The organism is Halomonas sp. (genome assembly GCF_033549285.1).
Lineage (GTDB): Bacteria > Pseudomonadota > Gammaproteobacteria > Pseudomonadales > Halomonadaceae > Halomonas.
Genome location: NZ_JAWSUJ010000022.1, coordinates 1 through 49,395, shown reverse-complemented (window position 1 = coordinate 49,395; position 49,395 = coordinate 1). Strand labels below are relative to the sequence as shown.

The window sequence follows — 49,395 nt, the reverse complement described above, 5'->3', positions numbered from 1 at the left end:
CTGCAGCAGCTTGTGCTTGAGCTTCCAGGCGGTGTTGTAGCTGACTCCGAGCTCCCGGGACAGCTGCAGCGCTGAGATACCGCTCTTGCGCTGGGTCAGCAAATAGATGGCCAGAAACCAGGTGGTCAACGGCAGGTGCGTGGCATGGAAGATGGTACCGGCAGTCAGCGAGGTCTGATGATGGCAGCGATGGCACTGGTAGAGCCCCCGCGACAGCCGGCAGCCCGTGGTGTTGCCACAGTCGGGGCACACGAACCCCTTGGGCCAGCGATGCTGGAAGAGGGCTGCCTGGCATTGCGCTTCCGTGCCGTACTGCTCGAGAAACGCCGGCAACGACAGGCCGGGCTGGAACTGGATAGGATTGCGTGCCATGACGTCACCTCCTCTACTGGACATAACATCAGTATAGGAAAGACTGACGCGGTGGTGGCTGATCAACATGAGTAATCAGGTTTCGTTATGATTGAGCGTCTTATAATGCTTGGTGCCCGGCCTGCAGTGGATAGCGGGCTTTTGGGCACGCTACCGCCAGCCCGGGCCCATGGCGTTCACCGCGGCCCCAGGGCACTCAGGCAGTCCAGCAGCCGAATCAGGTGGTGCCTTTCCAGCAGGCTCTCTACCTCGGGCCGCAGCATCAGCGGTCGTAGCCGGCGGCTACGCGCACTCTCCATCAAGCCTACTTCGGATAGCATGCGAAAGGCCACCTGACCCATCTTTCGTCTAGAGGAGGCGGTCCAGCCATTAATAGCCGGATCGCGGTAGGCGCGGTCGGCGAGAAAGTCATCCCACTGGTACGGCTCAAGGCGCTCGGCCTGGGTCACCAAGGCATCGACCACCACTGTCTCCAGGAACTCCACCAGCAGCAGGTTGCGGGCCAGCGCCGCGCAGAAGGCTACCTGAGTGGCCAGCTGGTCATCGCCATCATGCAGCACCTGCCAGAACGGCGCAGGAAGCCGCACAAGGCGTTTGCGGATTGCCTGGGCCATGCGTCTGGCTGTCGCTGGCCGTGCCTTCTGGAGACGGTTCTCGTCGAGGATGGCCGCCTTCCATGCCGCGTCATCGACGCCGGTCAGCAGCAGCTCCGCCACGATGCGGCTCTCGCGCACCATGAGCGAGCCGCCGATGAGGTCGGAATTGTAGTGAAATGAAGGTGGGGCTGCCGTCATTGGGAGGCAGCTCGTGTGGCTATCGAAAAATTAGTTATAGCTATCATCGGTGAGGCTTAGGGATAGGTTGATTTAGAAGGTCCTCGTTTAAGCCGTGAGCATCAGCATTGTAAGCCCAACGGGCGAATTGGTCGATCAGGGTTCGCTGTGCGCACTCAAGCTCTGCCACGCGCTGCGTTAAGCGTGCGATCCTATCATTCGCCCTATCGATATCAGAAAACTGGCGTACCACTTGGGAAGGAGCTTTTAGTTCTTCTTTCCGCAAGCGCATTGCAGCTTTTATATTATCACGCGTCAAGAGTGTTTTACGAGTAGTTTTAATGCGCAACTCATTCTCACAGGCAAGAACAACCAACTCCCAGGTAAGCTTACTTCCTCTCCAAGTTTTTATAATATCTTCAATACGAAAAACATCCGCATCAGAAAGTCTTGCCATGCTCAATCCCCCAGCCCCAAAATCCTCTCCAACTCAGCCAGCCTATCATCATCTTTATTTTTTGGTAAAATTCCAGATTTCGATTCACCTAGCTCTCCTCTAATCGACAAAGCATTGCACCCTGCCGTCCAACTGTTATCAACACCTTTTACAAGTGCGCCATCTTCTATGGTAGGATCTTCCAATACCTTAATCAACTGCTCACAGCGTTCTAATTTCTCTATAGTTGTTTCAAGCCAGGTATTAGCACCGTAAGTTTCTTCACGAGCTTCTTTTTTAAAAGACACAAGACTTCTACGCAAATAGCCTCTCTCATCTTTAAGATTCAATAGCTTCACATCATCTCCCTTCACACATATATGCTCACCGCAAGTTAGGCAGTTATTAAACTTTGCGCAAGGCTCTTGTGCATAATCGTGGACACAGACACCAAACTCAGTACGATGGACAATCCGATTTTCAAAACCACCGACATCCTTCATTCGGACAGGAACATTTGTTTTTATTGACGCGAGGATATTGCTATCCACAACTTGAGGCAAAAAGACTTCAAGCTTATCAGCCATCTCTTCTGGTGAGACATGATTGTAAACCCAATTTTGACTCTCGTGTAATCGCCAAGACCAACGCGCTATTAACTCTTGAGAAAGACCACCTCGTTGAGCGACTGTATTTAGTAGGTGACGAAAAGCATGGGTATTAACCTTTACCCCAGAGTAACCATACCTTTCAAATATTGATTGAGTCTTCTTTTGGGTTCCTGTCAGCTGAGTGCTTAGCCGGTGCTTGCACATCCCTGTAATCCCAAAGGGCTTTTCTGACTTACCTTTATTTACTGAAAATGTGCCACTCCTGAAACAAAATAGAGCATCTTTCCATTTGACAACCTTCTTACTATCTGTATGTGGAAAATGCTTGGGAAGATATTTCTCCCTAACTAACAAATTAAGCTTTCTCAAAGTCACTTCAAAAGCATCATTAAACTCATACCCAGAAAGCCTTCCTTTAATATAAACTCTCGACACATCATCTTCATTAAAACCAGAAAGAATATCTTCAGCCACTTCACGTGCCAGACCTGAACTTGCTTTGCTAGTACATATTTTTTTTATAAAAACCTTAAATACATTTCTTGGAGAATGATTCTTGGTTGAAAGCATCAAGCATTTACAAACCTCCTCCATAGTCAAGGGCGCGTCGAGGTGTTTTTTTGGGACGCCTAGATGATGTGGGAAATCATCAGGATTCTCTTCCAGCCACCTAGCATACTCACGTGCTTCATTCGTAATATCAACTATTCGACCCACTGCTTCCTTACAGATTTCGGCCATACTGTCTGGGATGATTTTTCGGTTTGCCCCAAATCCCTTTTGAGAGTACCATAACATGTATAGTTGGCTACGCCCTTGCTCATCACGGTCGGTCACAAAGCAATCTTTCTTAATGTAAGACAGCTCGCCCACTCGTGAAGGCTGAGAAAGCAATATCGCCACAGCAGAAGTTACCATAATATCCAAACTGGATTCTGGGTTACTGCTAAAAATATCTCCAAGTGCCGCTATCGATTCGAAGCTAGGAAGTTTTTTTTCCGCATTTTCTGCGCTCTTCCTAAGGGTCATTTTAGGTTCCTTTACCTGTGGATCCCAGATAAAAGGTTTAGCCACCATTCCACTTTCAATAAGCTTATCACATATCCGCTTAAGTTGAAGAGAAGTACTATAGGCAGTGCTCTCAGAATTATATTCCTGTGAAATTAAAGTAGCCCTATCGAATATTGCCGCTGTAACGGAAATGATATCAGCCTCTTTATTAATATCTAAAAGTGCCTTCTCTAGGCAGCGAAGGGCATTGAGGCGATAATTGTCTTCACTAAGATTAACGACTCTCTCTTCAAACAACATAGCTTTGACATAGTCAATCATCCCAGAATCAAGACTCTCATTTCTTTTTCCGAGCTTAGAACATCGAGTATTATTTATCCCCCAGCGACTCCAGCTTATCGCCCCCCACTGAACAGGATCAGATGGTTTATCATAAAGATGTATCTGAGATTTTGCCCAATTAACAAACTCATTCAGAGACGCCCGAGCTGCCAACCCTGACCTTGGCACGAAAGGTAAAACATTATTCATCATGTTCACCTTCAGCGTTCTGCTTTAAAGCATTTATACTATGAATAACCTGCATTACTGCGAGAATAGGTCGATCAAAACTAATTGCCACTTCACTTTCCTCACCAGCAACATCAATTGCTCTTTGTTGCCTTAGCATAAGGCGGTTAAGTACTTCTTCATGAGGTGCATCGAGCCAAGGCTGAAACTTTGAGCAGGTATAACATGCGACGGGGGCGTCAAGGTGGCAACCTCCTGATGCACCACATGTAGCAATGGCAGATGACTCAGTGCGAATAGTCTTGTTAGTTAGTGATCCATTAACTGCATCCGCCGCACCAGCAACCAGCCTCCCCTGGAACGCGTTAACAATTAATGATAGTTCATTTTTCATTTTATCATCAATTCTCTTGCCCATTGCAGCGGATACTTTTATATACCTTGAGACACTTCTAACCCCTTTATGGTCAAGCACAAAGGCTATTGTATGCCTTCCAGCATCCATACGACTTAGCTCTGTACCTATTGTATATCGAAAGCGATGCGCTCCTAAATGTATTTTCTCGCCAGTACGCTCAGAGACAGGAAACGCCTGATCGTCTTCGAGCCCACGAAGCAGTGCCTTCATGGAACCATCATGCTTGTGAAACTTTATTTGAGGCTCTATTTCAAGAAGACTTAAGTCAGGATCATCTTTTATTATAGTTTTTACGAACTTCGTCCCTTTAGCCCTAAACAATGCCACATTCGGAATAGCCTTTTTCCAATCAACATGCAACCGCTCACGCTGCAAGGCTTTTAGCGTAATCTCTTTATAGCTTACAAGTATAATGTAAAGATCCTTTGATATGTCAAATGTTTTAAAGCTGTTACGATAACCAAAACCTTTATTTTTTGCACGTGGCATTTTCAGAAAATAGCCACGCTCATCTTCTATAATATCTCCAAAAACTAGCTGTTGGACCTGGCGAATACGCACTCCGGTAGTAATCAGAATCCGAATATACACAAACTGCTCGATAGTTATTCGACCGTATGCAAATGCATCGTTTGCCCAGTCAAAAATCGACCGTCTCTCTAATGGGGTTAAAGGTCCTTTCTCTGGATTCATGCTCTCTACAGGGCACTGACCAACATTATTTCTTGGCTTTATTGCATATAGGTAATCAACAACAGCCTCACTTGGTTTAACCTCCAACAAATAATCTTCCCGCCAACGTTTTAAAAAAGACCTCAACACCGCAAACTCAGACTTACTAAGAATATTACGAACTGCGATAATATTTGACTCATCCAGGACATCAAGACTCGAATTACCGCACTTGGAAAGAACATATGCAAGATGCTTTAACGTTCTGGCTGAATATTCCATTGCATAATAAGATAATGCCGCTATAAGCCATGGCCGAACTTTATCAATTACAGCACATTTGGCACTTGCAACATTAGCTGCCTGTGCAGTAGGGTCAGGTCGCCAATAATCATCAGACGGAGTAAAACGCCCTCCACTCTTTGCAGTCATTTCAGACATCAACCACGCATCAATATTGTTTTTACTTGGGGATGAAAGAATCACAGTAGTCACTCAAAAATCAAAAGGGAAGTTCACTCAAAAGCTTTTCATTTAAAATCTTCATTGCTTCACTAGCTTCTTCTTGGTAAAATTTTTGCCCATAACGCCCAGGCATTCTCGAAGTATCTACCCACCCATACCGAAAATTGCAAACACGATTAAAAATACTTTCTCTTTCCTCAGGTGGAAGATCTTTTGTTTCTTCTTTAAGGATTTTCATAGTTCGATAAACATCGTGATGTCTAAGTGTGTGTGGTGTTACAGACATAAGAATAGGGAAGTTTTTTTTTGCCACATTAAACACAGCATCGACTGACTTTATGGAAAGGGGAGCACCTTCATTCCTACCATGCGACAAGAACAAATAAGGATGACTTTTAGCCCTTTTAGATTTTCGGTAGCACTCAATATATTCATTTATTAATGACATAAGATATTCAGGTGCTGGAAGCTTCCTCTCATTAGTTTTAATATTAGGCTCTTCGGCACGGGGATCGTCTGGGTCATTCGGCCTATGGACAATAGAAATACGATTGTCGCGGTAATTAACATCTGCAAGCTTTATTCCCAACATCTCGCTTCGGCGAACACCTAAGCTATAAAGGATAATTACAATCAAGTAATTTCTAAATCTAACGGCTAATGATTTTGGCCATGGGTTTTGCTCTGACCTCGGATGTAAATAATTAAGCAAAACTCTCTCTTGCTCTGATGTTAACCCCTTGGGCTCCATCGGCCTTCTTTTCCAAGAAGGTTTAGACTGTACAATACTGAGATTAATTCGCTTCACTAGCCATTCAATTTGATCAAAGCGGTCATCTGGATGGCCCAATGCTTCGTAAAGGAAGCAAAGATAGTTTCTAGCTGTTGCCAACCTTGACTCAGATTGAAATGCACTTACTTGTTGATAGGCTGAACGGTGTAATCTGACACCACCATGCTTTTTATCAAGAACGTCTTTTTTCCAATGCACTTGGCTAGAAAATTCAGCCAACTCAGCTTCACTAAGATATACAGATTCCGGTCTTTTTTTAAGTCGCTCTTCTATATTGATGCCTTTGTAGCTTAGCCATTCTAAGAAAATGATTAAGTCGCTGAAAAATCGTTGCTGAGTATTAGGTGACCTAACTCGCATTTTTTTTAGAATGTAGAGACAAGGCCAATAAACTGGCACAGAGTCTTGAAGTAAGAGCTTGACTCTGGTCTCATCATTTAGCTTGAATTCCTTGATTGAGAATGTCATGAGAGGTCCAAGAAGGTGACAAATTTTAGACTAGCACTTTTGTAGATATGTGCAATTTTTTTCGGTACAATTTTCTAGCATCCATAAAAATATTTTTCCTTTTACAAACAGAATGTTAGAGGTGAATACTTTGGCAAAAGGTAACAAAACAGGCGCAACAGGATCTTACGTCTACACCATGAACCGGGTGGGCAAGGTCGTGCCCCCCAAGAAGCAAATCCTCAAGGACATCTCGCTCTCCTTCTTCCCCGGCGCCAAGATCGGCGTGCTGGGCCTCAACGGCGCGGGCAAGTCGACCCTGCTGCGCATCATGGCCGGCGTCGACACCGAGTACGAGGGCGAGGCGCGTCCGATGCCGGGCATCAACGTCGGCTACCTGCCCCAGGAGCCGGCGCTCGACGACGACAAGAACGTCCGCGAGACCGTGGAAGAGGCCCTGGGCGAGATCAAGGAGGCGCAGGAGAAGCTCGACGCCGTCTACGCCGCCTATGCCGAGCCGGACGCCGACTTCGATGCCCTGGCCGCCGAGCAGGCGCGCCTGGAGAACATCATCGAGGCCTCCGACGCCCATAACCTGGATCGCAAGCTGGAAGTGGCCGCCGAGGCCCTGCGCCTGCCGCCCTGGGAGGCCCGCGTCGGTCACCTCTCCGGCGGCGAGCGGCGCCGCGTGGCGCTGTGCCGCCTGCTGCTCTCGAGCCCCGACATGCTGCTGCTCGACGAGCCCACCAACCACCTGGACGCCGAGTCCGTGGCCTGGCTGGAGCGCTTCCTTCACGACTACAGCGGCACCGTGGTGGCCATCACCCACGACCGCTACTTCCTCGACAACGTGGCCGGCTGGATCCTCGAGCTCGACCGCGGCCAGGGCATCCCCTTCGAGGGCAACTACTCGGGCTGGCTGGAGGCCAAGGAGAAGCGTCTCGAGCAGGAGGCCAAGCAGGAGGCCTCGAAGAACAAGGCCATCAAGCACGAGCTGGAGTGGGTGCGCAGCAACGCCAAGGGCCGCCAGGCCAAGAGCAAGGCGCGCCTCAATCGCTTCGAGGAGATGCAGTCCGGCGACTTCCAGAAGCGCAACGAGACCAACGAGATCTACATTCCGCCCGGCCCGCGCCTGGGCGACAAGGTCATCGAGTTCCATGACGTCGCCAAGGCCTTCGACGACAAGCTGCTCTACGAGGACCTGACCTTCACCGTGCCCAAGGGGGCCATCGTCGGCATCGTCGGTAGCAACGGCGCGGGCAAGTCGACGCTGTTCAAGCTGATCACCGGCCAGGAGCAGCCCGACCGCGGCGAGGTGGTGGTCGGCGAGACCGTCGACATCGCCTATGTCGAGCAGCTGCGCGACGCCCTCGACGACAAGCAGACGGTCTGGGAGGCGGTCTCCGACGGCCAGGACATCCTCAACATCAACGGCTACGAGGTCTCCTCGCGGGCCTATGTGGGGCGCTTCAACTTCAAGGGCAACGACCAGCAGAAGCGCCTGAGCGAGCTCTCCGGCGGCGAGCGCGGTCGCCTGCAGCTGGCCCAGACCCTCAAGCAGGGCGCCAACGTGCTGCTGCTCGACGAGCCCTCCAACGACCTGGACATCGAGACCCTGCGCGCGCTGGAGGAGGCCCTGCTGGCCTTCCCCGGTTGTGCCCTGGTGATCTCCCACGACCGCTGGTTCCTCGACCGCATCGCCACCCACATCCTGGCCTTCGAGGGCGACTCCCACGTGGAGTTCTTCGAGGGCAACTACACCGAGTACGAGGCGGACCACAGGAAGCGCGTGGGCGACGACACCCCGCACCGCATGAAGTACAAGCGCATCGATGCCTGACCGGCCTCGCCGGAGCGGGACGCCGTAAGCGACAAGCGGGAAGTAATGCACAGACCCCACTGACCTCGCGGTCGTGGGGTTTCTTATGGCTTACAGGTGCTGGCTGATTGCTCCAGGGTATAGGGCAGGGTTGCCCCGAACGCCGAGACGCGCCATAAGGGGGACTCCTGCCGCGAGGAGTCATCCATGAGCGTCCTGCTGTCCTGGCCCATCCACCTGCTCAAGGCCTTCCGGCAGAGCATCGCCTACCTGCCCTCCCTGCTGGCGTTGGCCTACGCCCTGCTGAGCCTCGTCGCCCTGCTGCTGCCGATCTCCGACGACCGGCTGCCGGCCCTGCTCACGATGCTGGGCCTGGAGGCGCCGGAGGAGACCCGCGCGCTGCTCGCCGCGCTGCTCGGCGGCATGATCTCGCTGATGGTCTTCAGCTTCTCCATGGTCATGTCGGTGCTCTCGCAGGCCGGCGGGCAGTTCTCCCACAAGCTGGTGTTCGGCCTGATCTCGGAGCGCCCCCACCAGTGGGTGCTGGGCCACTACCTGGGCACCATCCTCTTCATCCTGATGCTGCTGATGGTCCCGGACGTCGCCGAGGGCCAGGCGACCTGGCGCTCGCTGGCGATCTACCTGGCATGTGCCATGGTGATCCACTGCCTGGCGCTGTTCGTCTACTTCATCCACAACGCCTCGCAGTCGATCCAGATCGATGCCGTGGCCGCCGACCTGCACCAGTCCACCCGCGCCTCCCTGGCGGCCCTGCAGTCCCGCCAGCAGGGCAAGGAGTGGCGCATCCTGGCGGTTGCGCCGTCATCCGGCCATCGCCACCACCCCGTGCATGCCCGCCGCGCCGGCTACCTGCAGAATGCCGACCTCACCGCCCTGGCCGAGCTGGCACGCCGGGTCGACGGTGTCGTGCACCTTCACTTCCGCTTCGGGGACTACGTGGTGGAGGGGCTGCCGATCCTCTCGCTGGAGGCCGCGGCGGCTCCCGAGGCGAGCTGGTGCGACGAGGTCCGGGCCACCCTGACCTACGTGGAGGGAGAGTCGATCACCGAGCATCATGTGTTCGGCATGACGCAGCTGATGGAGGTCGCCCTGAAGGCGCTCTCGCCGGGCATCAACGACCCGGGGACCGCCCGCCTCTGCCTGCACCGCCTGACCGACCTGCTGCGCCGGCGCCTCGAGTGGCGGCCCTGCGATGCGCTCTTCGACCAGGACGGGACCTGCCGGGTGACCTGGCAGGTGGAGGATTTCGAGAGCCTGCTCTACCGGCTCTTCCAGCCCATCCTGCGCTGCGGCAGCGACGACCTGAGCATCGGCCTCGGGGTACTCAAGGCCCTGAAGACCCTCTCGCTGTTCGCCGAGCAGAAGGATCTCGAGACCCTCCAGGCCCATGCTGACCGGGTGGTGGAGACGCTCGCTCACACGGCGGACCATCCGCTGGACCGGCGCTTCGTCTCGGCGCGCCTGGACGACGGCATCCATCGGCTCGACCTGCCGACGAGCCTGCCCGGCCGGCAGGATGGCTGATCGCCTCCAGCCAGCGTCAGTAGAGCTTCGGCTCGCCCGGCGGGCGCGTCTTGAAGCGCCGGTGCAGCCAGAGGTACTGCTCCGGGTGACGACGGATCGCCGACTCGATCACCGCGTTGATGCGGGTGGCATCGGCCACCTCGTCGCCGCTGGGGAAGTTCTCCAGCGGTGGCAGGTACTCCAGGGTATAGGTGCGGTCGTCGGGGTTGCGGTGGAAGATCAGCGGGATCACCGGGGCGCCGGTCATCCGCGCGATGCGCGAGGTCATCTTGACCGTGGCCGCCGGAATACCGAAGAAGGGGGCGAAAACGCTGGCATCGCGGCCGAAGTCCTGGTCCGGGGAGTACCAGACGCCGTGGCCGGCCTTGATGCGACGCACCACGCCGCGCAGGTCGTGACGGTCGAGGACCACATCGAAGTAGGGGGCCCGGGCGCGACTCATGAAGAGGTCGAAGAGCGGGTTGTCATGGGGGCGCTGCACGGCGTCGGCGCGAAAGTAGAGCGCATGCAGTGCCCCCCCCAGGTCCAGGGTCGAGAAGTGAATGCCGAGGATCAGCGCTCCCCTCCCCCCGGCCTGCAACCGGGCCCGGTGCTGCTGCCCCAGGAAGATGACGCGGTGACGCAGGTGCTCCGGATCGCGGCACCAGCCGGTGGCGGTCTCCATGATGCCGATGCCGTTGGCAATAAAGGTCTCCCTGACCAGCCGTCGCTGCTGGTCAGCGTCGAGCTCGGGGAAGCAAAGCCGCAGGTTGGTCTCGGTGATATGGCGCCGGCGCTTCGCAAAGCGCCAGGCGGCCAGGCCGATCACGCGGCCCACCCACAGCTTCAGCCGCCAGGGCAGCCAGGCCACCACATGCATGGCGCCGATGGCCAGCCAGGTGGGCCAGTAGCGCGGATGGGCGAAGGAGCTCTGGGGGGTGTCGTCCCTGGACATGCGGCTTCCCGTGCTGCGGTGGTCAGTGCGCGCCATGATAGCGCCTGGGCACCCTCGGCAGCACCCCGGTGAGCAGGGTGTAGCTGATGGTGTCGCAATGGCGGGCCACCTCGTCCACCGACAGCAGCGCACCGTTCGCGGCACGTCCCCAGAGCACCACCTCGCTGCCGATGTCGGCCTCGGGAAGGTCGGTGAGGTCCACCGTCAGCATGTCCATGGAGACCTTGCCGGCGATGGTCGTGCGCTGACCGTCGACCAGCACCGGGGTACCGTCGACCGCGTGCCGGTCATAACCGTCGCCGTAGCCGCAGGCGACCACGCCGATCCGCGAGGGGCGTGGCGCCTTCCAGCGCCCGGCATAGCCCACCGGCTCGCCCGCAGCGAGCTCACGCACGGCGATGATCGCGGAGCGCAGGGTCATCACCGGCGCCAGCCGACGGCTCGCCTCGTTGGAGGCCTCCAGCGGGTCGCTGCCGTAGAGCATCACCCCCGGGCGGTTCCAGGCGCCGTGCGCCTCGGGCCAGGCCAGGGTGGCGGGCGAGTTGGCGAGACAGGTGGGCGCCTCGAGCCGGGCCGCCAGGTCGTCGAGCAGCTCGAGCTGGCGCCGGAAGTAGCCGGACTCCAGAGCATCGGCGGTGGCGAAGTGGCTCATCAGGTGCAGGTCGCAGGCGCGGTCGGGCGCCGCCGCGAGACGCGCCCAGACCGCCTCGGCCCGTTCCGGTGGGAAGCCCAGCCGGTGCATGCCCGAGTCCACCTTGACCCACACCGGGATGGGGCGCGCGGGCCGATAGGCGAGCAGCGCCTCCAGCTGCCAGTCGGTGTGTACCGCGATCCACAGCCCCAGCGCCTCGACCCGCTCGAGCTCGGCGGCCTCGAAGATGCCCTCGAGCAGCACGATGGGCGCCGTGATGCCCCCCTCGCGCAGGGTCTGCGCCTCCTCGAGGCAGGCTACGGCAAAGGCCGGCGCCAGCCCCTCGAGCGCCCGGGCACAGGCCACGGCACCATGGCCGTAGGCATCCGCCTTGATCACGGCGACGGCGCGGCTGTGGGGGGCCTGGTCACGGGCCAGGCGATAGTTGTGACGCAGGGCGTCGAGGTCGATATCGGCGATCAGCGGCCGGGCCATGGTCGGGGTCCTGGAGCGTCGATGGAGAACGCCACGATTATCCCCCAAAGGCCAGCCGATTTCACGGCATCACCAACTGGCAAGAGTGCCTGAGACAGGATAAACGCCAGATAAAGGGGCGTATTGACGGGGCGATCATCTGCCCGTCATGAGACAACGACGCGACTGTGCCGGAGGGGCCTCCGGCACGCGACATCATTCGAAGATGGCATCCAGCGAGAGGCCCTGCTTGTCGAGCATGCGGCGCAGCTTCTTCAGCGCCTCCACCTGGATCTGGCGGACCCGTTCGCGCGTCAGCCCGATCTCCTCGCCGACCTGCTCGAGGGTCGCGGCCTCGTGGCCGCGCAGGCCGAAGCGGCGCACCACCACCTCCATCTGCTTCTCGGTGAGCTCGGCCAGCCACTCGTCGACATGCTGGCGCACGTCGCCGTCCACCAGGGTGGATTCCGGGCCCTGGTCGTTGTCGTCGGCCAGGGTCTCGATCAGCGGCTTGTCGCTCTCGCTGCCCATCGGGTAGTCGACGGAAGAGACCCGCTCGTTGAGGCCCATCATCTTCTTGACCGTCTCCACCGGCTTGTCGAGGTAGTCGGCGACCTCCTCGGCGGTGGCCTCGTGGTCCAGCTTCTGGGTCAGCTCGCGGGCCGCCCGCAGGTAGATGTTGAGTTCCTTGACCACGTGGATCGGCAGCCGGATGGTGCGGGTCTGGTTCATCAGCGCCCGCTCGATGGTCTGGCGGATCCACCAGGTGGCGTAGGTGGAGAAGCGGAAGCCGCGCTCGGGGTCGAACTTCTCCACCGCGCGGATCAGCCCCAGGTTGCCCTCCTCGATCAGGTCGAGCAGGGTGAGGCCACGGTTGAGATAGCGCCGGGCGATCTTCACCACCAGGCGCAGGTTCGACTCGATCATCCGCGAGCGGCCGAGCGGATCCCCCTTGCGCGCCAGTCGGCCGAAGTATACCTCTTCCTCCGGCGTCAGCAGCGGCGAGAAGCCAATCTCGTTGAGATAGATCTGGGTGGCGTCGAGGCTGTGACGGTGATGGCGATCCTCGCGACTCAGCGCCTTCTCGAAGGCCTCCTCGTCGCCGACCACCGCCTCCTCGTCCTCGATCTCCTCACGCTCCAGCTCATCCTCCGCCTCGACGGCGTCCTCGTCCGCCTCGCCGGCGGAGGCCAGATTCACATCCTGAAGGTCCCGTTCAAGCATGCTCATCGATTGCTACCCCATGGTTGCGACCGGGCGTCGTGGGTCCAGGGCCGGACGATCGACGCGCGAAGTTATTATTGTGCGGCACCCCGTCATGGATCCGATGCGCGCCGACCGTCGCGGTCAGCGGGCCGGCAGGAACTCGAGGGGGTCCTGAGGCTGGCCGTCCTTGCGCACCTCGAAATGCAGCCTGACGTCCTCGGCATCGCTGTCGCCCATGGTGGCGATGACCTCACCGGCCTCGACCACATCGTTCTCCTTGACGTTCAGGGTGTCGTTGTGGGCATAGGCACTCAGGAACTGGTCGTTGTGCTTGAGCAGGATCAGGTTGCCGTAGCCCCTGACGCCGCTGCCCGCATAGACCACGATTCCCGGGCCGGCTGCCTTGACAGGTTGCCCCTTTTGACCGGCGATATCAATGCCGGCGGTGATGCTTCCCCCCTGGCCGAACTGGCCGACCACGTCGCCCGCCACCGGCCACTGCCAGGGCACTTCATCCACCGGGGTATAGCTGCGTCCGGCACGCTGTTCGGAGGCCGGTTCGCCGGCGACCGAGGTCCCGGCATCGGCGCCGGCGTCGTCCCTCACCGTGGACGCCCGGGCGACCTGGGCGGCCTCGTCTTCGGTCGCTGCGTCGGGCGCGTCGCTCGGTTCGGAAGCGCTCCTCGCCTCTGCCGCACCGGCGGCCTGCTGCTGCGCGTTTTCCGCCTCCTCAGCGCGCGAGGCCAGTTCCCGCCGTTCGGCCAGGTCACGCTCGCTCAGGCTGCCATCCGCTCCCGGGCTGTCGTAGCTGTAGACCGGCCCCGGTCCCTGGTCGGCGCCCGAGACGGCATCGGCGCTCTCCATGGCCACCTGGCTGGGCCCCTGGGGCGAGTCGCCGGCCGCCTGGCGCTCGGCCGAGAGGCGACGGTTGCGCTCGATGGCGCTCTCGTCAGGCATCAGCCAGTCGAGTTCCTCGTCGCTAGCGGACGCCTGGCCGCCGAGGCCCGTGGCCACGACCCCACGGCCGCCGGACGCGTTCCCGCCATCGTCCTGGCGGGAGGCCGGGGCGGCGCGCCCCTCGCCGCCCAGCACCAGCCGCTGGCCGGGCTCGATGCGATAGGGGGGAGAGATGCGGTTGAGGCGCGCCAGGTCGCGGTAGTCCATGTCATGGCGCCAGGCGATGCCATAGAGCGTGTCGCCGGCCTCCACGGTGTATTCGCCGGACGTCGCGTCAGCCCGGCTGGCCGACAGGTCGCGGACCTGGACCGGGCGACTCTCGCCCTGCTGGGCGGCGCAGCCGGCCAGCGCCAGGGCCAGGCCGGAAATCAGAAATACCTTATGCATCGGAGCCTTCCTCCTTGTCAGCACCTTGTCGGGAACCGGGTGTCGCCGGCCGGTTGGCCCGGGCGATCAGCAGCACCAGGGCCGCGCCGGCCAGCATCAGGGCCACCACCGCCGGCAGCCGGGCAGGGTCGCCGGTCAGCTCGGCGAAGTCGGCCGGGGTCAGGTAACGGTAGTCGAGGGGGATCATCTGGCCCTCGGAACCCAGCTGGTAGCGTACCAGCTCGCGCCACGGCCAGAGTACCGGCAGCGAGCCGATGATGAAGCCGACCAGCAGCTGCAGGGTCGCGGTATGGTGGTGGCGCAGCAGCCAGGAGAGCAGCCGCGAGAAGCCGAACAGCCCGACCAGGCAGCCCGCCCCGAACAGCCCGATCAACCCCAGGTCGAAGCTGCGGATGCCCTGCATCACCGTGCCGTAGAGGCCCATGGTCAGCAGCAGGAAGCTGCCCGACACGCCGGGCAGCAGCAGCGCACTGATGGCGATGGCCCCGCCCACCACCAGCACCAGGTCGGGACTGCCGAGCCGGGTGACCAGCGGCATCAGCGACGGCAGGCCGTGGGCGAGCAGCAGGCCACCGGCGAGCGGCAGCAGGTGCCACCACTTCCAGTCCGCCGGATGGCGGCTGACGACCACCGCCGACGCCGCCACCAGGCCGAAGAAGAAGCCGTTGAGCAGCTGGGGGAAGTCGTCCATCAGCCAGACGACGAGGTGGGCCACGCTGACCAGGCTGATGGCGATGCCGGCCAGCAGCGGGAGCACGAAGGCCAGGTTGAGGTGGACTGCCAGCAGCGGCAGGCCGCCGCGTCGCCAGGCGAAGAAGGCGCTGGGGCCGAACTGCTTGATGCTGTGGATCAGCTCCTCGTAGATGCCGGTGACGAAGGCGATGGTGCCGCCGGAGACGCCGGGCACCGCATCGGCGGCCCCCATGCCGGCGCCCCTGAGGAAGATACCGAGATGACGCTTCAACAGCGGACTCCTTTCATCGAATGACGCCTTCCAGCAGCGGCACGAAACGCACCGCCTCAAGCCGCTGTGTCTCGAAGCCCTCTTCGCTGCGACGCACACGGGTCAGCCATTGCCGGCCATCCGGCTCGGCCAGCGGCGTGATCAGCACTCCCCCTTCACCGAGCTGGGCGAGCAGCGGCGCAGGCAGCTCGCTGGCACAGGCGGTGAGCAGGATCACGTCGAAGGGCGCCTCCTCCGGCCAGCCATGCCCCCCGTCGGCGAGGCGCAGCCGGGTGTTGCGGACCTCGAGCAGGCGCAGGCGGCCGCCGGCACGACGATGCAGGGCATTGATCCGTTCCACCGACCAGAGCTCCTTCACCAGGCGCGACAGCACCAGGGTCTGGTAGCCGGAGCCGGTCCCCACCTCCAGCACCCGGGATGGCGCCTCCTGGATCACCAGCTCGGTCATGCGCGCCACCATCCACGGCTGGGAGAGGGTCTGGCCATGGCCGATGGGCAGCGAGGTGTCCTCGTAGGCACGATGCGCCAGGGCCTCGTCCAGGAAGAGGTGGCGCGGCTCCCGGGCCATCACCTCCAGCACCCGCGGGTCGCGGATCCCCTGGTCGGCCAGCCGGCCGACCATGCGGTCCCGGGTTCGCTGCGATGTCATGCCGACACCGCGCAGCAGATCAGGTGAGTGCATCCAGCCAGTCCTGCACGTCGTCGCGCGCTGCATGCCGGGTCAGGTCGGTCTGCAGCGGCGTGATGGAAACATGGCCCGCCTCGATGGCGGCGAAGTCGGTGTCCGGGCCGTCGTCGGCGTTTTCGCCCACGGCGGCAATCCAGTAGCGCAGCCGGCCCCGGGGGTCCCGGACCTCCAGGGGGCGGGCCGCCGGGCCGCGATAGCCCAGCCGGGTGACCCGAAAGCCCTGGATCTCGCTCCACGGCAGGTCCGGCACGTTGACGTTGAGCAGGCTGCGCGGCGGCAGCGAGAGCTGCTCGGCCGCCCCGACCAGGCTCGCCGCCACCCGCCCGGCGGTCTCGAAGTGGCGCGAGCCCACCAGCGACATGGCGATGGCCGCCATGCCCAGGTTGCGCCCCTCCATGGCGGCGGCCACGGTGCCGGAGTAGAGCACGTCGTCGCCGAGGTTGCCACCGTGGTTGATGCCCGAGATCACGAGGTCGGGCCGTTCGTCCCAGACGCCGTTGACCCCCAGGTAGACGCAGTCCGCGGGGGTGCCATCGACGCTGTAGAAGCCGTTGTCGAGCGAGGAGAGCGCCAGCGGCCGGCTCAGGGTGAGGGAGTTGCTGGCCCCGCTCTTGTCGCGGTCCGGCGCGACGACACGCAGCCGCGCATGGGGCAGCAGGGCATCGTGGAGGGCGCGCAGCCCCGGGGCGTGCACCCCGTCGTCATTGGAGAGCAGCAGTCGACGCATCACAGGCTCCTGTCGGGGGAAGGGGCCCCCAGAGAGGGATGGGAGATCAGTTCACGCAGCACGGCGGTGGCGAAGGCGCCCCGCGGGAGGCTGAAGGCCAGCCAGAGCTCGCCGTCGCCCCGCGTCAGCCGCGGCTCGTCCAGGCGCAGCCGCAGTGCCCGGCGGGCCAGGCGGACGCCGGCGCGCTCGAGCCCACCGCACAGGCCCGGGTAGCGCGCGGCCAGGGTGGCCTCGTGGACCCGGGCCTCGCCGGTGGCGAGCGACTCGCCGACGCCCCACAGCACCCCGGCGGGGTGCAAATCGAGGCGCCGGGCCCGCTCGATGAGCCCGGCGAGCTCGGCGGCATCGTCGGCCGCGACGCCGAACTGGCTGGCGCTGCCGTCGAGCATCACCACCTCGCCGGGCAGCGGCGTGGCCCAGCTGTGGTCGCGCACCCGGGCGGCCAGCAGCTCGTTGAACAGGAAGCTGCGGGCCGCGGAGAGCAGCATGCCCTCGCGGTCATCGCGCTTGCGCCAGCCGCGGGCCAGCACGGCCCGGGCACGCTGCAGGTTGCGCCCGTCCGCGCCGAAGCGCTGGGGGCCGACATAGTTGGCCACACCCGCGTCGCAGAGTCGCTGCCAGCGCGCCTCGAGCGCCGGGTCGGCCACGGCGGCCCCGGTGATCCGCAGGCGGAAGCGATTGGCCCGGTGCACGCCGCGCTTGAGCTTGCGCGGATGGCGGGCCTGGTCAAGCACCCGGATGCCCCGCTCGGCGAGTCGCGCCGCGAGCCCCTCGGGGGCCTCGCGGCCGGGCAGCTGCACGGAGAGCCATTGGCGGGTCACGGCGACCCGATCCTTCATGCCCGAATGGCCGACCACTCGCGGCGAGACCTCGCAAAGCCGGGCCAGCTCGCGGGCCACCATGGCGGTGGTCAGGTCGCGCTTCTCGATGAACAGCCAGAGGTGCTCGCCCTCCCCTTCCGGGGCGAAGTCGAGGACCTCCTCGACCAGGAAGTCCTCGGGAACGGCGCGATACTCGCCGGATGGCGGCGCACCGAACTCGTCCTCCAGCACCCGCGGCCAGGCCGGCGGCCAGTCGATGGCATCCTGGACGCCGGAAGAGGCGGCCTCACTCACCGGCCGCCTCCCCGTCGCGGCGCACCAGCAGCGCTACCGCCTCGGCGGCGATCCCCTCGCCGCGGCCGGTGAAGCCGAGCCGTTCGGTGGTGGTCGCCTTGACGTTGACCGCGCCCCGGGCGACGCCCAGGTCCTCGGCGATATGCCCGGCCATGGCGTCGATATGCGGCGCCATCTTCGGCGCCTGGGCGATCAGGGTGGCGTCCAGGTTGCCGACCCGGTAGCCGGCCCCGTCCACCAGCCCGGCGACGTGGCGCAGCAGGGCACGGCTGTCGGCGCCGGCCCAGGTCGGGTCGGTGTCGGGAAAGTGGCGGCCGATGTCGCCCAACGCGCAGGCGCCCAGCAGGGCGTCGCAGACCGCATGCAGCAGCACGTCGCCGTCGGAGTGGGCGATGAAGCCGCGGTCGAAGGGGATGGCGACGCCGCCGACCATCAGGTGGTCGCCCTCGCCGAAGCGGTGGACATCGAAGCCGTGGCCGATTCGCATCATGCGCGTTTCATGCTCCCTTCATGCTCCCTTCGTCCCGCACGGGGACGCCTCGGGGTGGGTCGCCGAGGAATTCTGGGCGGCCAGTGCCTGGGCCGACAGCACCAGCTCGGCCAGGGCCAGGTCCTCGGGGTGGGTAATCTTGAGGTTGTCGCGACGCCCGCTGACCAGCCGCGGCGCAAGGCCTGCCGCCTCCACCGCCGAGGCCTCGTCGGTGATGGTGACGCCTTGGGCCAGCGCATCCTTCAGGGCGCGGCGCAGCAGGCCATGGCGGAAGCCCTGGGGCGTATAGGCATGCCAGAGCCCCTCGCGGGACTCGGTGGCCCGCACCCGCCCGACGCCGTCGTCGCGCTTCATGGTATCGGCCACCGGGGCCGCCAGCAGCCCGCCCACGGGGTCGTCGGCGATGGCCGCCACCAGCCGCCTCAGGTCGTCGACGGTGACGCAGGGCCGGGCGACGTCATGGACCAGCACCAGATCGTCCTCTTCGGCCTCCGGGGCGATGGCCTCCAGGGCGTTGACCACCGAGTCGACCCGCTCGGCCCCGCCCGGCGTCCGCCGCCAGTCGGCGAAGGGCACCCAGGCCGGGTCGAAGTGGCCATCGTCGGCGTCCAGGCAGAGGCAGAGCCGGGCCTCGGGGAAGGCCGCGTGGAGGCGCGCCAGGGTGCGGGCCAGCACCGGCAGGCCGGCCAGCGGCAGGTACTGCTTGGGGCGGTCGGCGCCCATGCGTCGCCCCTGCCCTGCGGCGGGTACCACCAGCCACAGGCGGCCGCTCACTGGCCTCCCTCCGCGCCGGGTGCCGGCGTGCCCAGCAGGCCGGCATTGACCTCGATGCCGGTGGTCTCCACCGCGACGCCGGGCACCCAGAAGAACTGCTCGTCGCTGCGCACCATGCCGATGTCGCTGCGGGCCCGCTCCTCGATGGCGTCGAGGCCAGTCTTGAGGTCCACCACCTCGGCGGCCAGGCGTGCATTGCGGTCGCGCAGCGGCTGGTTCTCCTCCTCCAGCACGGCCACGCGCTGGCGCACCTCGGCGAGCTCGCGCATGCCGCCCTCGCCGAGCCACAGCCGGTACTGCAGCAGCGCGAGCAGGATGATGAGCACGATGGCCAGCCACTTGAGCATGCAGGGAGTCCGTCTCGAGGTTGTCGATGGCGGGCATTATGCCAGTTTCGCCGCCCGCCGGCAGGGTCTCGACGGCAATGGCCCAGGCACCAGGCGGCGACCCGGGGCCGGCGGCGGCGCCGTCAGTCCTCCCGGAAGGGCAGCGCGGCCTCGGCCGCCCGGCAGTAGGCCTCGACGTGGCCCCGCTCCTCGGCGCAGAAGCGCGACACGGCGTCGCGCAGGCGCGGGTCGGCGATATGGTGCAGCGAGGTGAGCCGCCGCGGGGCGAAGCCCCGGGAGAGCTTGTGCTCGCCCTGGGTCCCGGGGTCGAAGAGGGTCAGCCCGCGCGCCAGGCAGTGCTCGATGCCCTGGTAGTAGCAGGCCTCGAAGTGCAGGCAGTCGGCCAGCACCTCGCTGCCCCAGTAGCGCCCATAGAGGGTACGCGCGCCCTGCAGGCAGAGCGCGGCGGCCACCGGGACACCCTCGCGGCGGGCCTGGATCAGCAGCAGCGCCTCGGGCAGGGTGCGGCGCAGGCGCTCGAAGAAGTCGAGGCCGAGGTAGCCGTGGCGGCCGCGCTCCAGGTAGGTGATCTCGTAGCAGCGGAAGAAGTGGGCGACCGCCCCCGCGTCGATGGCCTCGCCCTCCAGGCGGTGCAGGGTCAGGCCCTGGTCGGCCACCAGGCGCCGTTCGCGGCGGATCGCCTTGCGCCGTTTCGCGGTCAGGGCGGCCAGGAAGCCCTCGAAGTCGCCGTAGCCGCGATCCTGCCACTGGAACTGCACGCCCTGGCGTGCCAGCAGGGACGGACAGGCCGCCTGCCAGGCCTCGACCTCGGCCGGCTCGGCAAACAGCAGGTGCCAGCTCGACAGCGCACTGGCCTCCCAGGCCTCGGCCAGCACCCGGCGGGCGGCCAGGGGGTCGAGGTGCGGTGCCAGGGCCAGGCGCGGCCCGGGTGCCGGGGTGAAGGGGATCGCCGAGAGCCCCTTGGGGTAGTAGTCGCCCCCGGCGCGCCCCCAGGCCTCGGCCCAGCCCCAGTCGAAGACGTATTCGCCGAAGGAGTGGTGCTTGTGGTAGTGCGGCAAGATGCCGACCAGCGCCTCGCCCTGCCAGAGGGTCAGGTGGCGCGGCACCCAGCCGGTGGCGGGGCACACCGCCCCGCTCGCTTCCAGGGCATGCAGGAACTCGTGGCGCAGGAAGGGGTGGTCATCGCCGACCAGCGCATTCCAGGCCGCGGCCGGCACCGCCTCGATGGCGGACACTTCGCTCAGGACCAGTTCCGACATGGGGACTCCCGGGGAATAGAGGGGGCAGCGGCTGACAAGCCACCGGCATTGCGCCTACATTGTGCGCAGACCCTTCCACCGATGCCACCACTGACCAGGGAGACGCGCATGGCCGACGCCCGCGCCCTGCAGGCGCGCCTGGACCAGCAGCGCCACGCCTTCGCCGCCGAGCCCTACCCCTCGGCGGCGACCCGTCGCGACCGCCTCGCCCGGCTGGCGAGCATGACCCGCCACCACCGCGACGAGATCAGCCAGGCGATCCGCCAGGACTTCGGCCACCGCGCCGAGGCCGAGACGCGCCTGGCGGAGGTCGTCCCGCTGCTGATGGCCATCCGCCACACCCGGCGCCACCTGAAGCGCTGGATGGCGCCGCGCCGTGTCGCGGTGCCCTGGCGGCTGCTGCCGGGCCGGGCGCGCATCCACCGCCAGCCGCTGGGGATCGTGGGCATCATCGCCCCGGCCAACTACCCCTGGAGCCTGGCACTGATGCCGGCGGTGGATGCCCTGGCCGCCGGCAACCGGGTGATGATCAAGCCCAGCGAGCAGACTCCCACCACCAGTGCCCTGCTGGCCCGGCTGGTCGAGCGCTATTTCACGCCCGAGGAGCTGCACGTGGCCACCGGCGATGCCGACACCGCTCGGGCCTTCGCCGCCCTGCCCTTCGATCACCTGCTGTTCACCGGCAGCCCTCGGATCGGCCGCGAGGTGGCCCATGCCGCGGCGGCCAACCTGACGCCGGTCACCCTGGAGCTAGGCGGCAAGGCCCCGGCCATCGTCGCCGAGGATGCCGACCTGGCGCATGCCGCCCGGCGCATCGCCTTCGGCAAGTGGCTCAACGCCGGCCGGACCTGCATCGCCCCGGACCATGTGCTGGTCGATGCGGCACGCCTGCCGGCCTTCATCGAGGCGATCCGCGAGGTGGTCAAGGAATTCTATCCCCGGGGCACCGCCAGCGACGACTACTCGGCAGTGCCCGGCGACGCGGCGCGTCGTCGTCTGGAGGACCTGCTCGACGAGGCCCGCGACCACGGCTGCCGGGTGATCGAGCTCGGCGAACGGCTGGAACTTAGCCATGGCACCAAGCTGCCGCCCACCCTGGTGGTCGACCCCACCGCGAACCTGGCGATCATGCGGGAGGAGGTCTTCGGCCCCTGGCTGCCGGTGATCGGCGTGCGCGACTTCGACGCCGCCCTGGCCCGGGTTGCCGAGGGGCCACGACCCCTGGCGCTCTACGCCTTCACTGACGACCCCGCCCGCCGACGGCGCCTGCTGGAGCAGACCCGCTCGGGGGGCGTGGTCTTCAACGACACCCTGTGGCACTACGTGGTGCCCGCCCTGCCCTTCGGCGGCATCGGCGAGAGCGGCATGGGGGCCTACCAGGGCGAGACCGGCTTTCTGCGCTTCACCCACCAGCGCAGCGTCTTCCTGCAGGCCCGCCACAACGCCGTGGGGCTGCTCGACCCGCCCTGGCGTCGCTGGTGGCTGCGCCTGCTGGGCCTGTGAGCCGGTCGCTCGGCTCCAAAAATTGCGGTAATAAAACTACAAATATTGCCGGCCACCGGGTAGCATGGCCGAATAACCGGACGCTTTATTGGTAAGTTTACAAGACACCCGACACTCGATTCCGAGGTGACCCATGGCCAGCACGACCCCCGCCCTCAACCCTACCGTCGCCGACGTCACCCGCCGCATCCGCCAGCGCTCCGCCGAGCGCCGCGCCCTCTACGAGAGCCGCATGGCCGACCAGCACCGCCGCGGCGTGCACCGAGGCGAGCTCTCCTGCGGCAACCTGGCCCACGGCTTCGCGGCCTGCGGCGAGACGGACAAGAACTCGCTGAAGCTGATGAATTCGGCCAACCTCGGCATCATCTCCGCCTACAACGACATGCTCTCGGCCCACCAGCCGCTGGAGACCTTCCCCGAGACCATCAAGGCCGCCGCCCGCGCCATGGGCTCCACCGCCCAGTTCGCCGGCGGCGTGCCGGCCATGTGCGACGGCGTCACCCAGGGCCAGCCGGGCATGGAGCTCTCGCTGTTCTCCCGCGACGTCATCGCCATGGCCACCGCCGTGGGCCTCTCCCACAACATGTTCGACGCCGCGCTCTACCTCGGCGTGTGCGACAAGATCGTCCCGGGGCTGTTCATCGCCGCGGCCCGCTTCGGCCACCTGCCGGCCATGTTCGTGCCGGCGGGCCCCATGCCCAGCGGCCTGCCCAACAAGGAGAAGGCGCGCATCCGCCAGCTCTTCGCCGAGGGCAAGGCGAGCCGCGAGGACCTGCTCGAGGCCGAATCACAGTCCTACCACAGCCCGGGCACCTGCACCTTCTACGGCACCGCCAACTCCAACCAGCTGATGATGGAGATGATGGGCCTGCACCTGCCGGGCACCTCCTTCGTCAACCCCGGCACAGAGATGCGCGAGGCGCTGACCCGCTTCGCCACCGAGCAGGCGGTCCGCAATACCGAGCCCGGCGGCGACTACCGCCCCTTCTACAAGCAGATCGACGAGCGCGCCATCGTCAATGCCATCGTCGGCCTGCTCGCCTCCGGCGGCTCGACCAACCACACCCTGCACCTGGTGGCCATGGCCGCCGCCGCCGGCCTCACCATCACCTGGGAGGACTTCACCGACCTCTCCGCGGTAACGCCGAGCCTGATGCAGGTCTATCCCAACGGCCAGGCCGACATCAACCACTTCCAGGCCGCCGGCGGCATGAGCTACCTGTTCCGCGAGCTGCTCGCGGCGGGCCTGATCCACGGTGACATCCCCACGGTGTTCGGCACCGACCTCACCGCCTATACCCGGGAGCCCTTCCTGGAGGAAGGCAAGCTGACGTGGCGCGAAGGCCCCGAGAAGAGCCTCGACGAGGAGGTGCTGCGCGGCGTGGCGGCGCCCTTCGCCCCCACCGGCGGGCTCACCGTGGTGGACGGCAACCTGGGCCGCGGGGTGATCAAGGTCTCGGCGGTGAAGGCCGAGCACCGCGTGGTCGAGGCGCCGATCCGCATCTTCGAGGACCAGAACGACCTCAAGGGGGCCTTCGAGGCCGGCGACCTGGACCGCGACGTGATCGCTGTGGTGCGCTTCCAGGGCCCCAAGGCCAACGGCATGCCCGAGCTGCACAAGCTGACCCCCTACCTCGGCGTGCTGCAGGATCGGGGCCACAAGGTGGCGCTGGTCACCGACGGGCGCATGTCCGGCGCCTCCGGCAAGGTCCCGGCGGCCATCCATATCAGCCCCGAGGCGCTGGACGGCGGACCGCTCGCCAAGCTGCGCGACGGCGACATCGTGCGCCTGGATGCCGACAGCGGCAGCCTCGAGGTCAAGATCGACGCCCATGAGTGGGCCGAGCGCGAGCTGCGCGTCGGCGATCTGGACCACTACCACGTGGGCCTGGGACGCGAGCTGTTCGGCGGCTTCCGCCACCTGGCCATGCGCGGCGAGGAGGGGGCCGGGGTATTCGGCGGCTTCGAGGCCGACGACCTGGCGCGCCAGGAGGGCCAGATCCACGACGAGGACGCCTGAGCCACTGCGAGAACAGGAGCACCGCAGTTGCACAGCGAGAAGTGCCGGGGACAGGTCGAAAAGGGCGCTTGTCACCGGAAAAGCTTCGAGCGATTGCCATCTGCACCTCCCCTGTCGGCCAGAAGGAATGAATTGACGATGACCAGACCCGCACTCATCGGCGATATCGGCGGGACCAATGCGCGCTTCGCCCTGGTGACGCCGGACACCTTCGCGCCTCGTGAGATCCTGAGCCTGCCCTGTGCCGACTACCCGGGCCTGGTCGAGGCGGTGCGCGACTACCTGGGCCGGGTCGGCGCGGTGGGCGATGGCGCCCCCCGCGAGGCCTGCCTGGCCTTCGCCTGCCCGATCCGCGGCGACCGGGTGAGCATGACCAACAACCACTGGACCTTCTCCCGAGAGGAAGTCCGGCAGACGCTGGGGCTCGACCTCTTCAAGGTCATCAACGACTTCACCGCCCAGGCGCTGGGCGTGCCCCATGTGGGTGACGACGACCTGGTGGACGTGCAGCGCGGCGAGGCGGTTCCCCACGCCGCCCGGCTGGTGATCGGCCCGGGGACCGGGCTGGGCGTGGCCGGGCTCTTCCCGGGGCGGCACGCCTGGATCCCGCTGGCCACCGAGGGCGGCCACGTGACCTTCGCGCCCACCGACGAGCGCGAGCAGAACCTGCTGCGGCACTTCCGCAACCGCTACGGCCGTGTCTCGGTGGAGCGCATCCTCTGTGGCCAGGGGCTGCTCGACCTCTACCTGGCCCACTGCTCGCTGAAGGGCGCCCCGCCGCGCCATGCAAGCCCCGCCGAGGTCACCCGGGCGGCGGCGGGCGGCGACGGCGTGGCCCGTGATACCCTGCTGCGGTTCCTGAAGATCCTCGGCGACGTCTGCGGCGATGCCGCCCTGACCATGGGAGCCCGCGGCGGGGTCGCCCTGTGCGGCGGCATCCTCCCGCGGCTGCTGGAGTGGCTGCCCGAGAGCCGCTTCCTCGAGGCCTTTACCGCCAAGGGACGCATGAGCGCCTATACCCGGGCCATCCCGGTCCAGGTGGTCACCGCGCCCTGGACGGGCCTGCTGGGCGCCGCCGAGGCCCTGCACAATGAAGAGGTCGAGTAACTCGACGGAGAGGAGATCGAATGATTCCCGAATCGCTTGCCCGGCTGGTCGAGGAGACTCGTGGTCAGCGCCGTGCCGAGTGGGCCGGCCGCGAGGTATGGCTGGCCAACGAGGCCTGGGGGCAGCTGGCGGTCTCGCTGCAGGGCGCGCAGGTCCTGCATTTTCGCCCCGCGGGAGCTGACGGCGGCTGGCTCTGGGTAACGCCCACGCCCCAGGCCCTGCCGGGGGCGATCCGCGGCGGCATCCCGCTTTGCTGGCCCTGGTTCGCCGACGAGAACACCGCCGACGAGTCCCCGGATCGCTCCGGCCCGATGCATGGCCCGGCACGCAAGGCCCCGTGGCGGCTCGACGCCGTGGACGAGCACGAGGAGGGCGTGGAGCTGCACCTCTCGCCCGAGGAGCGCCTGCATGGCCAGCTGGTGCCGCGCGCGGTGGTCCAGGCCAACGCCCGGCGCCTGCACGTGGAGCTGATCACCGAGCATGTCGGGGAGACGCCGGTGAAGATCACCGGGGCCCTGCACAGCTACCTGGCGGTGGGCAATGCCTTCGCCTGCCGGGTCGAGGGCCTGGCCGGCGCCACCTACCTGGACAAGCTAGCCGACTTCGCCGAGCGCGACCAGCAGGGCGAGCTGGGCGTGCGCGGGCCGCTCGACCGCATCTACCGCAGCAATGCCGAGCTGTGCCTCGACGACGGCACCCGCCGCCTGAGGATCGCCCGCCAGGGCAGCGACTCCGCCGTGGTCTGGCATCCCGGCGACGCGCCCCCCGGGGACACCTCGATCGAAGCCGCCCGTCACTTCCTGTGCGTCGAGTCGGCCAACACCCGGCTCGACCCGGTGTGGCTGGTCCCCGGCGCCCAGCACCTGCTGGGCACCACCCTGAGCCGTGATGAGGGAGCGACCCCATGACCCCCGTGATCAGCTTCGGCGAGGCCCTCGTCGACCTGCTTTCCAGCCGCCTCGGCGACACGCCGGATGGCCCAACGGACGGCCCGGAGACCTTCACCCCCTATGCCGGCGGCGCCCCCGCCAACGTGGCCGTGGCCTGCGCCCGCCTGGGCGTGCCCAGCCGCTTCCTCGGCATGCTCGGCGAGGACCACTTCGGGGATTTCCTGGCCGCCGAGCTGGCCGCCCATGGCGTGGACACCTCCGGCGTGGTGCGTACCCGCGAGGCACGCACGGCGCTGGCCTTCGTCTCCCGCGACGCCGAGGGCGAGCGCACCTTCGACTTCTACCGCCCGCCGGCCGCGGACCTCCTCTATCGCCTGGAGCACCTGCCGGCCGGCGTCTTCGCCGAGCCGGCCATCGTGCACTTCTGCAGCAACAGCCTGACCGAGCCGGAGATCGCCGAGACCACCCTGGCCATGGCCGAGATGGCCCGCCGCGCCGGTTGCCTGGTGAGCGTGGATGCCAACCTGCGCCACAACCTCTGGGAAGGCGGGGCCGCCGACATCAGCCTGGTCACCCGGCTGCTCGACGCCGCCGACCTGATCAAGCTCTCGACGGAGGAGCTCGACGACCTGCGCGCCGACCACCCCCGGGAGGGCTGGCTAGCCGAACGCTTCGCCGCCGGGGTCAGGGTCGCGGTGATCACGGACGGCCCGGGCGAGGTGATGCTGAAGGGGGTCGGGCTGGACGAGCGAATCACGCCACCCCGGGTCGAGGCAGTGGACACCACGGCGGGCGGCGACGCCTTCATCGGCGGCCTGCTCGCCGAGCTCGCCGAGTACACCGCCGACAAGGGCCTCGACGGCGACTGGCACCGGGACACGGCCTTCCTGCGCCGCGCCGTGGAGATCGCCAGTCGCTGCGGCGCCCACGCCGTGACGCGCCCGGGGGCCTACGCCGCCCTGCCGGATCGCGACGACCTGGCGCGCCTGCGCACCTGAGCCCCTCGAAACGTCTCCCTTACCCCGGGCCGGCCCTGCCGGCCCGGGGTTTTCGCGTGTTCGCCCAGGGCCCCGAGCCAAAAAAGCCCCGGCGGGGCCGGGGCAAGGGACAGCTACCAGCTGTCGAGAGAGCACAGGGTTGCCGACGGGGGCAAAGCGGTCAGTGGTGGAAGCGCTCAGCCGCCTCGCGGGCCAGCGAGCGGATGGCGTCCCAGTCCTCGGCGTCGATCAGCGACTTCGGCGTGAGCCAGGAGCCCCCCACACACATCACGTTCTTGAGCGCCAGGTAGTCCTCGGCATTGTTGATGCCGATCCCGCCGGTGGGGCAGAAGCGCGCCTCGGGGATCGGGCCGGCGAAGGCCTTGAGGGCCTTGACGCCGCCGCTGGCCTCGGCGGGGAAAAACTTGAAGCGGCGATAGCCGTACTGCCAGCCGGTCATCAGCTCGGAGACGGTCGCCACCCCCGGCAGCATCGGCACCGGGCTGGTGACCCCGTAGCGGTAGAGCGCCTCGGTGGTGCCGGGTGTCACCACGAAGTCGGCCCCCACCTCCTCGGCCTGGCGATACTGGGCCGGCGTCAGCACCGTGCCCACGCCGATGCTGGCCTGGGGCAGCGCCTCCTTGATGCGCTTGATCGCCTCCAGGGCACAATCGGTGCGCAGGGTGATCTCCAGCACGGAGAGGCCGCCCTCGAAGAGGGCACGGGCCAGGGGCACGGCATCCTCGATGCGCTGGATGGCCAGCACCGGGATCACCTCGGCCTTGAGACAGATGCTGTCCAGTTCGGTGGTGCGGGTCGAGGGCAGCTGCTTTTCGATGGTCATAACGGTCTCCAGAAGCTCAGGGGGCCCAGTAGGTGGCCAGCGGACAGGCCAGGAAGGCGCGGATCGGCAGTTCGCGGACGTCGTCGCCGGACAGCGCCCGGGCCAGCACGGCGCGCTTGTCGCCGCCGGTGATGTGCAGCACGTGACGGCGGGCCTGGTGCAGTCGGTCGGCGCTGAGGGTGACGCGCGGCTGGGGCTGGCTCGGCGTGCGCACCGCCACCGCCGGGGCCTCGGTGGAAAGCGCCAGGGCCAGTTCCTGGCTGTCGGGGAACAGCGAGGCGGTGTGGCCGTCACCGCCCATGCCGAGGATCACCACGCTGGCCGGCCAGGCCAGCCCGGCGACCCGTTCGGCCACCGCCGCCGCGCCCTGCTCGGGAGTCGCATCGGCGGTGGTCAGCGGCACGAAGGTGGCGGCGGCGGCCGGCCCCTGCAGCAGGTGCTCGCGAACCAGGCGGGCATTGCTGTCCTCGGCGTCCTCGGCCACCCAGCGCTCGTCGGCGAGGGTCACCTGGACGCGCTCCCAGGGCAGCTCGCAGGCCGCCAGGGCCGCGAAGAAGGGCACCGGTGTGGAGCCGCCCGAGACCACCAGCAGGGCCTGGTCGTGGGTCGCCAGGTCGGCGCGCAGCGCCTCGGCCACGGCCTCGGCCAGCTGCCGGGAGAGCTGTTCGCGTGGCGACGGTGTCGTGTCGGTCATGTCAGTAGTCCTCGTACCAGCTGCGGCCGTCCCGGGTGATCATGGCGGTCTTGAGAGAGCCGCCACCGGGCCCCGGGGGCCGCTCGCCATGCCTCAGTAATCTTCATACCAGCTGCGCCCATCCCGGGTGATCATGGCGGTCTTGAGAGAGCCGCCACCGGGCCCCGGGGGCCGCTCGCCGTGCCTCAGTAGTCTTCATACCAGCTGCGCCCATCCTGGGTGATCATGGCGGTCTTGAGAGAGCCACCACCGGGCCCCGGGGGCCGCTCGCCACGCCTCAGTAGTCTTCATACCAGCTGCGCCCATCCTGGGTGATCATGGCGATGGACGCCACGGGCCCCCAGGAGCCGGCCGGATAGCGCCGGGGCGGCTCGTCGCGGTCGGCCCAGGCGGCGACCAGGCTGTCGCACCACTGCCAGGCGTGCTCGACCTCGTCGCGGCGAACGAAGAGGTACTGCTGCCCCTTCATGACCTCGAGCAGCAGCCGCTCGTAGGCGTCCGGGATGCGGGTCTTGGGGAAGGCGCTATTGAAGTCCAGGTGCAGCGGGCCGCGGCGCAGGCGCATGCCCTTGTCCAGGCCGCTGTCCTTGGTCAGCACCTCCAGGGCGATGCCCTCCTCCGGCTGCAGGCGGATCACCAGCTTGTTGGCGGCCAGCCCGCGCTGGTCGGGGTCGAAGATGTAGTGCGGCTGCTGGCGGAAATGGATGATGATCTGCGAGAGCTTCTCCGGCATGCGCTTGCCGGTGCGCAGATAGAAGGGCACCCCGGCCCAGCGCCAGTTGGCCACGCCGGTCTTCATGGCCACGAAGGTCTCGGTATGGCTCTCGGTGTTGGCCCCCTCCTCCTCCAGGTAGCCCGGCACGGCCTGGCCATCCGTGGTGCCGGCCATGTACTGGCCTCGCACCACGTCGCGGCCCAGCATGTCGTCGGTGAAGGGCCTGAGCGCCTTGAGCACCTTGACCTTCTCGTCGCGGATGGCGTCGGCATCCAGGTTGGCCGGCGGGTCCATGGCGATCAGGCAGACCAGCTGCAGCAGGTGGTTCTGCACCATGTCGCGCAGCTGGCCGGCCTCGTCGAAGTAGCCCCAGCGCCCCTCGATGCCGACCTTCTCGGCCACGGTGATCTCCACGTGGGAAATGTGGTTCTGGTTCCACTGGGTGCCGAACAGCGGGTTGGCGAAGCGCAGCGCGATGAGGTTCTGCACTGTCTCCTTGCCCAGGTAGTGGTCGATGCGGTACACCCGTGACTCGGGAAAGACCGCACCGATGGCGTCGTTGATCTCGGCGGAGGAGTCGAGGTCGAAGCCGATGGGCTTCTCGACCACCACCCGGCTCTGCTCGTCGAGGCTGCCGCTGGACTCGAGGTGGCGGCAGATGTCGCCGTAGATCTTGGCCCCCACCGAGAGGTAGACCACCATGGGGCGCAGCAGGCCCTGCTGGCGCCACTCGCGGATGCCGGCGTAACCTTCGGGCTCGGTGAAGTCGAGCTGCAGGAAGTCCAGGCGGGCCAGGAAGCGCTTGAGCACCGACCGGTCGAGCTCCTCGGCCTTGACGTGGGTCTTGAGCGCCGTCTCGACCCGGGCCTGGAAGGCCTCGCGGTCGAGCTCCTGGCGCGCCAGGCCCAGCAGGCGGGTGCTGGCGTCCAGCAGGCCCTCGCGGTCGAGCTGGTAGAGCGCCGGATAGAGCTTGCGCTGGGCCAGGTCGCCCAGGGCACCAAACAGCGCCAGGTCGATTTCCGTGCTGCCGACGTCGGTGGGCCTGGCCTCGCCGGCTCGATTGCGTTGTCTCATGTCCGCCCCATCTGGTTAACTTACCTAAAAAATAGCGCATTCAGGCCAAGGCTTGCAAACTATTTATGTAAGTTTACAACATTGTTTGGTGACCCTTGCCGGATCCCCGGTTACCGCCTTTGCGCATGCCCCAGCATAGCCAGCATAATGTAGTTAAATCACTACATCACCCGTGTTTCATCCCCGCGCCGCCGATGGCGCCCCGTCGTCACGGAGACTTCATTGCCCATGGTCCGACACGATCTGCTCGACCGCATCCGCCGGCAGCTCGACGAGCTCAACCGTTCCGAACGCAAGGTGGCCGACGTCATCCTGGCCGACCCGGCCTCGGCCACCAGCATGAGCATCGCCACCCTGGCCCAGCTGGCCTCGGTCAGCGAGCCCACGGTCAACCGCTTCTGCCGCAGCTTCGAGGCCAAGGGCTACCCGGACTTCAAGATCAAGCTGGCCCAGAGCCTGGCCGGCGGCACCCCCTACGTCAGCCAGGCGGTGGAACCCGGCGACTCCGCCACCGAGTACACCAACAAGATCTTCGGAGCCACCATCGCCGCCCTGGATCTGGCCCGCCGCGAGGTGGCCCCGGAGCGCATCGAGCGCGTGGTCGACTACCTGATCCAGGCCAGGCAGCTGCACTTCTTCGGCCTGGGGGCCTCCGGGGCGGTGGCCCAGGATGCCCAGCACAAGTTCTTCCGCTTCAACCTGCCGGTCACCGCCTATGTAGACGTGCTGATGCAGCGCATGGTGGCGGCCGCATGCCACACCGGTGACGTGGTGGTGATGCTCTCCTGGACCGGGCGCACCCGGGACCTGGTGGACATCGCGCGACTGGCACGGGAGAACGGCGCCGTGGTGCTCGGCATCACCGCTCCCGACTCGCCGCTGGCCGCTGAGTGCACCGAGACCCTGGAGGTCGCCACGCCGGAGGACACCGACTACTACATGCCGATGACCTCGCGGATGATCCAGCTGGCGCTGATCGATGTCCTGGCCACCGGGGTGACCCTGCGCCGCGGCGAGGACTTCCTGCCCCACCTCAAGAAGATCAAGGACAGCCTGCAGGCGACACGCTACCCCGCCGGCGGGCGCGACGACCAGCCCTGAGACGCCCCCCGACTTGCCAGGCCGGCGCCGAGCCACAACAATGGCCAGCCTATCGCCCACCAAGGAGACCGAGATGCGCTGGCTTGCCGCTTCCACCGCCGCCCTGGCCCTGTTCGCCCAGGGTGTCGCCGCCGACACCTTCCGCTTCACCGCCATTCCCGACGAGGACCAGTCGCGGCTGGTCGAGCGCTTCTCCAAGGTCGCGGACTACCTCCAGGAGCGCCTCGATGTCGAGGTGGAGTACGTGCCGGTGAAGTCCTATGGCGCCACGGTCACCGCCTTTCGCAACGACCAGGTCCAGCTGGCCTGGTTCGGCGGCCTCTCCGGGGTCCAGGCGCGTCGCCTGGTATCGGGCTCCGTCGCCGTGGCCCAGGGCAGCGAGGATGCCGAGTTCCAGAGCTACCTGATCGCCCACCGCTCCACCGGCCTCGAGCGGGCCGAGGAGCTGCCCGACGCCATCGAGGGCATGAGCCTGACCTTCGGCTCGCGCACCTCCACCTCGGGACGCCTGATGCCCGAGCACTTCCTGCGCCAGCGCTTCGGCGAGGCCCCCGAGGAGCTCTTCTCGCGGGTCGGCTACTCCGGCGACCACTCGCGCACCATCGCCCTGGTGGAAGCCGGCACCTGGGACCTGGGCGCGGTCAACTACACCGTCTGGGAAGCGGCGGTGGCGGACGGCCGGGTGGATACCGACAAGGTCGAGGTGATCTGGGCCACCCCGCCCTACCCGGACTACAACTGGACCCTGCGCGGCGACGTCGATGCGCGGTTCGGCGAGGGCTTCACCGAGAAGGTCCGCGCGGCCCTGCTCGAGATGGACGACCCCGAGCTGCTGGCGAGCTTCCCCCGCGAGGGCTTCATCCCCGCCGACAACGCCCTCTACGCCCCCATCGAGGACGTCGCCGAAGAGCTCGGTCTGCTGCGCTGATGGGCGAGCCCCGCGACACCCTGGTCTCGCTGAACGGCGTCGACCTGGGCCATGGCGACCGGGTGGTGCTGCCGGGACTGCACCTCGGCCTGCAGCGCGGCGAGCGCGTCGCCCTGCTCGGCCCCAGCGGGGGCGGCAAGTCCACCCTGCTCGGCGCCCTGCGCCGGCGCCTGGGCGACAGCGCCGCCTGGTGCCCCCAGCAGCATGGCCTGGTGCCCCAGCTGGCGGTCTATCACAACGTCTACATGGGCCGGCTGGCCGAGCACTCGGCGCTGGCCAACCTGTGGAACCTGGTGCGCCCACTGGCCGGCCCCTGGCGCCAGGTCGCCGAGCTCTGTGACGAGCTGGGCCTTGAGGGGCTGATGCGCCGTCCCGTCGCCCAGCTCTCCGGGGGCCAGCGCCAGCGGGTCGCCATTGCCCGCGCCCTCTACCAGCAGCGGGCGCTGTTCCTCGGCGACGAGCCGGTGGCCAGCGTCGACCCCCACCAGGCATTGCGCCTGCTGGCGCTGATCGACCAACGCCACGCCACCTCGGTGGTCGCCCTCCATCAGCGGGAGCTGGCCCTCAGCCACTTCGACCGGGTATGGGGCCTGCGTGACGGCCGGTTGGTGATCGATGCCCCGGCTAGCGAACTGAGCCTGGCGGACCTGGACGGCCTCTATCCCGACGCCGATGGCCAGACGGGAGACGCCGTCGACCGGGGCCGGCCATGACCCAGGCCCACTCTCGCACCGGGGTGCCCCGTCCGGGCTGGCTGGGAGGCCAGAGCCCCGGCGTGCGCCTGGCGCGCCACAGCCTGACCCTGGTCGCCCTGGCGGTGGTGCTGGTGCCCTTCGCCGACCTGGCGGTGCTGACCCGCGACCCCTGGGCGGAGCTCGGGCGCATGGCCCGGGGTCTGGCCTGGCCCGCCTGGGGGGCGCTGGAGTCACCGCTGGAAGCGCTGGGACTCACCGTGGCCGTGGCCCTGTGGGGAACGCTCGGCGGGATGGTGCTGGGCTTCCCGCTGGCCCTGCTGTTCGCCCGCTCGCGGCTGGTGCGCGCCGGCTGCGCCTTCGTGCGGGCGATCCACGAGCTGTTCTGGGCGCTGCTCTTCCTGCAGGTGTTCGGCCTCTCCGCCGCCACGGCCCTGATGGCCCTGGCGATTCCCTATGCCGGCATCTTCGCCAAGGTCTATGCCGAGATCCTCGAACAGATCCCCGGCGCACCGCGCGACGCCCTGCCGCCGGGGGGCGGGCGATTGTCGCGCTTCGTCTATGCCGAACTGCCGCTGGCCTGGGGCCGGCTCGCCGCCTACACCCGCTATCGCTTCGAGTGCGCGCTGCGCGCCAGCGTGCTGCTGGGCTTCGTCGGCCTGCCGACCCTGGGCTTCCAGCTCGAGACCGCCTTCCGCGAGGGACGCTACCACGAGGCCGGGGCCCTGCTGTGGCTCTTCTACCTGCTGATCGCCAGCCTGCCCTGGTGGGGCCACCGGCGGCTGATGCCGCTGCTGGCGCTCGGCGGTGCCTTGCTGCTGGGCCCCTGGCCGGCCTTGGAAGGCGGCCTGCTGTGGCGTTTCGTCAGCCAGGACATCTGGCCGCCGGCGCTGCTCGAGGGCGACTGGCGCGGCCTTATCGAGTGGCTGGGCCGCATCCCCGACCTGGGCCCGGCCATCGGCAACACCCTGCTGCTCGGCCTGCTCGGCAGCGTGGGGGCCCTGCTGGTCGCCCTGGCGCTGTGGCCGCTGGCCTGCCGCCACTTCGGCAACCCGTTGACCCGGCTGGCCGGACGGGGCCTGCTGGTCTTCCTGCGCTCGACGCCGGAACTGATGCTGGCCTTCTTCTTCCTGCTGCTGCTGGGGCCGTCGCTGCTGCCCGCCTGGCTGGCGCTGGCGCTGCACAACGGCGCGCTGATCGCCTTCCTGGTGGCACGCCATGCGGATGCCATCACCCCCGGCATGCCGGGGGTGAACGCCTCGGGGCGGCTGGCCTACGAGCTGCTGCCGCGGCTCTATCCGGGCATGCTGGCCCTGCTCTACTACCGTGCCGAGGTGATCCTGCGCGAGACGGCCATCCTGGGCATGCTGGGGGTGGCCACCCTGGGCTACTACATCGATGCGAACTTCGAGTACCTGCTGTTCGACGTGGCCTTCTTCCTGCTGCTGGTCACCGCGGCCCTCAACATCGCCGTGGACGCCCTCTCGCGACGCCTCAGGCCTCGGGAGACCGCCATCATCGACGACCCCTGCCAGCGCTAGGGTTGTCGGTGGCTAGCGGCCCGGCACCAGGGCGGTGACGGTGATCTCCACCTTCAGCTCGTCGGCGGGCATGGGCGCGCAGACGCAGGTGCGCGCCGGCGCATGGCCGGTGGGCACCCAGGCATCCCAGACGGCGTTCATGGCGGCGACATCGTGGCCGTCCTTGAGGTAGATGGTCGCCGAGAGCAGATGCTCCCGGTCGGAGCCGATCTCGGCGAGCAGGCCATCGAGGCGTTCGAGCATGCTCTCGGTCTGCTCGGTGATATCGCCGTGGCGGGCCTCGGGGCCGGCCACCTGGCCGCACAGCCAGGCCATGCCGTTATGAATCACCGCGCGGCTCATGCGCGCCTTGGTGTCGTGTCGCTCGATGCTCATCGTGGTCGCTCTCCGTTGGTCAGGTTGCTGCCGTGTCGCGCTCGGGCGTCACTCGGCGCAATCGATGCACTTCAGCACCAGGGGATCGCCTTCCAGGCGCCTGGCGCCGATCCATTCACCGCACTCGATGCACTCGCCATACTCGCCCTTCTCGATGCGCGCGAGGGCCCCCGTGATGCGCCGCAGCGCCAGCTGGCGACGCTGCTCCTCGGCGTTGGCCATGGCCTGCCCCTGCATGGCATCCATGCGCGACAGGCGCCCCACCGAGGTCTGGTCCAGCATCACGGTGTCGCGGGAGTCGCGGCTGGCGTCGCTCTGCTCGAGCAGTTCGGCGCGCAGCGCGTGCAAGCGCCTCACCACGGCGTCCATCTCCAGCTCAGGGTGGTTCATCATCGCCTCCACTTGCGGAAACTTTGAATCAGCCCGGCACGCCACCGCATGCACTCAAGCTGATATCCTAGGTCGCTTTCACCGGCAGGGCCGCCATGGCTCCATCTTGCCACCGCGCTCCTGCCGTCGCACTCCCGTCTTGCCATCCAACACGCACCGGAGGTCACCATGGGTTACCGCACCCTGCTGCGGGATCATCGCGGGCTATTGGGCATCGCCTTCCTGGCGATGTTCACCTCGAGCCTCGGTCAGAGCTTCTTCATCGGCCTCTTCCAGGCGCCGATCAGCACGCACCTGGGACTCTCCGCCGGGCAGTTCGGCACCGCCTATGCCGCGGTGACCCTGGTCGCGGGGTTCGCCGTGCTTCGCCTGGGCCCCAGCATCGACTGGGTGGCCCCGCGACGCTTCGCGCTGGTGGTACTCGCGGCACTGCTCGCCGGCATCCTGCTGTTGACCGCCGCCCCCTGGTGGGGGCTGGGGCTTCTTGGCCTGGGGCTGGTGCGTTTCTGCGGCCAGGGCATGATGACCCACCTGGGCAACACCCTCGCCGGCCGGGAGTTCGTCACCCTGCGCGGCCGCGCCCTGGGCCTGGTCAGCACCGGCATCATGCTCGGCGAGACGGCCCTACCGCCACTGATGGCGGCACTGCTGGTGTGGCTGGGATGGCGGGAGCTATGGTGGCTGTTGGTGGCCTTCCTGGCCCTGTTCTGGGTGCCGCTGCTGCTGCGCGGCCCCTGGCCGAAGGCACCGGGCAAGCGCCCGGCGCGTGGCCAGCGACGCGAAGGTCCGCGCCCCTTCCGCGAGGCACGCTTCTGGCAGTTGCTGCCGCTGCTGATGATCCTGCCGGTGACCATGACCGGGCTCTTCATCTACCAGGCACGCATGACCGAGGACCTGGGCAGTTCGCTCACCGTCTATGCCCTGGCCCTGACCGGCATGGGGCTGGCCAAGCTGCCCGGCGCCCTGCTTGGCGGGCGCTGGGTCGACAGGCTCGGCCCGGTACGCCTGGCAAGGCTCTACCTGCTGCCCTATGCGCTGGCCCTGGTGGTGGCCATCATCGCCGGCGGCCACGCCGGCGTCTGGGCGCTGATGGTGGGCGGGGGGCTCGCCATGGGGGCTCAGGAGTCCATCGCCACCAGCTTGCTGGTGCGCCTGTGGGGCGCCGAGCACCTGGGCACGGTGCGCGCCACCCTGAGCGCCGCCATGGTCTTCTCCACGGGTATCGCGCCGGCGCTGCTGGGCATCGCGCTGGACCTGGGCGCATCCTTCTTCCATGTCCTGGCCGGCATGCTGGCGATGCTGGTCATTGGCTGGGCGCTGGCCCAGGGCGTTCTGGCGAGCCCCGAGGCCCGGGGGGCCTGACGCGACACGCCGGCCCGGGGGCCGGCGTCGCGTGGTGCAGGCGATGGCGATCAGCGCAGCAGCAGCACCGGCCCCTTGGCCTTGCGCAGCATGGTGGTGGTGGTACTGCCCACCAGCAGGTGGCGGATGCGCGAGTGGCCATAGGCGCCCATCACCAGCAGGTCGATGCCCTGCTCCTCCTGGTAGCCGCGCAGGGTCGCCTCCACCTCACCGGCGCGGATGGCGCCCTCGGCCTCGTGGCCGGCGTCACGCAGCGTCTTCAGCGCCCAGTCGAGCTGGGAGCGGTTGTCCCCGGTCTCGGCGCCGACAATCACCATGTGCACCGGGATACCGTCGAACAGCGGGCTCTTGGCCAGCATCTCCACCCCCTTGCGGGTGGTCTTGCTGCCATCGAAGGCCAGCATCACCTTCTCCGGCTGCTTGAAGGACTCCGGCACCATCAGGATCGGCCGGTGCAGGGTGCGCACCACCCGCTCCAGGTTGGTACCCAGATGGTCACCGTCCTGGTGGGCCATCTCGCCGCGCTTGCCGATCACCAGCAGGCGCATCTCCTCCTGCAACTCCTCCAGGGTCTCCACCAGGGTACCGTTGCGCTGACGGGTGCCAGGCTCGGCCACACCATCCTCGACGGCCCGATCCCTGGCCGCCTTGAGCATCAGCCGGCCCTGTTCCTGGGCCACCTTGGCGCGCTTCTCCTCCAGTTCGGAGAGTTCCTCGAGCAGGTGCTCCCGCGACCCCAGGCCGATGTTGCCCGAGAGGTCCGCCTCGGCGGTCTGGGGATGGTTGTCGTTCACATGCAGGAAGGTCAGCGGGGCTCCCAGCGCCAGGCTGGCCCAGGCGGCGTAGTCGCACACTCCTTCCGAGTACTTCGAGCCGTCGATCGCGGCCATCACCTGTTCGGTCATCAATCTGTTTCCTGGCTGGCGTATGTCGTTGTCTGTCTCACCGTTTCTACCCGATCACGCATGCCTTGCATAGGACGTGGATCAACGTAACGCCGCTTGCCCTCACCCCTTCAGGTTCGCCACCAGGGCATCGGCGAAGGTATCGGTCGTGCCGTTGCCGCCCATGTCCGGCGTGACCTTCTCGCGGTCATTCTCCAGTACCTCGCGGATGCCACCCCGGATCTTTGCACCCTTCTCCACCATCCCCAGATGGTCGAGCATATCGGCCGCTGCCAGCAGCAAGGCACAGGGGTTGGCAATCTTCTTGCCGGCGATGTCCGGCGCCGAGCCGTGCACCGCCTCGAAGATGGCCACCTCACTGCCGATGTTGGACCCCGGGGCCAGGCCCAGACCACCGACCAGGCCAGCACACAGATCGGAGAGGATGTCACCGAACAGGTTGGTGGTGACGATGACATCGAACTGGTTGGGATTCATCACCAGCTGCATGCAGGCGTTGTCGACGATCATCTCCTCGAGCTCGATCTCGGGATAGCCCCTGGCCACCTCGCGGGCAACCTCCAGGAACAGGCCGGAGCTGGTCTTGATGATATTGGCCTTGTGCACCGCGGTGACCTTCTGGCGACCTTTCTGGCGAGCCAGCTCGAAGGCGTAGCGCACGATGCGCTCGGAGCCGCTGCGGGTCACTCGAATGCTCGACAGGGCGGTCTCGCCATCCTCGGAGAGGCTCTGGCCTTCGGCGAGATAGGCGCCTTCGGTGTTCTCGCGCACCGTGATCAGGTCGATGTTGTCGTAGCGCGAGCGGGTACCGGGGAAACTGATCGCCGGACGCACGTTGGCATAGAGGTCGAAGTGGCGGCGCAGCTGCACGTTGATGGAGGAGAACCCCTTGCCGATCGGGGTGGTCAGCGGGCCCTTGAGGGCCACGCGGTGCGTCTCGATCGCCGCCAGCGTCTCGGGAGGTACCAGGGTGCCATGCTTGTCCAGGGCGGCAAGGCCGGCATCATGAAACTCGTAGGTCAGGTCGCAGTCGAGCGCATCCAGCACGCGCAGGGTGGCCTCCATGATCTCGGGGCCGATGCCGTCGCCTTTCAATACCGCTATCGTTTGACTCACCTGGGGGTCCTCGTGGTGGTTGGTGGGTGGTGTGTTGCATGAAATGGAGACCGCCCCTCAGGCGGCCTCCAGGAAGGCTGTCAGGGGGCCGGCATGGGTCAGCGCCAGGCGGTGCATGGCCCGGGTGCAGGCCACGTAGAGCAGGTTGCGCTCCATGTCGGTGGCATAGTTCTTCGCCGTGACCTCGGGCACGATGACCCGGTCGAACTCCAGGCCCTTGGCCATGTGGGCGGTGCACACCACGATGCCCTGGCCAAAGGCGCTGCTCGTCTCGCCGAGCAGCTGCAGCCGCTCGAAGTCGCCGTGCTCGCCGCTCTCCAGCGCCTCGAAGACCTTCCTGGCCTGCTTCTGGGTCTTGCAGACGATGCCGAGGGTGTTGTGATCGGAGGCGGCGAAGTCGCGTGCCAGCTCGCCGATGGTGGCGAGCTCCGCCTTGCGGGTGCGGGTCTTGATCACCGCCGGCTCCTCGCCATGGCGTTCGATCGCCTCCAACTCGGGATTGGGTGAGATACGCTGGGCAAAGCGGGTGATCTCGAGGCTCGAGCGATAGCTCTTGTTGAGGGTCACGCAGGAGGACTGGCGCAGTACCCGGCGTATCTCCTCGGCCTTCGAGGCGCTGTAGGGATTCACCGACTGGAAGGCATCGCCGAGGATGGTCTTCTTGCACGAGAAGAGACGGCCGATCACCGCATACTGCACCGGGGTGTAGTCCTGCATCTCGTCGATCAGCAGGTGCTTGACCTCGCGCCAGCGCGAGCGCACGCCCTCCAGGCGCATCTTCAGGTAGATCAGCGGGAAGACGTCGGCATACTCCAGCCGCCCCCGGGAGGCGGTCCTGAACAGTTCCGGCCGTCCCAGCCAGTCGTAGAAGCCCTTGTAGGTCTCGCGCAGGGTCGCCTGCCGGAGCATCGTCTTGACGGCCGCCTTGAGCTGCTTGCGCTCATCGGGGTCCAGATCGTAGTTGTACTGGTTGCCGATCTTGCGCTCGATCTCCCAGCTTACCTGCTTGAGGCGTTCATTGGTGGCCAGGTGACGATGCTTGCGGAACACCTCCTCGATCAGCCAGGCGGGCACCAGCCGCCGGGCGATCCACAGGTCCTCGGCGGCGAAGCGGTTGGCCTCCACGTGGCCTGCATAGCGGTCGAGCTCGGTCAGGAATTCCGGCGAGGCCTTGTAGCGCAGTCGCGCCTTCATGGCCTCGTCGTCCTTCTCGAGCAGCGCCGTGGTCTGCTCGAAGAAGCTCTCGAAGCGGTACTGGCCATCGAGCAGTTCATCGGCCAGTTCCTCCATGCCGACCTGATTGACCGTCTCCTCACCGAGCTCGGGCAGCACGTTGGCGATGTAGTCGGAGAACACCCGGTTGGGCGAGATGATCAGGATGTCCTCGGAGCTCAGGCTGTCCTTGAAGCGGTAGAGCAGGAAGGCGATGCGGTGCAGGGCGATGGAGGTCTTGCCGGAGCCGGCCACTCCCTGGATGACCAGCGCCTGGGCCTCGTCATTGCGGATGATGGCGTTCTGGTCGCGCTGGATGGTGGCGACGATATTCTTCATGCCCTCATCGGAGGCACGGCTCAGTTCCTCCTGGAGCACCTCATCGACCACGTGCACCGCGCTGTCGATCATCAGCTCGATCTCGCCGCCCTTGATGCGGAACTGCCGCTTCAGGGAGATCTCGCCGGCCACCGGCCCCTCGGGGCTCTCGTAGGTGGCGGGGCCGGTCTCGACGTCGTAGAACAGCGAGGCGATGGGCGCCCGCCAGTCGTGGACGCGGCTCACCCCGGCGAGGTCGTCGTGGAAGTGGTGAATGCCGATGTAGACCGGCTCGGCCCTGCCCCCCCGGGCGAAGTCGAAGCGCCCGAAGTAGGGAGAGCTTCGGAGCTTCTCGAGCTTGTGGCGCCGGGCCAGGGCGTTGTCGCCGGTCATCACCGCCTGCTCGATGGACTCCCGTGCCGAGATCTTCTCGATATGGTCCATCTCGTCGCGGCTCGTCCAGAGGTACTCCTTCTGCGCCTGGATATCCTCGGCATAGGCCGCCAGTCGCATCTCGAGTTCCGCCAGGTTGGCCTCGATGCGCTGCAGGGTATGATCGAGCTGCCGCCGCTCGGCCGCTCGCTCGGGGGTATCGGCTTTCTGGTTCATCGTGGTCCGTTCAGGTCAGGAATCGGGAAGGGAGAGAAGCGTTCAGGTTTGGGTGCCTTGCTGGCATCCGGGGGCGAGATGATGGCGAAGGTACGCCGTCTCGCCACCTCCCGTGGGAGAGAGGCGGCAGTCTTGAGAGTTGCGCTTGATGGCATGCTTGACCTGATGGGAACGCGGATGGGGGGTCTCTGAACAACACGAGAAACGACGCTTTGCTAGTCCCGGGTGAGCTCCTCGGCCACGGCCGACTGCTCAGCAGCGAGCACCGGATCGTGGTAGCGCCAGAACACCGAGCGGATCCCCGGCCCGGCACCTGACAGCAGCACGGCGTCGATGGGGTTGAGGGCCTGATCGGCCTCGAGCGTCATGTCCGACAGGGTACGGTGCCCGATTACCCGCTGCCCCATGAACAGCAGGTCGTAGTCCACACAGTCATCCTGTTCGGGACGCTGCTGGTCGATGCTCAGGTAGCCCTGCTCCAGCAGTTGCTGGACGCGTGACGATGATGATTGATCAAGAGTATTCATGAATCATGCCTCCTGGAAACGCCAGGCTCGAACGCCTCGCACCAGGGCCCGATTGGTTCGACTCAGGAAACGTCCTCGCTCGAAGGAGGCAGACGTCACACCGGCGTCGTGCATGTCCTGGTAGACCACCAGCAGGCTCGTGCGCGAATCGAGTGGCAGGTAGTGGTGAACGCTGATCCAGCCATCCGTGGAGGAGAGCTCACCCACGTCGGGGAGAAAGGCACTTTGGCCGCTCATTGGTATTCCCTCTCTCGACCCGCGGTCCATGCAAACCGAGAGTCGGGCAAACTCAGGAGTCGCCGTCACGTAAGATGCCGACGAACAGGATGCAGATGAAGGAAGCGCGTTAGGGTGGACCGGGAAAGGTGTCGGTGAGTAACTGAGTCAACGGATTGCGCCTCTTGCAGTTACCAGCGACCTTGGCAAAGGTATCTGGATGATCAGGTAAGGAGGCGCTTACGATAACAGACCCTTGAACGCCTGCTCAAGTCAAGGGCTACTGACACCCTGCTCCTCGGCGAGCCGGTCAGCGTAAAGCACGGCCTCCTGATGGCCGCTGGCGACTAGCTGAAGATGCTTCAGGTAATGGCGCTCACTGGATTCCTTCAGGAGCGTCAGGGAAAGCCTTGCGGCCAGGGCATCCTCGATGTGAGTCAGCCCCACCTCCCCCGGAAGTGGCAAGGCCAGGGATGCAGCTTCGTGTATGTCCGCAACACGTATGGCAAACCGGTAACACTTGAGGAGTTCACGCCATCCCTCCTCCGACACACTGGAAGGAGGCATGAACTTGATCACCTTGGGGGTGGCCTCAAGGGGTGACCACGCCATCCAGGCCTGACCCACTGCCGCCGTACCAAGGTTGCATCGCTGCGCCTCGGTGGCTGGCACCACCACGGCATCCATGATCTCTTCATCGAGGCTCATCCGGTGGATGACCTCTATCGTCATGTCATTTTGCGTCAGTTTCAGCATCTCTCCTTACTCTACTCTGCACAATCGATGCATTTCAGCACGGTGGGATCCCACTCCAGTCGCTTGACGGCGATCCATTCTCCGCACTCGACACACTCCCCGAACGTGCCCCGATCCAGGCGAGCCAGGGCCGCGTCGATACGACGAATCGCCAGCTGTCGACGATCCTCCTCGGCCTTGGCCATGGCCTGGCCCTGCAACGCATCCATGCGTGACAGGCGGCCCACTGACTGCTGGTCCAGCATCACCGTGGCACGACTCTCCTTGCTCTCGAAGCTCTGGTCGATCAGCAGGGCCTTGGCATCCGCCAGCTGATGGGTGATCTTCTCGATATCGAGTTCCGGATGGTTCACGTCGCCTACCTCTCAGCCTGAAGCGCACCAGTTGTCGTGGAGCGAGCGGTCCGTCACAACGACCGCCACAAGGAGATAGCAGACACTATATCGCTCGCTCGGGGAAGTATAGTGCGCCGCCCAGCCCATCGATCCATCCGAGAGGTCAGCGATAGAACTGGGACAGTGCCCTGAGTACTTCGCTCGAGACTCGGGCCTGGGGCTCGGTATCGTCGAGTTCGTTCATGCGGTAGTCATAGACTTCGAAGGCCCCGGTGGGATGCACGGCTACCTGAAAGTCGGGCATCAGGATACCGTAGCCCATGTAGCTGCCCGAGAGCATCCACTCGCGGTGCGGCTCGTCGTCCAGCAGGCTTTTCCCCAGGGTGTAGTGCTCAGGCGCCGTCTCGCATCCCAGCAGCGTCTCGAGCAACGTCGGGGCGATATCGGCATGGTGCGTGCGACGCTGGATCACGCCACCGGGCCGGCCCGGCAGGTGCATCACCAGCGGGACCTGGACCTGTTCGGGGGTGTAGTTGCTGCCGTGCCCCCAGTAGTTCTTGCCATGCTCGTTGAAGGACTCGCCATGGTCGGAGGTGATGACCACGGCGGTATCGTCGAGCCGACCGCGCCTCTCGAGATCATCGAGCACCCGTCCCAGCTGCGCGTCGACGTAGCGCGCCGCGGTGCGATAGCGGTTCCAGTAGGGCTCGGGGTCGAAATCCGGCCCCAGGGCCATGTGGTTGATTTGCTCCCAGTAAGGCGTGAAGCGCGGGAAGTCGGGTGGATGGCTGTAGCCGTGCACGGCATCGTAGAACAGGAAGCCGAAGAAGGGGCGCTCGCCCTGCGCGGCGTCTTCACCCTCCATCCAGGCCAGCCAGTCATCGGTGATCTGCCGGTCGCGCTCCCAGGGCTCGCCCTGAGCCGGCTCCAGCGAGACATTCTTGAGGCCGGCGAAGACGTTGCGGTCGAAGGCGGGACTGACCAGGGTAGCGGAGGAGAGGATCTGGAAGCGATAGTCGGCGGCCTCGAGGCGCTCCATCAGCACCGGCGGCGTCTGACTGGCGGTAAAGGCCTCCCAGTAGGTGACCGGCAGGCCGTAGAAGAGATTGAACACCCCCGCCTTGGTGGAGTTTCCGCCGCTGATGTGTTCACTGGCGCGATACCAGCCGGGCCGACTCGCGTAACGACTGAGATTGGGCATCACCTCGGGATCGAGCATGTCATGACGCAGGGTATCCAGCACCACCAGCAGCAGGTTATCGGGTGAGAGAGGCGGTGCGCAGCTCAGGGGCGCCAGGGGATAGGTCAGGTCCTGCGCCTTGCCATCCGTCGCCTCGAGATCGACCCGGTCGCGTACCGCCTGGGCATCCACCCAACCCTGCTCGACGAAGAAGCGCTTGGCGGTGGCCGGATAGAAGACCGGCACGTCGCGGGTCATGCCGGTGATGTCTCGGTCGTAGTGGGCATCCGCCCAGGCATGCCAGCCGTGTACGCCCAGCAGGGCCAGGAAGCTGATGGCAAGCACTGGCCCCACAGGTCGTGACAGGGGACGCCGCTGAAGCAACCAGCCGACTCCCCCTTGCAGCACCAACATACCCAGCACGCCACCGATAGCCAGTGCCCAGGCGATCCATGAGAAGCTGAACACGTCACCGCCGGCGTTGAGCAGCAGGTCGAGAATGAAGCCGCTGAGGTGGAAGCGATACTGGGCATAGACGAAGGTATCCAGTAACAGCAGCAGCTGCAGGGCGCTGGCCCACAGGGTGGTCACCAACCACAGCCCGGCGCCACGCAGCAGCGTGGCCAGCAGGAACAGCGGCAGGGCCCCCAGCCACACCAGCAGCGAGAGATGGCCGAGGAATACCAGCAGCAGATAACCCCATTGCTCGGCCCCTTCAGGCTGGATATAGGCGACGTAGCGCAGGGAAATCAGCCAGGCCAGCAGCAGATTGGCCAGGGTCCAGGCGCCCAACCAGCGCCAGCGGCGCCACCATGATGTCAACATGTCGTGAGTCTCGATTCGGTGATGTCGGTGAGATGAGACGACCGACACCAGTGAGAGATGAAGGCCACTAGGGTAGCGTTCCGGCCACCGGTGCCCAAGCCACTGGTCATCGCATCGCCATGTTCTTGGGGCGCGCCTGGGTCTGACGTAAGCTGGATGCCATCATCGCCAGGAAGCCCATCATGTCGCGCCCCCTCGTCACCGCCCTCGGCCTGCTGGCCATCCTGATCCTGCTGGGCCTGCTGTGGCAGTGGCTTGCCATGCAGGACCTGCTCACCGCCGAGCGGCTGCAGGCCTGGATCGCCTCGGCGCCGGCCTGGCGCGACAACCCCTGGACCTTCCTGGTGGTGATGGCCGGCTATGCCGGCGCCCTGCTGGTGATGTTCCCGTTGAGCCTGATGGTGGCCCTCACCGGCCTGGTATTCGGCCCCGCCTGGGGCTTCGCCTACGCCACCCTGGGCACGCTGACCTCATCGGTGGTCTCCTACTGGGTGGGCCGCCGACTGGGACGCGAGGCGCTGATGGCCTACGGTGGGCGCCACCTGCGCGGCATGTCGCGCTACCTGGCCAGGCGCGGCATCCGCACCATGACGGTGATCAACCTGCTGCCCCTGGCCCCCTTCACGCTCACCAACATGATGGCCGGTGCCTTCCATCTGCGCTTTCGCGACTACATGATCGGCTCGACGCTGGGGATCGTGCCGGGCCTTGCCGCGGTGACCCTGCTGGGCAGCCAGCTCGGCGCCCTGGTCACCGCCACCAGCCGCGAGGAGCTGCTGTGGTCGCTGGCGGGCCTGGCCGCCGGCATTGCCCTGCTCTTCGCCCTGCGCCGCTATGCCGGGCGCCGCGGGAAGAAGGCTCAACGCCGTGAGGAGCGACCGGAGTGATACTGCGCCAGCAGGAAGGCGTAGAAGTCGTGGATGCGCCGCGCGAAGGCGCCGACATCATGGCCCTCGGCGAAGGCACGGGCCTGCTCGCCCAGCCGGGCACGCCGCTCGGGGTCTGCCATCAGCTCGCCCAGCCGTTCGGCCCACACTTCGCGATTCTCTGGAGTCTTGTGGCCGTTCTCGCCCTCCACCACCACGTCATCGATGCCGCTGGAGCGCACCGTCACCACCGGCAGGCCCGCCGCCATCGCCTCCAGGATCACCATGCCCTGGGTCTCGGACTTCGAGGCGAAGACGAAGATGTCGCCGAGATGGTAGTAGAGCGGCATCTCGTCGGGCGGCACCGCGCCCACCAGGGTCACCCGCTCTGCCAGCCCCAGCGCCTCGACCCGCGCCTGGAGTTGCTCGCGTGCCGGGCCGTCGCCCACCAGCAGCAGCCGGAAGCGGTGCCTGCCCCGGCGATGCAGCCCGGCCAGGGCCTCCAGCATGAACGCGATGTTCTTTTCCTTGCTGATCCGTGACACGCTGACCAGCACCACCTCGTCATCGGCGATGCCGAAGGCCGTGCGCAACTCGGCCAGGCGCTGTTCGTCGGCCTCGCGGAAGCGCTCGACGTCGATGCCGGTGGGCTGCACCAGGGTATTGGTGGTCACCCCGATCACCCGCAGGTACTCCTCGGCGGAATGCGTGGGCACCACCACCCCCTGGCACTTGTTGGAGAAGCGTCGGATCAGGTAGTGGGAGATCAGGTTGCGGAACAGCAGGCCCGGCAGCGGCACGAAGTGGGAATAGTGCTCGAGGCGCGTGTGGTAGGTGTAGACCACCGGCACCTTGAGCCGCCGCCCCATGAAAAGCCCCAGCGAGCCGAGCCAGAAGGGATGGTGGACATGGATGATGTCCGGCTTGAAGGCGCGCAGGCGACGGCGCAGCCGCCCCAGGAAGGGATTGGAGAGGCGAAACTCGCCCTTCTCGCCGAAGGCCAGCAGGGTCGGCGCCCGCTCGATATCGCCGTCGTCCGCGCCGGGCTCGCGGTAGCGCGGCACGAACAGCAGTACCCGGTCGCCCAGTGCCTCGAGGCCACGGCGCAGGCGCTCTACCGAGACCGTCACCCCGGAGACGAAGGGGAAATAGTTGTTGGAATACATGCCGATACGCAGCGCCCGCCCCTGGTAGGGGGTAGGATCGACATCGTAGTCGGGGTAGTAGTCGCGCTCCTCCACCACCAGGCGGTGCAGGTGAATGGCGAGCAGCAGCAGGCCACTGACGAGCAGCAGGAAGCGCAGATAGCTGACGTAGAAGAGGGAATAGACAGCGTTCCAGACGCTGTCGAGGGTGCGCTGCCAGGCCGGCACGTCGACATCCAGCCGCACCGGTTCGATCTCGATGCCCTCGGGCGACACCCGCACGTCCACGAAGTGGTGGAAGCTCGACTCGCTGTCGACGATGAGCCCACCCGCCCCGCCGGTGGTGATGTACTCGACGCCGTTGGCCTCGAGGCGCGAGAACAGCGTCAGGTTCGCCGAGAACACCACATCAACCCCGTGGCGCTCGAAGCGGGTGATCAGCCCCTGGCGGAAGGCCGGATCCTCGAGGTAATGGTCGGACTCGAAGACCGGAGTTTCCTCCAGTTCGCGATGGACGGGCAGGCCGATGAAGACGAAACGATGCGCAGCATTGGAGGCGGCCAGCTCGCGCTCCAGCCAGTCCAGCTGCCAGGAGAAGGAGGACTTGCCGGTGCCGTCGAGGAACAGGAAATGGGCATCGTCGACCACGAAGGAGAAGAAGTGCGGGCCGAACTGCTCGTAGAAGCGGAAGCTGCCAAAGTCACTCTCCTCGTTGTCGCCGAAGGTGAGCAGATAGGGCATCTCCAGTCCAGACAGCAGGTGGTGGACGGTGCGGTAGCTCTCCTCCTGACCGCCGCTTACCGCGTTGCCGGCGGAGACCACGAAGTCATGGTCCGCGGCGTTGAGGCGCGGCACGATCTCGTCGCCGAACAGGCGGACCGAGTTATTGACATTGCCGACCACGGCGAAGCGGAAGTCGTGGCGCCCGTCGAGGCGCTGATGAATCGCCTGCACCTGAGCAGCGTGCACCGATGTATTAACCGGGTCGGTCAGGTGGAGATAGCCCTGATAGACGACCAGTCCCAGCAACAGCAGCAGGTTGGCGTAATACAGGGGGCGCAGCCAGGCCTTTCGCCAATGCATCATCTACAGTCCGTGTGAAGCGATCGAGACGACCGAGACGGCACCTCCCTGTGCCGCGACGGGTCCCCGCTCAGGGCGTTTCGGGTCGATGTCAAGCGAACACCTGAGTCCACTCATCGCGCTTGGCCAGGAGACCACGAGCGATCTCCTGGGCGCCTTCCAGGCTGTGGCTGGCCGCCCAGCCGCACTGCATCTCGTTGCAGGCCGGGACCTCGGTGGCCTCGAGCACGTCCTTGAGGGTGCCTTCCAGCAGCTCGAGCACGCCGTCGTAGTCGTCGTGGTTGATCATCGCCACGTAGAAGCCGGTCTGGCAGCCCATGGGGCTGATGTCGACCACCTTGTCGGAGTGGTTGCGCGACAGTTCCGCCATCAGGTGCTCCAGGGAGTGCAGGCCAGGCATCTCCATGTGCGCCTGGTTGGGCTGGCAGATACGCAGGTCGTACTTGTGAATGGTATCGCCGTGCTCGCCGGTCTTGACGTCGGCCAGACGCACATAGGGGGCCTTCACCTTGGTGTGATCCAGGTTGAAGCTCTCGACGTTCATCTTCTCTTCGGTCATGGGGTTCTCCTGTGGGGCTCAGGGTCACGGGCGGTCATGCCCGTGCCATTTATGTCGGATTCAGAGTTCCGGTGCGTCGTAGTCGTGGGGCTCGTCGGTGTAGACGCAGACATTGGCATGATCCACGTCACCGTCATCCGCCTCGACCTGGCTGGCGAAGAACGCCTTGATCTCGCGACGGTTGCAGTGCGCCTCGAAGGCTTCTCGGCTGGCCCAGATCTCGTGGAAGACGATGGGGTAGCTGGCCCCCTGGGCGTTGGGGTGATCGATATGCCGGGTCACCGTGTACTGGAGGCAGCCGTCCTCGCGGTGCGCATTGGGCTCGAGCGCCTGCAGGGCCTTGAACACGGCCTGTTCGCGGCCGGGCTTGGGCTTGAAGTTGGCGATGCAGTAGAGCTTCTGGGACATCTTGTTTCTCCGTGTCGTCGGGGGTCAGAGCCTGGCGGCGTCGCGCAGGCCAGCGGCCTTGTCGGTGGCCTCCCAGGGGAAGGCCGTGAAAGTCTCGGTGTGCGCCTGGCCCTGGGTGTCGGTCCAGCGGTAGCTGGTCTCGAAGGGCTCGCGACCGAAGTGGCCGTAGGCCGCAGTCAGCTGGTACATGGGGTGCAGCAGGTCGAGCATGCGGGTGATGGCGTTGGGCCGCAGGTCGAAGTGCTCGCGCACCAGCTCGATGATGCGGGCGTCGTCCACCCGGCCGGTACCGAAGGT

48 protein-coding genes are annotated in these 49,395 nt (G+C 65.6%); 13 read left to right on the top strand and 35 right to left on the bottom strand.

Annotated elements, in window-relative coordinates:
* From SCI24_RS07125 to SCI24_RS07100, 6 genes are all read right to left on the bottom strand, one after another.
* Positions 1 to 372, bottom strand: a 372-nt coding sequence (locus tag SCI24_RS07125; RefSeq protein ID WP_318724725.1) for an IS1595 family transposase, incomplete at its 3' end; no start/stop codon positions are given.
* Positions 373 to 548: 176 nt separating this feature from the next.
* Positions 549 to 1,166, bottom strand: a complete 618-nt coding sequence (locus tag SCI24_RS07120; protein WP_318724724.1) for a DUF1819 family protein — start codon at positions 1,164 to 1,166, stop codon at positions 549 to 551.
* A gap of 43 nt (positions 1,167 to 1,209) precedes the next feature.
* Complete coding sequence (locus SCI24_RS07115; protein WP_318724723.1) at positions 1,210 to 1,602, bottom strand: hypothetical protein; 393 nt, start codon at positions 1,600 to 1,602, stop codon at positions 1,210 to 1,212.
* 2 nt (positions 1,603 to 1,604) lie between these two features.
* Entirely contained in the window at positions 1,605 to 3,743 is a 2,139-nt protein-coding gene (locus SCI24_RS07110; protein ID WP_318724722.1) for a hypothetical protein, read from the bottom strand.
* Positions 3,727 to 5,298, bottom strand: coding sequence for a hypothetical protein (locus SCI24_RS07105; RefSeq protein ID WP_318724721.1), 1,572 nt, complete (start codon positions 5,296 to 5,298; stop codon positions 3,727 to 3,729). The genes SCI24_RS07110 and SCI24_RS07105 overlap by 17 nt, the downstream gene beginning before the upstream one ends.
* 7 nt (positions 5,299 to 5,305) lie before the next feature.
* Entirely contained in the window at positions 5,306 to 6,529 is a 1,224-nt protein-coding gene (locus SCI24_RS07100) for a site-specific integrase (RefSeq protein ID WP_318724720.1), read from the bottom strand.
* Positions 6,530 to 6,641: 112 nt separating this feature from the next.
* Here SCI24_RS07100 and ettA point away from each other — a divergent pair, with 112 nt between their 5' ends.
* Positions 6,642 to 8,348 (top strand): energy-dependent translational throttle protein EttA, encoded by a 1,707-nt coding sequence (gene ettA, locus SCI24_RS07095; protein ID WP_318724719.1) that lies wholly within the window; start codon positions 6,642 to 6,644, stop codon positions 8,346 to 8,348.
* Positions 8,349 to 8,534: 186 nt separating this feature from the next.
* Entirely contained in the window at positions 8,535 to 9,872 is a 1,338-nt protein-coding gene (locus SCI24_RS07090) for a DUF2254 domain-containing protein (protein WP_318724718.1), read from the top strand.
* Between the two features lie 16 nt (positions 9,873 to 9,888).
* Here SCI24_RS07090 and lpxL read toward each other — a convergent pair whose 3' ends face one another.
* From lpxL to SCI24_RS07030, 12 genes are all read right to left on the bottom strand, one after another.
* On the bottom strand, positions 9,889 to 10,806 hold the full coding sequence (lpxL, locus tag SCI24_RS07085; protein WP_318724717.1) for an LpxL/LpxP family Kdo(2)-lipid IV(A) lauroyl/palmitoleoyl acyltransferase: 918 nt from the start codon (positions 10,804 to 10,806) through the stop codon (positions 9,889 to 9,891).
* Positions 10,807 to 10,828: 22 nt separating this feature from the next.
* Positions 10,829 to 11,932 (bottom strand): alanine racemase, encoded by a 1,104-nt coding sequence (gene alr / locus SCI24_RS07080; protein ID WP_318724716.1) that lies wholly within the window; start codon positions 11,930 to 11,932, stop codon positions 10,829 to 10,831.
* Between the two features lie 195 nt (positions 11,933 to 12,127).
* Positions 12,128 to 13,141, bottom strand: a complete 1,014-nt coding sequence (gene rpoS / locus SCI24_RS07075) for an RNA polymerase sigma factor RpoS (protein ID WP_318724715.1) — start codon at positions 13,139 to 13,141, stop codon at positions 12,128 to 12,130.
* A 117-nt stretch (positions 13,142 to 13,258) separates the two neighbouring features.
* Positions 13,259 to 14,461, bottom strand: a complete 1,203-nt coding sequence (locus SCI24_RS07070; RefSeq protein ID WP_318724714.1) for a peptidoglycan DD-metalloendopeptidase family protein — start codon at positions 14,459 to 14,461, stop codon at positions 13,259 to 13,261.
* A complete protein-coding gene (locus SCI24_RS07065; RefSeq protein ID WP_318724727.1) occupies positions 14,454 to 15,428 on the bottom strand; it encodes a DUF368 domain-containing protein in 975 nt (324 codons plus the stop codon). The genes SCI24_RS07070 and SCI24_RS07065 overlap by 8 nt, the downstream gene beginning before the upstream one ends.
* Before the next feature lie 10 nt (positions 15,429 to 15,438).
* Positions 15,439 to 16,107: a protein-L-isoaspartate(D-aspartate) O-methyltransferase gene (locus SCI24_RS07060; RefSeq protein ID WP_318724713.1), complete on the bottom strand. Its 669-nt coding sequence runs from the start codon at positions 16,105 to 16,107 to the stop codon at positions 15,439 to 15,441.
* Entirely contained in the window at positions 16,094 to 16,840 is a 747-nt protein-coding gene (gene surE / locus SCI24_RS07055; protein ID WP_318724712.1) for a 5'/3'-nucleotidase SurE, read from the bottom strand. The genes SCI24_RS07060 and surE overlap by 14 nt, the downstream gene beginning before the upstream one ends.
* Positions 16,840 to 17,955 (bottom strand): tRNA pseudouridine(13) synthase TruD, encoded by a 1,116-nt coding sequence (truD, locus tag SCI24_RS07050; RefSeq protein WP_318724711.1) that lies wholly within the window; start codon positions 17,953 to 17,955, stop codon positions 16,840 to 16,842. The genes surE and truD overlap by 1 nt, the downstream gene beginning before the upstream one ends.
* On the bottom strand, positions 17,948 to 18,442 hold the full coding sequence (ispF, locus tag SCI24_RS07045; protein ID WP_318724726.1) for a 2-C-methyl-D-erythritol 2,4-cyclodiphosphate synthase: 495 nt from the start codon (positions 18,440 to 18,442) through the stop codon (positions 17,948 to 17,950). Before ispF ends, truD begins: the two co-directional genes overlap by 8 nt.
* 21 nt (positions 18,443 to 18,463) lie before the next feature.
* Positions 18,464 to 19,219, bottom strand: a complete 756-nt coding sequence (gene ispD / locus SCI24_RS07040) for a 2-C-methyl-D-erythritol 4-phosphate cytidylyltransferase (protein WP_318724710.1) — start codon at positions 19,217 to 19,219, stop codon at positions 18,464 to 18,466.
* Positions 19,216 to 19,566: a cell division protein FtsB gene (ftsB, locus tag SCI24_RS07035; protein ID WP_318724709.1), complete on the bottom strand. Its 351-nt coding sequence runs from the start codon at positions 19,564 to 19,566 to the stop codon at positions 19,216 to 19,218. Before ftsB ends, ispD begins: the two co-directional genes overlap by 4 nt.
* A 122-nt stretch (positions 19,567 to 19,688) precedes the next feature.
* The gene (locus SCI24_RS07030) at positions 19,689 to 20,825 is read right to left on the bottom strand and encodes a GNAT family N-acetyltransferase (protein WP_318724708.1); all 1,137 of its coding nucleotides are present in this window, start codon (positions 20,823 to 20,825) and stop codon (positions 19,689 to 19,691) included.
* A gap of 108 nt (positions 20,826 to 20,933) precedes the next feature.
* Here SCI24_RS07030 and SCI24_RS07025 point away from each other — a divergent pair, with 108 nt between their 5' ends.
* From SCI24_RS07025 to SCI24_RS07005, 5 genes are all read left to right on the top strand, one after another.
* Positions 20,934 to 22,328 carry a coniferyl aldehyde dehydrogenase gene (locus SCI24_RS07025; RefSeq protein WP_318724707.1) on the top strand — a complete coding sequence of 465 codons (1,395 nt, stop codon included), beginning with the start codon at positions 20,934 to 20,936 and terminating at the stop codon, positions 22,326 to 22,328.
* A 133-nt stretch (positions 22,329 to 22,461) separates the two neighbouring features.
* Positions 22,462 to 24,348, top strand: coding sequence for a phosphogluconate dehydratase (gene edd, locus SCI24_RS07020; RefSeq protein WP_318724706.1), 1,887 nt, complete (start codon positions 22,462 to 22,464; stop codon positions 24,346 to 24,348).
* A gap of 138 nt (positions 24,349 to 24,486) precedes the next feature.
* The gene (gene glk / locus SCI24_RS07015) at positions 24,487 to 25,455 is read left to right on the top strand and encodes a glucokinase (protein WP_318724705.1); all 969 of its coding nucleotides are present in this window, start codon (positions 24,487 to 24,489) and stop codon (positions 25,453 to 25,455) included.
* A gap of 20 nt (positions 25,456 to 25,475) precedes the next feature.
* On the top strand, positions 25,476 to 26,363 hold the full coding sequence (locus SCI24_RS07010; RefSeq protein WP_318724704.1) for a D-hexose-6-phosphate mutarotase: 888 nt from the start codon (positions 25,476 to 25,478) through the stop codon (positions 26,361 to 26,363).
* Positions 26,360 to 27,343, top strand: coding sequence for a carbohydrate kinase (locus tag SCI24_RS07005; protein ID WP_318724703.1), 984 nt, complete (start codon positions 26,360 to 26,362; stop codon positions 27,341 to 27,343). Before SCI24_RS07010 ends, SCI24_RS07005 begins: the two co-directional genes overlap by 4 nt.
* A gap of 160 nt (positions 27,344 to 27,503) precedes the next feature.
* On the opposite strand, the gene SCI24_RS07000 is transcribed toward SCI24_RS07005, so the two are convergent.
* The 3 genes from SCI24_RS07000 to zwf form a co-directional block, all read right to left on the bottom strand.
* A complete protein-coding gene (locus tag SCI24_RS07000; protein WP_318724702.1) occupies positions 27,504 to 28,166 on the bottom strand; it encodes a bifunctional 4-hydroxy-2-oxoglutarate aldolase/2-dehydro-3-deoxy-phosphogluconate aldolase in 663 nt (220 codons plus the stop codon).
* Positions 28,167 to 28,182: 16 nt separating this feature from the next.
* Complete coding sequence (gene pgl, locus SCI24_RS06995; protein WP_318724701.1) at positions 28,183 to 28,860, bottom strand: 6-phosphogluconolactonase; 678 nt, start codon at positions 28,858 to 28,860, stop codon at positions 28,183 to 28,185.
* Positions 28,861 to 29,137: 277 nt separating this feature from the next.
* Positions 29,138 to 30,649 carry a glucose-6-phosphate dehydrogenase gene (gene zwf / locus SCI24_RS06990; RefSeq protein WP_318724700.1) on the bottom strand — a complete coding sequence of 504 codons (1,512 nt, stop codon included), beginning with the start codon at positions 30,647 to 30,649 and terminating at the stop codon, positions 29,138 to 29,140.
* A gap of 228 nt (positions 30,650 to 30,877) precedes the next feature.
* On the opposite strand from zwf, the gene SCI24_RS06985 reads away from it, so the two are divergent.
* From SCI24_RS06985 to SCI24_RS06970, 4 genes are all read left to right on the top strand, one after another.
* Positions 30,878 to 31,750, top strand: a complete 873-nt coding sequence (locus tag SCI24_RS06985) for a MurR/RpiR family transcriptional regulator (protein WP_318724699.1) — start codon at positions 30,878 to 30,880, stop codon at positions 31,748 to 31,750.
* Positions 31,751 to 31,823: 73 nt separating this feature from the next.
* Positions 31,824 to 32,678: a putative selenate ABC transporter substrate-binding protein gene (locus tag SCI24_RS06980; RefSeq protein ID WP_318724698.1), complete on the top strand. Its 855-nt coding sequence runs from the start codon at positions 31,824 to 31,826 to the stop codon at positions 32,676 to 32,678.
* Positions 32,678 to 33,391 (top strand): ATP-binding cassette domain-containing protein, encoded by a 714-nt coding sequence (locus SCI24_RS06975; RefSeq protein ID WP_318724697.1) that lies wholly within the window; start codon positions 32,678 to 32,680, stop codon positions 33,389 to 33,391. Before SCI24_RS06980 ends, SCI24_RS06975 begins: the two co-directional genes overlap by 1 nt.
* Entirely contained in the window at positions 33,388 to 34,911 is a 1,524-nt protein-coding gene (locus tag SCI24_RS06970) for an ABC transporter permease (RefSeq protein WP_318724696.1), read from the top strand. Before SCI24_RS06975 ends, SCI24_RS06970 begins: the two co-directional genes overlap by 4 nt.
* 12 nt (positions 34,912 to 34,923) lie before the next feature.
* Here the strand turns inward: SCI24_RS06970 and SCI24_RS06965 are convergent, their stop codons facing one another.
* Together SCI24_RS06965 and SCI24_RS06960 are read right to left on the bottom strand one after the other, a co-directional pair.
* A complete protein-coding gene (locus SCI24_RS06965; RefSeq protein WP_318724694.1) occupies positions 34,924 to 35,286 on the bottom strand; it encodes a RidA family protein in 363 nt (120 codons plus the stop codon).
* Positions 35,287 to 35,334: 48 nt separating this feature from the next.
* Positions 35,335 to 35,676, bottom strand: a complete 342-nt coding sequence (locus SCI24_RS06960) for a TraR/DksA family transcriptional regulator (RefSeq protein ID WP_318724693.1) — start codon at positions 35,674 to 35,676, stop codon at positions 35,335 to 35,337.
* Positions 35,677 to 35,844: 168 nt separating this feature from the next.
* Between SCI24_RS06960 and SCI24_RS06955 the strand changes: the two genes are divergently transcribed.
* Positions 35,845 to 37,038, top strand: a complete 1,194-nt coding sequence (locus SCI24_RS06955) for an MFS transporter (RefSeq protein WP_318724692.1) — start codon at positions 35,845 to 35,847, stop codon at positions 37,036 to 37,038.
* 50 nt (positions 37,039 to 37,088) lie between these two features.
* Here SCI24_RS06955 and SCI24_RS06950 read toward each other — a convergent pair whose 3' ends face one another.
* The 8 genes from SCI24_RS06950 to SCI24_RS06915 form a co-directional block, all read right to left on the bottom strand.
* Positions 37,089 to 37,943, bottom strand: coding sequence for a universal stress protein (locus tag SCI24_RS06950; protein WP_318724691.1), 855 nt, complete (start codon positions 37,941 to 37,943; stop codon positions 37,089 to 37,091).
* 102 nt (positions 37,944 to 38,045) lie between these two features.
* Positions 38,046 to 39,059: an isocitrate dehydrogenase gene (locus SCI24_RS06945; RefSeq protein ID WP_318724690.1), complete on the bottom strand. Its 1,014-nt coding sequence runs from the start codon at positions 39,057 to 39,059 to the stop codon at positions 38,046 to 38,048.
* A gap of 57 nt (positions 39,060 to 39,116) precedes the next feature.
* On the bottom strand, positions 39,117 to 41,198 hold the full coding sequence (locus SCI24_RS06940; RefSeq protein ID WP_318724689.1) for a HelD family protein: 2,082 nt from the start codon (positions 41,196 to 41,198) through the stop codon (positions 39,117 to 39,119).
* Positions 41,199 to 41,413: 215 nt separating this feature from the next.
* Positions 41,414 to 41,725 (bottom strand): hypothetical protein, encoded by a 312-nt coding sequence (locus tag SCI24_RS06935; protein ID WP_318724688.1) that lies wholly within the window; start codon positions 41,723 to 41,725, stop codon positions 41,414 to 41,416.
* Between the two features lie 3 nt (positions 41,726 to 41,728).
* Entirely contained in the window at positions 41,729 to 41,962 is a 234-nt protein-coding gene (locus SCI24_RS06930; RefSeq protein ID WP_318724687.1) for a hypothetical protein, read from the bottom strand.
* Positions 41,963 to 42,214: 252 nt separating this feature from the next.
* Positions 42,215 to 42,697: a hypothetical protein gene (locus SCI24_RS06925; protein ID WP_318724686.1), complete on the bottom strand. Its 483-nt coding sequence runs from the start codon at positions 42,695 to 42,697 to the stop codon at positions 42,215 to 42,217.
* 11 nt (positions 42,698 to 42,708) lie between these two features.
* Positions 42,709 to 43,050, bottom strand: coding sequence for a TraR/DksA family transcriptional regulator (locus SCI24_RS06920; RefSeq protein ID WP_318724685.1), 342 nt, complete (start codon positions 43,048 to 43,050; stop codon positions 42,709 to 42,711).
* 145 nt (positions 43,051 to 43,195) lie between these two features.
* Positions 43,196 to 45,037 carry a DUF3413 domain-containing protein gene (locus SCI24_RS06915; RefSeq protein ID WP_318724684.1) on the bottom strand — a complete coding sequence of 614 codons (1,842 nt, stop codon included), beginning with the start codon at positions 45,035 to 45,037 and terminating at the stop codon, positions 43,196 to 43,198.
* A gap of 182 nt (positions 45,038 to 45,219) precedes the next feature.
* Between SCI24_RS06915 and SCI24_RS06910 the strand changes: the two genes are divergently transcribed.
* Positions 45,220 to 45,924: a TVP38/TMEM64 family protein gene (locus SCI24_RS06910; RefSeq protein WP_318724683.1), complete on the top strand. Its 705-nt coding sequence runs from the start codon at positions 45,220 to 45,222 to the stop codon at positions 45,922 to 45,924.
* Here SCI24_RS06910 and SCI24_RS06905 read toward each other — a convergent pair.
* From SCI24_RS06905 to SCI24_RS06890, 4 genes are all read right to left on the bottom strand, one after another.
* Entirely contained in the window at positions 45,897 to 48,134 is a 2,238-nt protein-coding gene (locus SCI24_RS06905) for a glycosyltransferase (protein ID WP_318724682.1), read from the bottom strand. The genes SCI24_RS06910 and SCI24_RS06905 overlap by 28 nt on opposite strands.
* Before the next feature lie 88 nt (positions 48,135 to 48,222).
* Complete coding sequence (locus SCI24_RS06900; protein WP_318724681.1) at positions 48,223 to 48,690, bottom strand: S-ribosylhomocysteine lyase; 468 nt, start codon at positions 48,688 to 48,690, stop codon at positions 48,223 to 48,225.
* A 60-nt stretch (positions 48,691 to 48,750) separates the two neighbouring features.
* A complete protein-coding gene (locus SCI24_RS06895; protein ID WP_027960478.1) occupies positions 48,751 to 49,098 on the bottom strand; it encodes a putative quinol monooxygenase in 348 nt (115 codons plus the stop codon).
* 24 nt (positions 49,099 to 49,122) lie between these two features.
* A partial coding sequence (locus SCI24_RS06890; protein WP_318724680.1) for a methionine adenosyltransferase domain-containing protein occupies positions 49,123 to 49,395 on the bottom strand: 273 nt, incomplete at its 5' end.

Excerpts from the sequence above, each read along its gene's own strand:
- SCI24_RS07120 (WP_318724724.1), bottom strand. The coding sequence starts at position 1,166 with ATGACGGCAGCCCCACCTTCATTTCACTACAATTCCGACCTCATCGGC.
- SCI24_RS07115 (WP_318724723.1), bottom strand. The coding sequence starts at position 1,602 with ATGGCAAGACTTTCTGATGCGGATGTTTTTCGTATTGAAGATATTATA.
- SCI24_RS07100 (WP_318724720.1), bottom strand. The coding sequence starts at position 6,529 with ATGACATTCTCAATCAAGGAATTCAAGCTAAATGATGAGACCAGAGTC.
- ettA (WP_318724719.1), top strand. The coding sequence starts at position 6,642 with ATGTTAGAGGTGAATACTTTGGCAAAAGGTAACAAAACAGGCGCAACA.
- SCI24_RS07090 (WP_318724718.1), top strand. The coding sequence starts at position 8,535 with ATGAGCGTCCTGCTGTCCTGGCCCATCCACCTGCTCAAGGCCTTCCGG.
- lpxL (WP_318724717.1), bottom strand. The coding sequence starts at position 10,806 with ATGTCCAGGGACGACACCCCCCAGAGCTCCTTCGCCCATCCGCGCTAC.
- alr (WP_318724716.1), bottom strand. The coding sequence starts at position 11,932 with ATGGCCCGGCCGCTGATCGCCGATATCGACCTCGACGCCCTGCGTCAC.
- rpoS (WP_318724715.1), bottom strand. The coding sequence starts at position 13,141 with ATGAGCATGCTTGAACGGGACCTTCAGGATGTGAATCTGGCCTCCGCC.
- SCI24_RS07070 (WP_318724714.1), bottom strand. The coding sequence starts at position 14,461 with ATGCATAAGGTATTTCTGATTTCCGGCCTGGCCCTGGCGCTGGCCGGC.
- SCI24_RS07060 (WP_318724713.1), bottom strand. The coding sequence starts at position 16,107 with ATGCACTCACCTGATCTGCTGCGCGGTGTCGGCATGACATCGCAGCGA.
- surE (WP_318724712.1), bottom strand. The coding sequence starts at position 16,840 with ATGCGTCGACTGCTGCTCTCCAATGACGACGGGGTGCACGCCCCGGGG.
- ispF (WP_318724726.1), bottom strand. The coding sequence starts at position 18,442 with ATGCGAATCGGCCACGGCTTCGATGTCCACCGCTTCGGCGAGGGCGAC.
- ftsB (WP_318724709.1), bottom strand. The coding sequence starts at position 19,566 with ATGCTCAAGTGGCTGGCCATCGTGCTCATCATCCTGCTCGCGCTGCTG.
- SCI24_RS07030 (WP_318724708.1), bottom strand. The coding sequence starts at position 20,825 with ATGTCGGAACTGGTCCTGAGCGAAGTGTCCGCCATCGAGGCGGTGCCG.
- SCI24_RS07025 (WP_318724707.1), top strand. The coding sequence starts at position 20,934 with ATGGCCGACGCCCGCGCCCTGCAGGCGCGCCTGGACCAGCAGCGCCAC.
- edd (WP_318724706.1), top strand. The coding sequence starts at position 22,462 with ATGGCCAGCACGACCCCCGCCCTCAACCCTACCGTCGCCGACGTCACC.
- glk (WP_318724705.1), top strand. The coding sequence starts at position 24,487 with ATGACCAGACCCGCACTCATCGGCGATATCGGCGGGACCAATGCGCGC.
- SCI24_RS07010 (WP_318724704.1), top strand. The coding sequence starts at position 25,476 with ATGATTCCCGAATCGCTTGCCCGGCTGGTCGAGGAGACTCGTGGTCAG.
- SCI24_RS07005 (WP_318724703.1), top strand. The coding sequence starts at position 26,360 with ATGACCCCCGTGATCAGCTTCGGCGAGGCCCTCGTCGACCTGCTTTCC.
- SCI24_RS07000 (WP_318724702.1), bottom strand. The coding sequence starts at position 28,166 with ATGACCATCGAAAAGCAGCTGCCCTCGACCCGCACCACCGAACTGGAC.
- pgl (WP_318724701.1), bottom strand. The coding sequence starts at position 28,860 with ATGACCGACACGACACCGTCGCCACGCGAACAGCTCTCCCGGCAGCTG.
- zwf (WP_318724700.1), bottom strand. The coding sequence starts at position 30,649 with ATGAGACAACGCAATCGAGCCGGCGAGGCCAGGCCCACCGACGTCGGC.
- SCI24_RS06985 (WP_318724699.1), top strand. The coding sequence starts at position 30,878 with ATGGTCCGACACGATCTGCTCGACCGCATCCGCCGGCAGCTCGACGAG.
- SCI24_RS06980 (WP_318724698.1), top strand. The coding sequence starts at position 31,824 with ATGCGCTGGCTTGCCGCTTCCACCGCCGCCCTGGCCCTGTTCGCCCAG.
- SCI24_RS06975 (WP_318724697.1), top strand. The coding sequence starts at position 32,678 with ATGGGCGAGCCCCGCGACACCCTGGTCTCGCTGAACGGCGTCGACCTG.
- SCI24_RS06970 (WP_318724696.1), top strand. The coding sequence starts at position 33,388 with ATGACCCAGGCCCACTCTCGCACCGGGGTGCCCCGTCCGGGCTGGCTG.
- SCI24_RS06965 (WP_318724694.1), bottom strand. The coding sequence starts at position 35,286 with ATGAGCATCGAGCGACACGACACCAAGGCGCGCATGAGCCGCGCGGTG.
- SCI24_RS06960 (WP_318724693.1), bottom strand. The coding sequence starts at position 35,676 with ATGAACCACCCTGAGCTGGAGATGGACGCCGTGGTGAGGCGCTTGCAC.
- SCI24_RS06955 (WP_318724692.1), top strand. The coding sequence starts at position 35,845 with ATGGGTTACCGCACCCTGCTGCGGGATCATCGCGGGCTATTGGGCATC.
- SCI24_RS06950 (WP_318724691.1), bottom strand. The coding sequence starts at position 37,943 with ATGACCGAACAGGTGATGGCCGCGATCGACGGCTCGAAGTACTCGGAA.
- SCI24_RS06940 (WP_318724689.1), bottom strand. The coding sequence starts at position 41,198 with ATGAACCAGAAAGCCGATACCCCCGAGCGAGCGGCCGAGCGGCGGCAG.
- SCI24_RS06935 (WP_318724688.1), bottom strand. The coding sequence starts at position 41,725 with ATGAATACTCTTGATCAATCATCATCGTCACGCGTCCAGCAACTGCTG.
- SCI24_RS06930 (WP_318724687.1), bottom strand. The coding sequence starts at position 41,962 with ATGAGCGGCCAAAGTGCCTTTCTCCCCGACGTGGGTGAGCTCTCCTCC.
- SCI24_RS06925 (WP_318724686.1), bottom strand. The coding sequence starts at position 42,697 with ATGCTGAAACTGACGCAAAATGACATGACGATAGAGGTCATCCACCGG.
- SCI24_RS06915 (WP_318724684.1), bottom strand. The coding sequence starts at position 45,037 with ATGTTGACATCATGGTGGCGCCGCTGGCGCTGGTTGGGCGCCTGGACC.
- SCI24_RS06910 (WP_318724683.1), top strand. The coding sequence starts at position 45,220 with ATGTCGCGCCCCCTCGTCACCGCCCTCGGCCTGCTGGCCATCCTGATC.
- SCI24_RS06905 (WP_318724682.1), bottom strand. The coding sequence starts at position 48,134 with ATGATGCATTGGCGAAAGGCCTGGCTGCGCCCCCTGTATTACGCCAAC.
- SCI24_RS06900 (WP_318724681.1), bottom strand. The coding sequence starts at position 48,690 with ATGACCGAAGAGAAGATGAACGTCGAGAGCTTCAACCTGGATCACACC.
- SCI24_RS06895 (WP_027960478.1), bottom strand. The coding sequence starts at position 49,098 with ATGTCCCAGAAGCTCTACTGCATCGCCAACTTCAAGCCCAAGCCCGGC.